The organism is Kitasatospora sp. NPDC101801, from assembly GCF_044766665.1.
Taxonomy (GTDB): domain Bacteria; phylum Actinomycetota; class Actinomycetes; order Streptomycetales; family Streptomycetaceae; genus Kitasatospora.
Map to the genome: position 1 here is coordinate 1 of NZ_JBIWML010000039.1, position 55921 is coordinate 55921.

At 69.8% G+C, this 55921-nt stretch carries 48 protein-coding genes and 1 pseudogene; 28 read left to right on the top strand and 21 right to left on the bottom strand.

What is annotated here, in order from left to right:
• Positions 1 to 141: 141 nt before the first annotated feature.
• Together ACIRPK_RS30110 and ACIRPK_RS30115 are read right to left on the bottom strand one after the other, a co-directional pair.
• Positions 142 to 1956, bottom strand: coding sequence for a UvrD-helicase domain-containing protein (locus tag ACIRPK_RS30110; protein ID WP_403044184.1), 1815 nt, complete (start codon positions 1954 to 1956; stop codon positions 142 to 144).
• Complete coding sequence (locus ACIRPK_RS30115; protein WP_403044185.1) at positions 1953 to 4088, bottom strand: ATP-dependent nuclease; 2136 nt, start codon at positions 4086 to 4088, stop codon at positions 1953 to 1955. The genes ACIRPK_RS30110 and ACIRPK_RS30115 overlap by 4 nt, the downstream gene beginning before the upstream one ends.
• A 470-nt stretch (positions 4089 to 4558) precedes the next feature.
• Between ACIRPK_RS30115 and ACIRPK_RS30120 the strand changes: the two are divergent.
• Both ACIRPK_RS30120 and ACIRPK_RS30125 read left to right on the top strand, forming a co-directional pair.
• Positions 4559 to 6641 (top strand): annotated as a pseudogene (locus ACIRPK_RS30120) (thioredoxin domain-containing protein).
• 27 nt (positions 6642 to 6668) lie between these two features.
• The gene (locus ACIRPK_RS30125; RefSeq protein WP_403044187.1) at positions 6669 to 7508 is read left to right on the top strand and encodes a GNAT family N-acetyltransferase; all 840 of its coding nucleotides are present in this window, start codon (positions 6669 to 6671) and stop codon (positions 7506 to 7508) included.
• 343 nt (positions 7509 to 7851) lie between these two features.
• On the opposite strand, the gene ACIRPK_RS30130 is transcribed toward ACIRPK_RS30125, so the two are convergent.
• A complete protein-coding gene (locus tag ACIRPK_RS30130; protein ID WP_403044189.1) occupies positions 7852 to 8781 on the bottom strand; it encodes a hypothetical protein in 930 nt (309 codons plus the stop codon).
• Positions 8782 to 9031: 250 nt separating this feature from the next.
• On the opposite strand from ACIRPK_RS30130, the gene ACIRPK_RS30135 reads away from it, so the two are divergent.
• From ACIRPK_RS30135 to ACIRPK_RS30145, 3 genes are all read left to right on the top strand, one after another.
• Positions 9032 to 9670 carry a papain-like cysteine protease family protein gene (locus ACIRPK_RS30135; protein ID WP_403044190.1) on the top strand — a complete coding sequence of 213 codons (639 nt, stop codon included), beginning with the start codon at positions 9032 to 9034 and terminating at the stop codon, positions 9668 to 9670.
• A 4-nt stretch (positions 9671 to 9674) separates the two neighbouring features.
• Positions 9675 to 10514, top strand: coding sequence for a hypothetical protein (locus ACIRPK_RS30140; protein ID WP_403044192.1), 840 nt, complete (start codon positions 9675 to 9677; stop codon positions 10512 to 10514).
• A gap of 177 nt (positions 10515 to 10691) precedes the next feature.
• Positions 10692 to 10970, top strand: coding sequence for a hypothetical protein (locus ACIRPK_RS30145; protein ID WP_403044194.1), 279 nt, complete (start codon positions 10692 to 10694; stop codon positions 10968 to 10970).
• On the opposite strand, the gene ACIRPK_RS30150 is transcribed toward ACIRPK_RS30145, so the two are convergent.
• Entirely contained in the window at positions 10941 to 11606 is a 666-nt protein-coding gene (locus tag ACIRPK_RS30150; RefSeq protein WP_403044195.1) for a hemolysin III family protein, read from the bottom strand. The genes ACIRPK_RS30145 and ACIRPK_RS30150 overlap by 30 nt on opposite strands.
• 268 nt (positions 11607 to 11874) lie before the next feature.
• On the opposite strand from ACIRPK_RS30150, the gene ACIRPK_RS30155 reads away from it, so the two are divergent.
• Positions 11875 to 13704, top strand: a complete 1830-nt coding sequence (locus ACIRPK_RS30155; RefSeq protein ID WP_403044196.1) for a phosphoenolpyruvate carboxykinase (GTP) — start codon at positions 11875 to 11877, stop codon at positions 13702 to 13704.
• A 104-nt stretch (positions 13705 to 13808) separates the two neighbouring features.
• Here the strand turns inward: ACIRPK_RS30155 and ACIRPK_RS30160 are convergent, their stop codons facing one another.
• On the bottom strand, positions 13809 to 15023 hold the full coding sequence (locus tag ACIRPK_RS30160) for a pyridoxal phosphate-dependent aminotransferase (protein ID WP_403044198.1): 1215 nt from the start codon (positions 15021 to 15023) through the stop codon (positions 13809 to 13811).
• Between the two features lie 82 nt (positions 15024 to 15105).
• On the opposite strand from ACIRPK_RS30160, the gene ACIRPK_RS30165 reads away from it, so the two are divergent.
• A complete protein-coding gene (locus tag ACIRPK_RS30165) occupies positions 15106 to 15732 on the top strand; it encodes a prepilin peptidase (RefSeq protein ID WP_403044199.1) in 627 nt (208 codons plus the stop codon).
• A 96-nt stretch (positions 15733 to 15828) separates the two neighbouring features.
• Here ACIRPK_RS30165 and ACIRPK_RS30170 read toward each other — a convergent pair whose 3' ends face one another.
• Positions 15829 to 17445: a chitinase gene (locus ACIRPK_RS30170; protein WP_403044200.1), complete on the bottom strand. Its 1617-nt coding sequence runs from the start codon at positions 17443 to 17445 to the stop codon at positions 15829 to 15831.
• A gap of 349 nt (positions 17446 to 17794) precedes the next feature.
• Here ACIRPK_RS30170 and ACIRPK_RS30175 point away from each other — a divergent pair, with 349 nt between their 5' ends.
• From ACIRPK_RS30175 to ACIRPK_RS30190, 4 genes are all read left to right on the top strand, one after another.
• Positions 17795 to 18589, top strand: coding sequence for an isoprenyl transferase (locus ACIRPK_RS30175; RefSeq protein WP_403044202.1), 795 nt, complete (start codon positions 17795 to 17797; stop codon positions 18587 to 18589).
• A 531-nt stretch (positions 18590 to 19120) separates the two neighbouring features.
• Positions 19121 to 20455 carry a PhoH family protein gene (locus tag ACIRPK_RS30180; protein ID WP_403044204.1) on the top strand — a complete coding sequence of 445 codons (1335 nt, stop codon included), beginning with the start codon at positions 19121 to 19123 and terminating at the stop codon, positions 20453 to 20455.
• A gap of 418 nt (positions 20456 to 20873) precedes the next feature.
• Entirely contained in the window at positions 20874 to 21554 is a 681-nt protein-coding gene (locus ACIRPK_RS30185; protein ID WP_403044206.1) for a transglycosylase SLT domain-containing protein, read from the top strand.
• A 361-nt stretch (positions 21555 to 21915) separates the two neighbouring features.
• A complete protein-coding gene (locus tag ACIRPK_RS30190; RefSeq protein ID WP_403044208.1) occupies positions 21916 to 23199 on the top strand; it encodes an AI-2E family transporter in 1284 nt (427 codons plus the stop codon).
• 164 nt (positions 23200 to 23363) lie between these two features.
• Here ACIRPK_RS30190 and ACIRPK_RS30195 read toward each other — a convergent pair whose 3' ends face one another.
• Together ACIRPK_RS30195 and ACIRPK_RS30200 are read right to left on the bottom strand one after the other, a co-directional pair.
• Positions 23364 to 23900, bottom strand: coding sequence for an alkyl hydroperoxide reductase (locus tag ACIRPK_RS30195; protein ID WP_403044210.1), 537 nt, complete (start codon positions 23898 to 23900; stop codon positions 23364 to 23366).
• Positions 23901 to 23903: 3 nt separating this feature from the next.
• Positions 23904 to 24455: a peroxiredoxin gene (locus ACIRPK_RS30200; RefSeq protein ID WP_057227269.1), complete on the bottom strand. Its 552-nt coding sequence runs from the start codon at positions 24453 to 24455 to the stop codon at positions 23904 to 23906.
• A 130-nt stretch (positions 24456 to 24585) separates the two neighbouring features.
• Here ACIRPK_RS30200 and ACIRPK_RS30205 point away from each other — a divergent pair, with 130 nt between their 5' ends.
• From ACIRPK_RS30205 to ACIRPK_RS30215, 3 genes are all read left to right on the top strand, one after another.
• Positions 24586 to 25524 carry a LysR substrate-binding domain-containing protein gene (locus ACIRPK_RS30205; protein ID WP_403044212.1) on the top strand — a complete coding sequence of 313 codons (939 nt, stop codon included), beginning with the start codon at positions 24586 to 24588 and terminating at the stop codon, positions 25522 to 25524.
• 114 nt (positions 25525 to 25638) lie between these two features.
• Positions 25639 to 26730 (top strand): AAA family ATPase, encoded by a 1092-nt coding sequence (locus ACIRPK_RS30210; protein ID WP_403044213.1) that lies wholly within the window; start codon positions 25639 to 25641, stop codon positions 26728 to 26730.
• A complete protein-coding gene (locus ACIRPK_RS30215) occupies positions 26727 to 27440 on the top strand; it encodes an HNH endonuclease (protein WP_403044215.1) in 714 nt (237 codons plus the stop codon). Before ACIRPK_RS30210 ends, ACIRPK_RS30215 begins: the two co-directional genes overlap by 4 nt.
• A gap of 61 nt (positions 27441 to 27501) precedes the next feature.
• On the opposite strand, the gene ACIRPK_RS30220 is transcribed toward ACIRPK_RS30215, so the two are convergent.
• The 3 genes from ACIRPK_RS30220 to ACIRPK_RS30230 form a co-directional block, all read right to left on the bottom strand.
• Complete coding sequence (locus ACIRPK_RS30220) at positions 27502 to 29334, bottom strand: SpoIIE family protein phosphatase (protein WP_403044216.1); 1833 nt, start codon at positions 29332 to 29334, stop codon at positions 27502 to 27504.
• 43 nt (positions 29335 to 29377) lie between these two features.
• Positions 29378 to 30028 (bottom strand): class I SAM-dependent methyltransferase, encoded by a 651-nt coding sequence (locus ACIRPK_RS30225; protein WP_403044313.1) that lies wholly within the window; start codon positions 30026 to 30028, stop codon positions 29378 to 29380.
• Positions 30029 to 30618: 590 nt separating this feature from the next.
• A complete protein-coding gene (locus tag ACIRPK_RS30230) occupies positions 30619 to 33582 on the bottom strand; it encodes a BTAD domain-containing putative transcriptional regulator (RefSeq protein ID WP_403044218.1) in 2964 nt (987 codons plus the stop codon).
• A 182-nt stretch (positions 33583 to 33764) separates the two neighbouring features.
• On the opposite strand from ACIRPK_RS30230, the gene ACIRPK_RS30235 reads away from it, so the two are divergent.
• Positions 33765 to 34001, top strand: a complete 237-nt coding sequence (locus ACIRPK_RS30235; RefSeq protein ID WP_403044220.1) for a hypothetical protein — start codon at positions 33765 to 33767, stop codon at positions 33999 to 34001.
• 59 nt (positions 34002 to 34060) lie between these two features.
• On the opposite strand, the gene ACIRPK_RS30240 is transcribed toward ACIRPK_RS30235, so the two are convergent.
• The gene (locus ACIRPK_RS30240) at positions 34061 to 35728 is read right to left on the bottom strand and encodes a fumarate hydratase (RefSeq protein WP_403044221.1); all 1668 of its coding nucleotides are present in this window, start codon (positions 35726 to 35728) and stop codon (positions 34061 to 34063) included.
• A gap of 212 nt (positions 35729 to 35940) precedes the next feature.
• Here ACIRPK_RS30240 and ACIRPK_RS30245 point away from each other — a divergent pair, with 212 nt between their 5' ends.
• Both ACIRPK_RS30245 and ACIRPK_RS30250 read left to right on the top strand, forming a co-directional pair.
• Entirely contained in the window at positions 35941 to 36621 is a 681-nt protein-coding gene (locus tag ACIRPK_RS30245) for a DUF1707 domain-containing protein (protein ID WP_403044315.1), read from the top strand.
• Positions 36622 to 36876: 255 nt separating this feature from the next.
• Positions 36877 to 37266 carry a WhiB family transcriptional regulator gene (locus ACIRPK_RS30250; RefSeq protein ID WP_403044222.1) on the top strand — a complete coding sequence of 130 codons (390 nt, stop codon included), beginning with the start codon at positions 36877 to 36879 and terminating at the stop codon, positions 37264 to 37266.
• A gap of 186 nt (positions 37267 to 37452) precedes the next feature.
• Here ACIRPK_RS30250 and glpX read toward each other — a convergent pair whose 3' ends face one another.
• Positions 37453 to 38490, bottom strand: coding sequence for a class II fructose-bisphosphatase (gene glpX / locus ACIRPK_RS30255; protein ID WP_403044224.1), 1038 nt, complete (start codon positions 38488 to 38490; stop codon positions 37453 to 37455).
• A 241-nt stretch (positions 38491 to 38731) separates the two neighbouring features.
• Here glpX and ACIRPK_RS30260 point away from each other — a divergent pair, with 241 nt between their 5' ends.
• Positions 38732 to 39235 (top strand): DUF4245 domain-containing protein, encoded by a 504-nt coding sequence (locus ACIRPK_RS30260; RefSeq protein WP_403044226.1) that lies wholly within the window; start codon positions 38732 to 38734, stop codon positions 39233 to 39235.
• Between the two features lie 64 nt (positions 39236 to 39299).
• Here ACIRPK_RS30260 and ACIRPK_RS30265 read toward each other — a convergent pair whose 3' ends face one another.
• Positions 39300 to 39893: a malonic semialdehyde reductase gene (locus ACIRPK_RS30265; RefSeq protein WP_403044227.1), complete on the bottom strand. Its 594-nt coding sequence runs from the start codon at positions 39891 to 39893 to the stop codon at positions 39300 to 39302.
• Between the two features lie 136 nt (positions 39894 to 40029).
• A complete protein-coding gene (locus ACIRPK_RS30270) occupies positions 40030 to 40266 on the bottom strand; it encodes an exodeoxyribonuclease VII small subunit (RefSeq protein ID WP_403044230.1) in 237 nt (78 codons plus the stop codon).
• Positions 40267 to 40337: 71 nt separating this feature from the next.
• Between ACIRPK_RS30270 and ACIRPK_RS30275 the strand changes: the two genes are divergently transcribed.
• Entirely contained in the window at positions 40338 to 40826 is a 489-nt protein-coding gene (locus ACIRPK_RS30275; RefSeq protein WP_403044233.1) for a GNAT family N-acetyltransferase, read from the top strand.
• Here the strand turns inward: ACIRPK_RS30275 and xseA are convergent.
• Positions 40817 to 42028: an exodeoxyribonuclease VII large subunit gene (gene xseA / locus ACIRPK_RS30280; RefSeq protein ID WP_403044236.1), complete on the bottom strand. Its 1212-nt coding sequence runs from the start codon at positions 42026 to 42028 to the stop codon at positions 40817 to 40819. The genes ACIRPK_RS30275 and xseA overlap by 10 nt on opposite strands.
• 109 nt (positions 42029 to 42137) lie before the next feature.
• Between xseA and ACIRPK_RS30285 the strand changes: the two genes are divergently transcribed.
• On the top strand, positions 42138 to 43484 hold the full coding sequence (locus ACIRPK_RS30285; RefSeq protein WP_403044239.1) for a TerD family protein: 1347 nt from the start codon (positions 42138 to 42140) through the stop codon (positions 43482 to 43484).
• 11 nt (positions 43485 to 43495) lie between these two features.
• On the opposite strand, the gene ACIRPK_RS30290 is transcribed toward ACIRPK_RS30285, so the two are convergent.
• The gene (locus ACIRPK_RS30290; protein ID WP_403044241.1) at positions 43496 to 44839 is read right to left on the bottom strand and encodes an APC family permease; all 1344 of its coding nucleotides are present in this window, start codon (positions 44837 to 44839) and stop codon (positions 43496 to 43498) included.
• Positions 44840 to 44924: 85 nt separating this feature from the next.
• Between ACIRPK_RS30290 and ACIRPK_RS30295 the strand changes: the two genes are divergently transcribed.
• On the top strand, positions 44925 to 45899 hold the full coding sequence (locus ACIRPK_RS30295; protein WP_403044244.1) for a 4-hydroxy-3-methylbut-2-enyl diphosphate reductase: 975 nt from the start codon (positions 44925 to 44927) through the stop codon (positions 45897 to 45899).
• Positions 45900 to 45961: 62 nt separating this feature from the next.
• A complete protein-coding gene (ppgK, locus tag ACIRPK_RS30300) occupies positions 45962 to 46705 on the top strand; it encodes a polyphosphate--glucose phosphotransferase (RefSeq protein WP_403044246.1) in 744 nt (247 codons plus the stop codon).
• Between the two features lie 62 nt (positions 46706 to 46767).
• Here ppgK and ACIRPK_RS30305 read toward each other — a convergent pair whose 3' ends face one another.
• Complete coding sequence (locus ACIRPK_RS30305; RefSeq protein WP_403044249.1) at positions 46768 to 47337, bottom strand: DUF6542 domain-containing protein; 570 nt, start codon at positions 47335 to 47337, stop codon at positions 46768 to 46770.
• A 323-nt stretch (positions 47338 to 47660) separates the two neighbouring features.
• Between ACIRPK_RS30305 and ychF the strand changes: the two genes are divergently transcribed.
• The 6 genes from ychF (at position 47661) to ACIRPK_RS30335 (ending at position 52652) form a co-directional block, all read left to right on the top strand.
• Entirely contained in the window at positions 47661 to 48734 is a 1074-nt protein-coding gene (ychF, locus tag ACIRPK_RS30310) for a redox-regulated ATPase YchF (RefSeq protein WP_403044251.1), read from the top strand.
• A 509-nt stretch (positions 48735 to 49243) separates the two neighbouring features.
• On the top strand, positions 49244 to 49765 hold the full coding sequence (locus ACIRPK_RS30315; RefSeq protein ID WP_403044318.1) for a DUF6879 family protein: 522 nt from the start codon (positions 49244 to 49246) through the stop codon (positions 49763 to 49765).
• Entirely contained in the window at positions 49762 to 50592 is an 831-nt protein-coding gene (locus ACIRPK_RS30320; protein WP_403044254.1) for a helix-turn-helix domain-containing protein, read from the top strand. The genes ACIRPK_RS30315 and ACIRPK_RS30320 overlap by 4 nt, the downstream gene beginning before the upstream one ends.
• Positions 50593 to 50657: 65 nt before the next feature.
• Complete coding sequence (locus ACIRPK_RS30325) at positions 50658 to 51077, top strand: hypothetical protein (protein WP_403044256.1); 420 nt, start codon at positions 50658 to 50660, stop codon at positions 51075 to 51077.
• 115 nt (positions 51078 to 51192) lie between these two features.
• Positions 51193 to 51645, top strand: coding sequence for an NUDIX domain-containing protein (locus ACIRPK_RS30330; protein WP_403044259.1), 453 nt, complete (start codon positions 51193 to 51195; stop codon positions 51643 to 51645).
• A complete protein-coding gene (locus ACIRPK_RS30335) occupies positions 51570 to 52652 on the top strand; it encodes a hypothetical protein (RefSeq protein ID WP_403044261.1) in 1083 nt (360 codons plus the stop codon). The genes ACIRPK_RS30330 and ACIRPK_RS30335 overlap by 76 nt, the downstream gene beginning before the upstream one ends.
• Positions 52653 to 54137: 1485 nt before the next feature.
• Here ACIRPK_RS30335 and ACIRPK_RS30340 read toward each other — a convergent pair.
• From ACIRPK_RS30340 to ACIRPK_RS30350, 3 genes are read right to left on the bottom strand one after another with little or no spacing between them, the layout of a single operon-like run.
• The gene (locus tag ACIRPK_RS30340; RefSeq protein WP_403044264.1) at positions 54138 to 55079 is read right to left on the bottom strand and encodes a P22 phage major capsid protein family protein; all 942 of its coding nucleotides are present in this window, start codon (positions 55077 to 55079) and stop codon (positions 54138 to 54140) included.
• A gap of 10 nt (positions 55080 to 55089) precedes the next feature.
• A complete protein-coding gene (locus ACIRPK_RS30345) occupies positions 55090 to 55539 on the bottom strand; it encodes a hypothetical protein (RefSeq protein WP_403044266.1) in 450 nt (149 codons plus the stop codon).
• Positions 55536 to 55871, bottom strand: coding sequence for a helix-turn-helix domain-containing protein (locus ACIRPK_RS30350; protein ID WP_403044269.1), 336 nt, complete (start codon positions 55869 to 55871; stop codon positions 55536 to 55538). The genes ACIRPK_RS30345 and ACIRPK_RS30350 overlap by 4 nt, the downstream gene beginning before the upstream one ends.
• Positions 55872 to 55921: the final 50 nt, after the last annotated feature.

Consider the following 55921-nt stretch of genomic DNA (forward strand, 5'->3'; position numbering starts at 1 on the left):
CACGACGGCGCAGCTCAGGCGGGTAGGAAGAGGGACGTGCCATGACTCGAATCCTTACACGAAATCGAGCCTCTACCGAACCCGGGGCGGTTCACTGCAGCTCCGCCAGTCGGGCTCCTTCCTGCCTCGGGAAGAAGGCCCTCAGCGGGCGGAGCCTGAACCGGCATCGCCCGGACCGTCGATCCGAGGAGTGCCATCAGGGGAGTAGTCGACCGCGATGATGTTGAGTGGACCGACCCATTCCTCCATGGTCTTCAACGCTTCCTCGGGAAGCTCAGTGGTGAAGAGCATCGCAAGGTTCTCCTGAGCGCGCGAGCAAGCGACGTAGAAGAGGTTCCGCGACCGCTCGAACCTCTTTCGATCCTCATCGTTGAGCGAGTGACTGTGAGGGAACCCAGCGAGCATCTTCGGGAAGTTATACCGAGACCAGCCGCCGAATACAGCCAGTACGGATGGGTATTCCTCGCCCTTGACACCGTGCTGGGTGGAGAACGGTGTCTTATCGTCCACGTACTCACGGAGGGCTACAATCTGGCGATACGGGACTTCTCGCAGCTTTCCGTACTCGACGATCTGCCGGGGCTCGGACAAAAACTGTCCGGGCTCCAGGGCGCTCAGTGCGGCTGCCCATTTCCGTTGACGGTCGTGAACGGCCCGTGGAGGGGAGAAATAATTCTGCTTTAGTGCGATCTCCAGGACATCTCCGACCGTACCACTGTCGCGAGCTTCGTCAAATCGACGGAAAAGATCTGCCCAGCCGATTTTGTCGCTGCGATGTTCCATGCGAGGGCGAGAGCGCTTCAGGATATCGAACATTAGGCCGTATCGCTTGTTGCGAAAGTATTCGCACGCTGGCTCCAGGGTCTCCAGTAGAAATGCCACGATCTCGTCCTGCTTGCGGACGTAGTCGTCATTGTATTTAAAGACCTCATTTATTTTGCCGAATCCCAGCTCGCTGGCGATCGACGAATGGGTGAGCATGAGGGTCTTCAGTGGAGCGTCCTGGGGGATCGTATTTCGCAGCCGGGCGTCCTCTGCGACGAGGCGAAGAGTTTCTTTTAGTGTTGGATCAGGGATCTGGCCCTTCTTGGAGCGCGACTCCCTGGGGCCGCTCCAGGAATTCGTATGGTAAACCACGACGGAGCCGGTCTTGCGGCCGGGGACCGGAGCTTGCGGAAGCTCAGGCCGCATGTGGTTGAGAAGACTCACCACGGCTGGACTGGAGCGCCAGTTCGCCCGTTTGTCGATCGGATTAACCGGAAGGTGGTCTATCCTTCCGCAGGTCCGATCGTAGATCTGCTGCCAGTGGTCACCGAAGAACCCGTAAGTCGATCCGGTGGACGGGGTCAAGGTACTGCCGGTCATGGCCTCCGCCAAGCCAGCGGGAGTGTCCTGATATTCGTCGATGAAGATGATGGGAAACCTATCGGCGACAAGAGACCGGAATTTCTTCCGCTCGAAGAGCCTGATGGCTAGTGCCGGAACATCGTCGTGATGGAGCCGGGCGACGCCGTCCCTGATGCGGCGAAATCCCAGATCATAGCTGACCGAACAGTCGTCTACGGGGCCTTCCTCGGCCAACAGTCGATCCCAGCCAGGAAGCGTGCTGATCTCTTGCGTGAGTGTCTTTTGAAAGCCGGAAATAATCTCCCAAAGAAAACCGTGGATCGTTCCGGCGAAGACGTGGGAACTGGCGTCAGTTCGACTTATGATCTCATCGCGGGCGACGTTGGTATAGGTGACGCATGCTACCTGCTGGCCTTCTCGGGGCAAGTATGCCGGGCGGTTGTCCAGGATGTGCCGAAGCGCGTCAATGAGTGAATGGGTCTTGCCCGCACCGGCGCCAGCCTCCAATTTGAAGTTACGCCGACCATCCAGGGATGCAAGGATCTCGAACAGTGCATTCCGACTTTCCTGTTCTGCAGTGGCATCGTCTTGGAAAATAGAGATTGTCATCGTATCGCCACCTGGATTTCCGGCAATTCTTCATCGTATTCCGAATCGGGCTTCGGCATGTTTTCCGTAGTGGGCGTCGGTGTCTGGTGGAGCAACCATTCGAGACCACGTTTGATGTAGCGCGGGGGCTTCCAGCTCTCCTCCACGACAGCGAAACGGACGGCAAAGTTGCTCTTCTTCTGCCCCTTCGCCAGCTCTCTGGCCTGCTGCTCCTGCTCTGCAACACTTGTGGTTGCGAAATCTCTCAGCTCGAAAACTTCGGGGTTAGCCAAAATGAACGCATCCTCGAATGTTCGCCCGCACGCGCCGCCGGGAATTTCCGGCACCTGGTAAGCGAGTCCGCGCTTCTCGATCACGGGAACCTCTTTGTCGGCAAGCTTTTCCAGTTCGGCGAGGGTGATTTCCCCGTTGTTGAACCACTTCTTGATACCCTCGTTTGACGTAGTGGTCCCCTCGGTCACGCAGCAACTTTTGAGCCTCTTGGAGGAATCTGGCTTTACCGCGTCGAGGTCGGTGATGACAAGCGTCGGAAGCCCCAAGAAGTCCAGGAACGGATAGAAGAGATGAGCGTACGCGCCGCCGACCTCCATAACGGTGACGTACTGGCTCGCTAGGCCACCTCTTCCTCCCTCGCCGGCCTGGTCGAGCCTCGCGATCGCGGCGGGGATGAAGAGACGTTCGCTCGTTCCCTCGATCAGGATAGCTTTGTCGGCGAAGAAGAGGTCGGCCCTTGTCAAGGTTAGGTACTTGTGCAGGAAATCCTTGCTTACTCCCGGGGCATCGGCAAGATTCAGGACCTGTGAGCTCATAGCACCATCCGGTTCGCTATGCTCGTCCAGCCGGAAGTATCGAACTGCGGAAAATCCCACCCTGTTGGCGATATGAGCGGAGTGGGTTGTCACGAGGAATTGTGCGTTCCATGAATCCAGCTCGTGATCCGTGGCGGGGAAGTTCTTCTTGAAGATCCTGAGCTGGTGAATGAAGATCTCCTGCATCTGGGGGTGCAGGTGGGCTTCGGGTTCCTCAATGAAGACCAAATGGATGCAGGACTGGTTGCGTTGGGCTGCGTAATCACGATAGTAGCTAAAGAGAGTGAGCAGGATTAGGAGAAGATTCCGGGATCCCAGGCCGCTGTACGACTCAGGAAGTTCGATTCCGGCCGATCCTGGGTACCTGATGCTGGTGAAGTTCGATAGAAGACGTTTCGCATCCAGGGTGGTCCGCGTGGAGAAATTTCGGTTCCCCAAGCCGGGATATCCGAAATCGGAGACTGTAGGTGCCATCTTGTCGTACATGTCCTGGATTTTTCCGTCCAGGCTTGAAAAGATCTCCCCCAAGGCAACTTCCGCATCATCAGCGAAATCCCTGAGGGGAGAATTTTCATCCGCCTTAGACGCGCCGATGAAAAGCGATTCGAAGACCTTGCCGATCGGCTCTTTTGGTCGCTCCGTCTCATCATCGAGGCCTCGTTGCGCTTTGACGAAGTCGACCTTGATCGCCCTGGCAACCTCGCTCATCGAAACGTTTCGGAAGTTGGTCGGATCGGCCGGGTCCACGGCCACGGCGGACCGCTCGAAGAAGTGAGGGATTCGAGGGCCTATCAGGGAGAGGAGAAGTGAATCACCCCATCCCTCCACCAAGTCGTCTGGTCCGTCGCGGAAGAAATCCTTCAATGTACCGGGCTTCAGTGCGTAGCGGACAGTCAAAATCGCCTCGGTGCAGTCCGGGTCGAGGTCAACGATGAGTGGGCCGAGAGAGCCGTACTCTGTGGTCTCCTTGTCGTAGCTGATGAAGACGGTCAGCGAGATTTCGGGGAGCAGCTTGCGAGCCGCTTCCTCGCCTCCAGTGGCGAACGCTTTGTATGCCTGGCTGAACTCCGAGTAGGTCTCTGCGGAGAAGTCCTCTACACGGAGCCTGATGTCGCCGGGGCGGAGGAACCTGCTCAGTACCTCTGCCAGTGACGTCTTGCCGGTGTTGTTGCGGCCTACGCAGACTGTGACGTCCTCGTCGAAGGCGATGCTGACGTCTCGCAGAAGCCGGAAATTCTTGACATCCGTTCTCGTGACCCTGGGTGGGCGCACCGTCTGCGTAGTCTGCGGCTGCTCGGAAAGTTCTGGCTGACTCGCGCTCACTATCGCTCCTGTCAGGACACGCACTTGGGCCAAGACAGTAGCCTCGTACGGGTCCGTCATGTGCTTGTTCGGGGCGATCCCTTGCCCCTCTGCGCAAGCCCGCGGCAGCGCTTGCGCGGCAACTCCCAGGGAGCTGGCCGGCTGCACTCTGGCTCAAACACTGTCGTTGCGGGGGCGGGCGGTACTGGTCATAGCGAAGAGCCTGCAGTGGCATGTCCCTGCCGTGCCAGGTGTCGGTGAGCCCGCAGCTGTGCAACGGGTCGACTTGTACGGACAGGCGTGCTTACCAAGTCCGAGCATCACACTGGGGAGCTGATTCCGCGCCTTGGTGCAGTGTCCCTGCCCTCGCGGCCGCTCGATTGTCAGCTGCGGCTCGGCTGCACTGGTAGCCGATCTGGTGTGCGTTGGCCGTCCCGGCGTGTTGGCCAGATCGTCCCCATCGTGGGCTGGGCAGCTGGGATACTGCACCCATGGTGAATCGACTGGTGCACGCCCAGTCGCCGTATCTCCAGCAGCACGCCACCAATCCTGTGGACTGGTGGGAGTGGGGAGAGGAGGCGATGTCAGAAGCAGCAAGGCGGGACGTACCCATCCTCCTCTCGGTAGGGTACGCATCCTGCCATTGGTTACCGCTTCTGACGACAAATCAACTGGTGTCATGTGATGGCGCACGAGTCCTTCGAGGACGAGGCGATCGCCGCCTACGCCAACGAGCACTTCGTCGCGGTGAAGGTGGACCGCGAGGAGCGGCCCGACGTGGACGCGGTGTACATGGAGGCGGTGCAGGCGGCCACCGGCCAGGGCGGGTGGCCGATGACGGTCTTTCTGACGCCCGAGAAGGACCCGTTCTACTTCGGGACGTACTTCCCGCCCGCGCCCCGGCACGGCATGCCCGGGTTCCGGCAGGTGCTGGAGGGGGTCAGCGCGGCCTGGCGGGACCGCCGGGACGAGGTCGGCGAGGTGGCCGAGCGGATCAGGGCCGACCTGGCCGAGCGGGCCTCGGTGTACGGGGCCGGCAGTGGGGTCCACCGGGTGCCCGGTGCCGAGGAGTTGGCGCAGGCGGCGGCCGAGCTCGGCCGGAGCTACGACGCGAAGCGTGGTGGTTTCGGCGGGGCGCCGAAGTTCCCGCCGTCGATGGCGGTGGAGTTCCTGCTCAGGCACCACGCGAGCACCGGCTCGGCCGAGGCGCTGGAGATGGCCCGGCACACCTGTGAGGCGATGGCCCGGGGCGGGATCTACGACCAACTCGGCGGCGGCTTTGCCCGGTACGCGGTGGACGCCGACTGGGTGGTCCCGCACTTCGAGAAGATGCTCTACGACAACGCCCTGCTGCTCCGGGTCTACCTGCACCTGTGGCGGGCCACCGGCGCCGAGCTGCCGCGCCGGATCGCGCTGGAGACCGCCGACTTCCTGCTCGCCGAACTCCGCACTCCCGAGGGCGGTTTCGCCTCCGCGCTGGACGCGGACAGCCTGGACCCGGCCACCGGTAAGTCGGCCGAGGGCGCGTACTACGCCTGGACCCCCGAGCAGCTGACCGAGGTGCTGGGTGCCGAGGACGGCGCGCTGGCCACCGGGCTGTTCGAGGTGACCGGCACCTTCGAGCACGGCTCCTCGGTGCTCCAGCTGCTCGCCGACCCGGCGGACGACAAGGCGTACGGCCGGATCAGGGAGCGGCTGCTGACGGCCCGTCGGCAGCGGCCCGCCCCGGCCCGGGACGACAAGGTGGTGGCGGCCTGGAACGGGCTGGCGATCGCCGCGCTGGCCGAGACCGGCGCCCTGTTGGAGCGGCCCGACCTGGTGGAGGCCGCCGTCCGGGCCGCCGACCTGCTGCTCGCCGTGCACCTGACCGAGGACGGCCGCCTGCTGCGGACCTCCCGGGACGGCCGGGCCGGTGCCAACGCGGGTGTGCTGGAGGACTACGCCGACACCGCCGAGGGCTTCCTCGCGCTGTACGCGGTGACCGGCGACGCCGAGTGGCTCGGGCTGGCCGGCGGGCTGCTCGACACCGTGCTGAGTCACTTTGTCGACACTGCCTCGGGCGCCCTCTACGACACGGCGGACGACGCCGAGCAGCTGATCCGCCGCCCGCAGGACCCGACCGACAACGCCACTCCCTCGGGGTGGACCGCCGCCGCGCAGGCCCTGCTCAGCTACGCCGCCTACACCGGCTCCGAGCGCCACCGGACCGCCGCCGAGCGGGCGTTGGGCATCGTCGGCGCCCTGGGAAGCCGAGCGCCCCGGTTCATCGGCTGGGGCCTGGCCGCCGCCGAGGCGCTGGCCGACGGGCCGCGCGAGGTCGCCGTGATCGGCCGGCCCGGGGCCGCCGAGACCGCGCTGCTGCACCGGACCGCCCTGCTCGGCACCGCCCCGGGCGCCGTGGTGGCGGTCGGCGAGCCGGGTTCGACGGAGGTCCCGCTGCTGGCCGACCGGCCGCTGCTGGACGGCGAGTCGGCCGCGTACGTCTGCCACCACTTCAGCTGCGACGCCCCGACGGCCGACCCGGTGGAGCTGGCCCGGAAGCTCGGGGTGCGGGTCGGAAACCTCGGTGCGTGAGCCGTCGGTGATCAGCCACAATGCCCCATGACCTGGACCCTCAGCCCCTCCCTGGACGAGTTCCGCGCGCAGGCCGGTGACTTCCTGGCCGCCCATCCGGCCGAGAACACCGTGCTGCTCACCCTGGTGCACAACCTCACCGAGGGCGGGCCGCACGTCTTCGGCCCGGACGATCCGCAGTACGGCTGGTGGCGCCCCGGGTCGGGCGCCCCGGTCGTGGGGGCCTTCGCGCGGACGCCGCCGTACCCGCTCCGGCTCAGTCTGATGCCGGAGCGGGCGGCCACCGAACTGGCGCTCGCGCTGGCCGGTACGGAGCTGTCGGGGCTGGGCGGCGGGGTGGCCCCGGCCCACGCCTTCGCGGCGGCCTGGGCGGCGGAGAGCACCGTCACCGCCAACGAACGGCTGTACAGACTGGGTACTTTGGTCGACCCCTCGCCGCTGCCCGCCGGGACGGTCCGGCCCGCCACGGCGGACGACGTCGAGCTGCTGGTGAGGTGGTTCGGGGAATTCGTCGCCGAGGCGGAGTTGGCCGTCCCCGGCGAGAACCACCGGCCCACGGTCGAACGGCGGACCGCCGGTGGGCACCTGCACATCTGGGAGCACCGGGGCACCCCCGTCTCGTTCGCCGGGGTCAGCCCCGTGATCGCCGGGATGTCGCGGATCGGGCCGGTCTACACACCGCCGGAGCACCGGGGGCGGGGCTACGCGAGCGGGGTCGTGGCGGCGGGGTCGGCCCACGCACTGGCCGGCGGCGCGGCGGAGGTGCTGCTCTACACGGACCTCGGCAACCCGACCAGCAACTCGATCTACCAGAAGCTGGGTTACCGGGCCGTCGAGGACTGCGTCAGCCTGAGCTTCGAGGTCTGACACCGGGTGGGGGCGTGGGGAGGGCACCACCGGGATCCGGAGCCATGACGAGACGTGGCCTGGCGCTGGCCTTCGCGATACCCCTCCCGTGCTGCCGGGTGCCCGCGCGGCGTACGCGGAGGTCTGCACGTCGATGGCCACCGGCACCTACCGGACCGACGGCGAGCCCGACCCCGACCCCGGTCACCCTGGCGGTCGCCCCCGCCGCCCCCGTCGGCCACAGTGGTTCCGGGCTGCCGTGGGCGCTGGGCGCCCTGGTCGCGGTGGCCGGGCTCGGGGCCGGCGGGGTGTGGGTGGTGCGGCGCCGACGCGACGTGGCGGCGGGCGGTGCGCAGGACGGCTTCTAGTCCCAGTCCCAGCGGATGCCCAGCAGACACGGCGTCAGCGCGCTCGCCATCAGGTGCACGCAGTGGTGCCCGTCGAGCGTCAGCTCCTCGGTCTCGTACGGTTCGCCGCCCGGGCTGCGGGAGGTGAAGCGGTGGCAGCGGACCGGGAGGGCGTCGGGGTGGAAGGTGATCTGCAGGACGTACTGGCCGGCGCCCGAGTTGAAGCCCCGGACGTACTCGCAGCTGGGCCCGGGGGCGGGGGCGTCGTCGAAGCCGTAGCCGAGCAGGTGGGTGTCGCCGGTGCGCAGGCGGCGGTCCAGCAGGAGTTCGGCGACCAGGAGTTCGGCTTCGGGATCGCGGCGGATCCGGCCGGGGCGGCAGTTCTCCTCGGCCCGGACGGTGACCCGGCCGATGTCGCAGCCGGGGTCGCCCTGGTAGAGGGCCAGGTAGCGGTCGATGCCGTCCCGGTGGGCCCGGAGGGCGTGCTGGGAGTCGCGGCGGACCATCTGCCGGTCGGCGCCGATCCGGATCCGTTCGATGTGGGTGACGGTGTGCAGGCCGGTGTCCGGCGGGCCGGCGATGGTGGCGAGCAGGCCGTCCACCGCCGCGGCCGGGGCGATCAGGTCGCGGTACGGGCGGGTGGCCGGCGAGGCGGGTCCGGCCGGGGCCTGGCGAGGGCCGAGCAGGCGGGTGAGGGAGTGCTCGGGGAGTTCCAGCACCTCCTCCAGCACCCGGACCGCGCGCAGTGATTCGGCCCGCTCGGGGCGGCGCCGGCCCTGCTGCCAGTAGCTCAGGCTGGTGACGCCGACCTGGACCCCGCGTTGGGCGAGGTGCTGCCGGAGGCGGTTCAGGGCCAGGCCGCGGGCGCTGATGGCCGCGCGCAGGGCGAGGTGGAAGGGGCCGGTACGGAGTACCGCCGCCAGCTCGGGCTGGACGGTCTGCTGCATGGCCGACTCCCGTCTGCCTGGTTGACCGTGAATATTCACACGTGCCAGGCGAGTTGTCATCAGGTGACGCGGATATCCGGCCCCCGAACGGGAGTTCCGTTCACATCGCGGGCGGGTCCGTTCACACCCGGCCGGGGCGGCCGACCAGGTCCGTTGACCGGGACACGGCACGGGCCGATGCTCTGTCCACCGCGTCCGGACGCGGTCCCCCACATCCCCTCTCCTGCGGACTCGCAAGGAGGAGAAGCCCATGCCAACTTCCCGGACACGCCTGCGCCAGGCGGTCGCCGCCCTCGCTCTCGGCATTCTCGCGCCGGCCCTCACGGTGGCCACCGCCGCCCCGGCGCCGGCCGCCGGCATCCCCCACCTCCAGCCGGCCTCGGTGACCCCGGGGGCCGTCTCGGCCCTGGCGGCGCGCAAGCTCAACATCACCATGCAGTCGCAGCAGCAGACCAACTGGTGCTGGGCGGCGAGCGGCAACACGATCGCCACCTACTTCGGCTACACCTACAGCCAGAACCAGTTCTGCAACGTGGCCTTCAACCGGTCCGTGAACGCCAGTTGCCCCAACAACCAGGCGTCGCTGGCCAACGTGCAGACCGCGCTGAACTGGATCGGCATCAACTCCGGTTCGTACGTCACCGGTTACCTGCGCAACAGCACCGTGCAGACCGAGATCAACGCCAACCGGCCGATCGAGACCCGGATCCAGTGGAGCTCCGGCGGCGGCCACATGCACGTGATCTACGGCTACGACACCAGCAACAACTTCGTCTACTGGGGCGACCCGTGGCCGTCGAACAACCGCTACAACTGGGCGGACTACTCGTACTACGTGAGCAACAGCTCGTTCTCCTGGACCCACTCCCTCTACCGGATCGGTGCGTGAGGAGATGACCGAGATGCGTAGGCACACCCGCCGCCTGGCGGCCGTCACCGCGTTGGCCGCCACCCTCGGCCTGGCCCTCGCGCTCCCCGCCCAGGCGGCGGAGGGCGGCGCCCCGGCCCCGTTCGCGGCCGCCGAGCTGTCGGCGGCCCGGGGTGCGGCCGAGTCCCCGGCCGTGCTGGACCAGCTGGGCCGGTTCTTCGCCCGCAAGGGCGCGCCGCCGACCAAGTCGCTCGACCTCAGCCCGGCCGACGAGGCCCGGGCCGCCGCACAGGCCGCACCTCGGCTGAGCGGTGCCACCGTGCCGGTCTACACCCTGGACCCGGCGTTCGTGGCGGGCACGGCCGGCGCGGTCGTGGCCAAGGCCGAGTTCGTGGCCAGCAAGGTGGTCGCGGCCGACGGGCAGACCGCCTCGGTCTGGACCGTCAAGCAGGACGGCGGCTGGCGGGTCGTCAACATCGCCACCGGCGGTGACGAGACCGACTACGCGGCGCAGGCCGCGGGCACCGGCGGCGGCACGGTCTTCCGGGAGCCGCAGCTGAACGCCTGGTACGTGCTGCGCGGCGACCGGGTGCTGCCGCTGGACGAGGACGCGGTCCGGTCGGTCGGCTCGGCCGGGGTCAGCCTGGCCGGGTACCAGCAGCTGGTGCACCAGCGGTACGGCGACAAGCTGCCCGGTTCGGCGTACGACCGGGCGGGCAAGGGCGGTGGTTACGAGGCGGCCGGGCCGGCTGCGGAGCCGGCCGGTCTGCCGTCGCTGACGGCGGGAGTGGCGGGCGCGGCCCTGGCGGCCACCGCTCTCACCGGGATCGGCCTGGCGGTCCGCCGCCACCGGCAGGACGGCTGATCCACCGGACGGGAGGGCGGTACGGGGAAGTCCCCCTACCGCCCTTCGTCGTGTGCCTCCGGTGTGCGCCCACCCGGCGATTTGACGAACCGTTGACCCCTCGTTCGCCTGGCCGCCCGACCGGTATGTCACCGTGTGTGGTGTTGAGTACCCGGCGGGTGGCTGAAGGGGGAGCAGATGGCGGCGCGGGGAGTGCGGGTCGAGGGCGCGCTGGTGGGCGTGGCCGCCGCGCTGGCGGTCGTGCTGGCGTACGTGTTCGGCGGCCCGCAGCTGGTCTGGGTCGTCGCGGCGGCCGAGGTCGCCCTGGTGATGCTGGACGTGGCCCGCCGGTTCCGGGTGCGAGGGCTCGGGCGGCCGGGCCCGGAGGAGCCGGCGGAGGCGCACTGCGAGCGCTGCCGCCGGGCCAGGGAACGGCTGGACGGCCGCTCAGTTGGCGATGTTGTACGCCACCAGTGAGATGCCGACGTACTGGGCGATGAACGCGCCCAGGGTGAAGGCGTGGAAGACCTCGTGGAAGCCGAACCAGCGCGGTGACGGGTTCGGCTTCTTCAGTCCGTAGACCACCCCGCCCAGGCTGTAGAGCACCCCGCCGACGATCAGCAGCGTGACCACCGCCGCGCCGCCGGCCCGCAGGAACTCGGGCAGGAAGAACACCGCGGCCCAGCCGAGCGCCAGGTAGCAGGGCGTGTAGAGCCAGCGCGGCGCCCCGACCCAGAACACCCGGAACGCGATCCCGGCCAGCGCTCCGCCCCAGACTAGCCAGAGCAGCAGCTCCCGCTGGCCGCCCTCCAGCAACAGGATGGTGAACGGGGTGTACGAGCCCGCGATGATCAGGAAGATGTTCGCGTGGTCGAGCCGGCGCAGGATCGCGTCGCCGCGCGGCCCCCAGGTGAAGCGGTGGTACACCGCGCTGACCCCGAACAGCAGCCAGGCGCTGACCGAGTAGATCGCGCAGGCGATCCGCGCCTCGGTGGAATCCGCCAGGCAGATCAACACGATTCCGGCGGCCAGCGCCGCCGGGAACATCCCCGCGTGCAGCCATCCGCGCCAGATGGGCTTGATCTCGACCGATACGTCCGTCATGGCCAACATGCTACCTACGGTTCCGTAGGTTACTGGCACGTAGGTAGTGACGGTCACCACTTTTGGACGTTATGGAGTATTGGATCGAGGTCACCCAAGGGCTCGGGTCGGACTTCTGCGCCTTGTTACCGCCCAGTACTTCGCCAGAACGGCGCAAAACTTCGGTCGAAATTGCCATCTTGCCGTGTTGGGGCCTTGAGGCCGGAGCTACGGTGTAACCACCCTCAAACCCCCGCGACGCCGTCTCCTAGCCGAGATGGCGTGAAACGGAGCGATCGTGTCGTACGAGAACTCTGCTCTCAGCGCATCCGCGCCCACCCGCCACAAGCGTCTGCTGGCCTGGGTGAGCGAGATCGCGGAGCTGACCCAGCCGGACCGCGTCGAGTGGTGTGACGGCTCGGAGGAGGAGTACCAGCGCCTCGCCGATCTGCTGGTCGCCCAGGGCACCTTCAGGAAGCTCAACCCGGAGAAGCGGGTCAACTCCTACCTCGCCACCTCCGACCCGTCCGACGTGGCCCGGGTCGAGGACCGCACCTACATCTGCTCCGAGCAGGAGAAGGACGCCGGTCCGACCAACAACTGGAAGGCCCCCGCCGAGATGCGGGAGATCTTCACCGGCACGGACGGCCTGTTCAAGGGCGCCATGAAGGGCCGCACGATGTACGTCGTGCCGTTCTCGATGGGCCCGGTCGGCTCGCCGCTGGCGGCGTACGGCGTGGAGATCACCGACTCCGCCTACGTCGCGGTCTCGATGCGCGTGATGACCCGGATGGGTCAGGCCGTGCTCGACCAGCTCGGCGAGGACGGCGAGTTCGTCAAGGCCGTGCACACCGTCGGCGCCCCGCTGGCCGAGGGCGAGGCCGACGTGCCGTGGCCCTGCAACACCACCAAGTACATCTCGCACTACCCGGAGACCCGGGAGATCTGGTCCTTCGGCTCGGGCTACGGCGGCAACGCCCTGCTCGGCAAGAAGTGCTACGCGCTCCGGATCGCCTCCACGATGGCCCGGGACGAGGGCTGGCTGGCCGAGCACATGCTCGTGCTCAAGCTCACCCCGCCGAGCGGCGCCGAGCCCAAGTACATCGCCGCCGCCTTCCCGTCCGCCTGCGGCAAGACCAACCTGGCGATGCTCCAGCCGACCATCCCGGGCTGGAAGGTCGAGACCATCGGCGACGACATCGCCTGGATGCGGTTCGGCGCCGACGGGCAGCTCTACGCGATCAACCCGGAGGCCGGCTTCTTCGGCGTCGCCCCCGGCACCGGCGTGGACACCAACGCCAACGCGATCGACACCCTCTGGGGCAACACGGTCTTCACCAACGTCGCGCTGACCGACGACGGCGACGTCTGGTGGGAGGGCCTCACCGAGGAGCCCCCGGCGCACCTGACCGACTGGCGCGGCAACGACTGGACCCCCGAGTCCGGCACCCCCGCCGCCCACCCCAACGCGCGGTTCGCCGTCCCGGCCGCGCAGTGCCCGACCATCGCGCCGGAGTGGGAGGACCAGGCCGGGGTGCCGATCTCGGCCATCCTGTTCGGCGGCCGCCGGGCCACCGCCGTCCCGCTGGTGACCGAGTCCTTCGACTGGCAGCACGGCGTCTTCCTGGGCGCCAACATCGCCTCCGAGAAGACCGCCGCCGCCGAGGGCACCGTGGGCGAGCTGCGCCGCGACCCGTTCGCGATGCTGCCGTTCTGCGGCTACAACATGGGCGACTACTTCGGCCACTGGCTGAAGCTCGGCGCGCAGGCCGACGCGGCCAAGCTGCCGAAGATCTACTACGTCAACTGGTTCCGCAAGAACACGGCCGGCGACTTCGTCTGGCCGGGCTACGGCGAGAACAGCCGGGTGCTGAAGTGGATCGTCGAGCGCCTGGAGGGCGTCGGCGCCGGGGTCGAGACCCCGATCGGCGTGCTGCCGACCGTCGAGGGCTTCGACCTCAAGGGCCTGGACATCCCGCAGCGCGACCTCGACCTGCTGTTCTCGGTGGACGCCGACATCTGGCGGCAGGAGGCCGCCCTGGTGCCGGCCCACCTGGAGCTGTTCGGCGAGCACACCCCCAAGGCCCTCTGGGACGAGTACGAGGCGCTGGTGCAGCGCCTCGGCTGACGCGGCAGAGACGGCTACGGCCGGAGCCTCGGCCGGACGATCCTCCCCCGACCACGAGGGGATCGTCCGGATCGGGACTCCGGCCGTGACCGTCTCCGCGAGCCTCAGGGTTGGGCGTAGCCGGACAGGAAGTCGCCGATCCGGGTGACGGCGTCGGTGATCTCCTCCGCCCGGGGCAGCGTGACCAGCCGGAAGTGGTCCGGCTCGGGCCAGTTGAAGCCGGTGCCCTGGACGATCAGGATCCGCTGGGACCGCAGCAGGTCCAGCACCATCTGGGCGTCGTCCTTGATCTTGTAGACCTGCGGGTCCAGCCTCGGGAAGGCGTACAGCGCGCCCTTCGGCTTCACGCAGCTCACCCCGGGGATCTCGTTCAGCAGCTTGTACGCCGCGTCCCGGGACTCCAGCAGCCGCCCGCCGGGCAGGATCAGCTCCTTGATGGACTGCCGGCCGCCGAGCGCCGCCGCCACCGCGTGCTGGGCGGGCATGTTGGCGCACAGCCGCATGCTGGCCAGCACGGTCAGGCCCTCGATGTAGCTGCGGGCCCTGGTCCGGTCGCCGGAGAGCACCATCCAGCCGGAGCGGAACCCGGCCACCCGGTACGACTTGGACATGCCGTTGAAGGTGACGCAGAACAGGTCGGGCGCCAGGGTGGCGAGCGGGACGTGGACCGCGTCGTCGTAGAGGATCTTGTCGTAGATCTCGTCCGCGTAGATCACCAGCTTGTGGCGGCGGGCGATCTCGACGATGCCCTCCAGGACCTCCAGCGGGTAGACCGCCCCGGTCGGGTTGTTCGGGTTGATCACCACGATCGCCCTGGTCCGGTCGGTGACCTTGGCCTCGATGTCGGCGAGGTCCGGGTACCACTCCGACTGCTCGTCGCAGCGGTAGTGCACCGCGGTACCGCCGGACAGGCTGACCGAGGCCGTCCACAACGGGTAGTCCGGTGCCGGCACGAGCACCTCGTCGCCGTCGTCCAGCAGCGCGGTCATCGCCAGCTGGATCAGTTCGGAGACCCCGTTGCCGAGGAAGACGTCCTCGACCGTGAGGCCGTGCAGGCCACGCTCCTCGTAGTGCATCACCACCGCCCGGCGGGCGGAGAGCAGACCCTTGGAGTCGCCGTAGCCGTGTGCGGAGGAGAGGTTCTTCAGGATGTCCTGAAGGATCTCGGGCGGCGCGTCGAAGCCGAAGACGGCGGGATTGCCGGTGTTCAGTTTGAGGATGCGATGCCCCTGGTCCTCCAGTCGCATCGCCTCATCGAGCACCGGGCCGCGGATGTCGTAACAGACATTGGCAAGCTTGCTGGACTGGATGACCTGCATGGCAGGTAACTTTACGACCGAAGACCCCGGCCGATCGCGTGCTCTTGGACACAACGTCATGTCGTTCTGCCAGGCTGGTCCCGTGTTCGCGATTCTGGGTGGGGTGGCGGTGGGGCTCGCGCTGGCCCCGGGGGTGCGCCGGGTGGTCGGCCGGTACGCGGTCCCCTATGAGGGCGAGCCCGCGGCGCGCCCGCTGTCGCTGCCGACGGCCGCGCTGGTGTCGGCCGGGGCGGGCGCGGCGGTCGGGGCCGGATACGGCGTGGCCGGGTGGCCGGTGCTGGTCTGGACGGCCCTGCTCGGCGTGGTGCTCGCCCTGGTCGACGCCTCGGTACACCGGCTGCCGGACGTGCTGACCGCGACGCTGGCGGCGGGCACCGCGATCCTGCTGCTGGTGACGGAGCGTCAGTCGCTGCTGCGCTGCCTGCTCGCCGCACTGGCCCTGGGCCTGGGCTTCGCGCTGCTGGCGCTGCTCGTCCCGATCGGCCTCGGTGACGCCAAGCTGGCCCCGAGCCTGGGCGCGTTGCTCGCGGTCACCGGCTGGGCCACCGTGCTGGCGGGCCTGGTGTACGCCTTCCTGCTGGCCGGCCTCTGGGCGGTCGCGCTGCTGCTCACCCGCCGGGCCGGGCGGCAGGACGCGCTGGCCTTCGGCCCGTTCCTGCTGCTCGGCACCCTGCTCGCGGTGCTGATGACCGGGCAGCCGACGGTCTGACGCACCGCCAACGGCGAGGCCCGCCGCACCTGGTGGGTACGGCGGGCCTCGGTGGTACGCGGCCCCACCCTCATAGGGCGGCGCACCGGGGAGGTGTTACGGCATGGCGTGGACGAACGGGCCCACGGTGTTGGAGAAGGCGTTGCCGTTGTTGGCGTCCCAGTTGGTCGACCAGGTCATCGCGCCGCGGATGGTCGGCCACTTGGCCGGCGGGACGAAGCTGCCGCAGTTGGTGCCGGTGGCGAGGCAGCTCAGCGCGTTGTTGACCACGCTCGGGGCCACGTAGCCGCCGCCGGCCGCCTTCGCGGAGGCCGGGACGCCGATGCCGACCTGGTCCGGGCGCAGGCCGCCCTGGATCTGGGTGCAGACCTGGGCGGTGATGAAGTCGATGGTGCCCTGGTTGTAGACCTTGCCGTCGCAGCCGTTCATGCCGCCCGAGTTGTAGAACTGGGTGTTCATCACGGTCAGGATGGACTTGGTCTTGAGCGCCAGCTTGAAGTACGCGCCGTCGGTGCTGTAGACGCCGATGGTCTCGGGCGCCATGGTCAGGACGAACTTCGAGCCGATCTTCGCCTGCAGGTTGAGCAGGGCGGTGCCGAGCTGCTCCGGGTTGACGCCGTTCTCCAGGTCGACGTCGATGCCGTCGAAGCCGTAGTCCTTCAGCACCGCGTAGGCGCTGTCGGTGAAGGCGGCCCCGGCGGTCGCGTCGCCGACCGAGATGGCGCCGTTCTGGCCGCCGATGGAGAGCACGACCTTCTTGCCGGCCGCCTGCTTGGCCTTCACGTCCGCCCGGAACTGCGCGTCGATGTAGCCGCCGAGCTTGCTGGACAGGCCCGGGTCGAGCTGGAAGGTGATCGCACCGGTCCTGGTCGGCACGGCGTCCGCGAACGACACCTCGATGATGTCGTACGCGCTCTGCACCTCGCTCAGCTTCTGGACGGTCGCACCGTTGTCGAAGTTGTGCCAGTAGCCGGTGACCACGTGCTTGGGCAGGTCGGTGACCGGGCCGGTGGGCGTGACGGTCGGGCTGGCGCTGGCCGACGGCGAGGCGGACGCGCTCGGGGAGGCGGAGGCGCTCGGGCTGGCGCTGGCCGACGGGGAGGCGGAGGCGCTGGCGGACGCGCTCGGCGAGGCCGAAGCGCTCGGGGAGGCCGAGGCGGACGGGGAGGCGGTGCCGCCCGGGCCGGTCAGCGTGATGTCGTCCGCGTTGTAGGCGCCCTGGCCGTACCAGCCGTGCACGTACACCGTGACGCTGCTGACGCCCGCGCCGGTGGTGAAGGTGGAGGAGAGCTGGTTCCAGCTGGACTGGCTCGACCAGGTGGACGGGTCGGTGCCGCCGGTGCCGCGCACGCCGAGGTAGGTGTACGGGCCCTGCACCCAACCGGCCAGCGCGTAGCTGGTGTTGGGCAGCACGCTGACGGTCTGCCGGCACTCGGCGGTGTCCCCGGCGGTGGGCGCCGCGTTCAGCGCGTACGAGCCGGAGTGGGCCGGGGTGCCGACGACGCTCGCGCCGCCGGTGCAGGTCCAGCCGCTGAGGTTCCCTCCCTCGAAACCGCCGTTGCTCACCAGGTTGCCCACGGCGGCGCTGGCGCCGCCGGCGAACAGCGCGAGGCCAGTGGCGGCCAGGGCGAGCGCGGTGGTCCCGGCCGCGAGGGCGGCGGGGAGGGAGCTGCGCCGGCGCCGGTGGGACGGCTGCTGCAGCGTTCGGGCCATGGAGACGCTCCTGTGGGGAGGGGAGGAGCCGCCGCGGTGGGGGGCGCGGCGGCTCCGTGTGGGGGAGGGGAGGTCCGCAGTGGTGCTTGGCGAGGGCGGCGACCTGTGGGGTGGTTGCTGCCCTCGGTCAAAAGCTGGACTAGACCATTGGCAAGCGTCAAGAACCCGGCGTCGGCTTACGGGACATTTAAGGAACCGGAGACCGTTCCGTGTCCGGCGTCACACGGCCGATTCGGGGCCGTGACACCTTCGGTACCTGCGGCTTTACCGTGCGGACCGGTCCGGGAGTAGGCTGCGCGAGGGTATTTGCCGTACCCGAGGAGGACCGAGCACGGAGGGGCCGAACACCATGGGTCTGCGCGACGTCGTGGAGCGCACGCCGGGTCTCCGAACCCTGCTGGACAACGCCTACCGGCTCTACGGCCGCCGGGTCGAGGTCCACCTCGCGAACACCCCGCACCACATCGGCGTGATCCTGGACGGCAACCGCCGCTGGGCCCGCGCCACCGGCGGCACCACGGCCGACGGGCACCAGCGCGGCGCGGACAAGATCAGCGAGTTCCTCGGCTGGTGCGACGAGACGCACGTCCAGGTGGTCACGCTCTGGATGCTCTCCACCGACAACCTCTCCCGCCCGGCCGACGAGCTGGTGCCGCTGCTCGGGATCATCGAGGACACCGTCCGCCGGCTGGCCGCCGACGGGCGCTGGCGGGTCCACCCGGTCGGCGCGCTCGACCTGCTCCCGTCCCGGACCTCGGACGTGCTCAAGGAGGCCGCCGAGGCCACCGCCCACATCGACGGCATCACCGTCAACGTCGCGGTCGGGTACGGCGGCCGGCACGAGATCGCCGACGCGGTCCGCTCGCTGCTCCAGGAGCACGCGGGCCGGGGCACCTCGATCGAGGAGCTCGCCGAGATCCTCGACGTCGAGCACATCGCCGAACACCTCTACACCAAGGGCCAGCCCGACCCCGACCTGGTGATCCGCACCTCGGGCGAACAGCGGCTCTCCGGCTTCCTGCTCTGGCAGAGCGCGCACAGCGAGTTCTACTTCTGCGAGGCGTACTGGCCGGCCTTCCGCCGGGTGGACTTCCTCCGGGCGCTGCGGGACTACCAGCTGAGGAACCGTCGCCTCGGGCTGTGAGACGGGCGGTGGCGGGGCTGGGGGTGTGGGGGTCGGCCCCCGTGGTGACGCAGCCTGCTTCTGCGAGGCGTACTGGTCGGCCTTCCGCCGGGTGGCCCCGAGGGTGTGGGGCCTGCGGGCGCTGCGGGACTACCAGTTGAGGAACCGTCGCCTCGGGCTGTGAGACGGGCGGTGGCGGGGCTGGGGGTGCGGGGGTCGGCCCCCGTGGTGTCGCAGCCTGCTTCTGCGAGGCGTACTGGTCGGCCTTCCGCCGGGTGGCCCCGAGGGTGTGGGGCCTGCGGGCGCTGCGGGACTACCAGCTGAGGAACCGTCGCCTCGGGCTGTAGGCGGCAGGGCTCCGGTCCCGGTCGGAGCGGGGCGGTGGTCCCGGGTCCGAGCTGACGCACCGAAAGTTAACCAACGATGATCCGTCGTTGGGTTCGCGGTGCGGTTCGCCTGGGAATACCCCTGTCAGACCGGTACTCCGGCCAACCGGGGTCGCGGGGACCGGCATGCCGCGGGTGACGCAGGGTCATCCGCTCTGGAGGCCTAGTGGTCAGTACAAAGAGCCGCCGGACACCAGACCGGCGCACGTACGTTCTCGACACCAGCGTGCTCCTGGCGGACCCACTCGCCATGACCCGTTTCGAGGAGCACGAGGTCGTCCTCCCCGTGGTCGTGGTCACGGAGTTGGAGGCCAAGCGGCACCATCCGGAGCTGGGCTACTTCGCCCGCCAGGCGCTCAGGCTGCTGGACGACTTCCGGGTCCGTTTCGGGCGCCTGGACGAGCCGATCCCGGTCGGCGAGCTGGGCGGAAGCATCCGGGTGGAGCTCAACCACTCCGACACCTCGGTGCTCCCGGCCGGTTACCGGCTCGGCGGCGGCGAGGCGGACACCAGGATCCTCGCCGTCGCGCGCAACCTGCAGGCCGAGGGGTACGACGTCACCGTCGTCTCCAAGGACCTGCCGATGCGGATCAAGGCCAGCGCGGTCGGCCTGCTCGCCGAGGAGTACCGGGCCGAGCTGGCGATCACCTCCGGTTGGACCGGAATGTCCGAACTGCACGTCTCCGGCGATCAGGTGGACGCGCTGTTCGGCGCCGGCCACGACACCGCGGTGGACGTGCAGGGCGCGGCGGAGCTCCCGGTGCACACCGGGCTGGTGCTCACCTCGGAGCGCGGCCGGGCCCTCGGCCGGGTCACCCAGGACGGCCGGGTCCGGCTGGTCCGGGGCGACCGCGAGGTGTTCGGGCTGCGCGGCCGGAGCGCCGAGCAGCGGGTCGCCCTCGACCTGCTGCTCGACCAGGAGGTCGGGATCGTCTCGATGGGCGGCCGGGCGGGTACCGGCAAGTCCGCGTTGGCGCTGTGCGCCGGTCTCGAGGCGGTGCTGGAGCGGCAGCAGCACCGGAAGGTGATGGTCTTCCGGCCGCTCTACGCGGTCGGCGGGCAGGAGTTGGGCTATCTGCCCGGTTCCGAGTCGGAGAAGATGAGCCCCTGGGCCCAGGCGGTCTTCGACACCCTCTCGGCCGTCACCACCCCGGACGTGATCGAGGAGGTGATCTCCCGCGGGATGCTGGAGGTCCTCCCGCTCACCCACATCCGGGGCCGGTCGCTGCACGACGCCTTCGTGATCGTGGACGAGGCGCAGTCGCTGGAGCGGAACGTGCTGCTCACCGTGCTGTCCCGGATCGGCCAGGGGTCGCGGGTGGTGCTCACCCACGACGTCGCCCAGCGCGACAACCTCCGGGTCGGCCGGTACGACGGTGTGGTCGCGGTGGTGGAGAAGCTGAAGGGGCACCCGCTGTTCGCCCACATCACGCTGACCCGCTCGGAGCGGTCGCCGATCGCGGCGCTGGTGACGGAGCTGCTGGAGGACGTGAACCCCTAGGTCGCCCCCGGTCATAACGGGGCAGAGCCGGACAGCGGGACCTGGTACGAAGTATCAGGTCCCGCTGCTGTCACCACATCTGACGATCCTTCGCCGGGCACTCGGGCAAACGTGCTGGTCGCGAAGTCTGTGAGATGCGCCACGCAACCGGGAATTGCGTTGACCCGTCCCCGTGCGGCATGGTGAGGGTTCTGTCAGGCCCCGCGTACGGCACATATCACCCGACAACTCCGGTTGTCGGGTGGAAAACTGAACAACGATGAGCCGTACGCCGCCCGAACGAAACGCCGATCCGGCACCCGCCGGTCCGGTGCCGGGCCCGTGTCTCCCGTGACCAGCACCATCATGGAGACCAGCGACGAGGGGCATGTTGCGCCCCAGCGGTCACGTGCACGGGGCGACGCCGGAAGGAAACCATGTGACTCGGATCTCGGTCCGGGGAGTTGCTGTCGCCTCAGCCACCGCCGTCACCGCTGTCGGTGCCGTCGTGGGTGTGGCCTCTGGCAGCGAGGGCACGCAGACCCAGACGGTCGACGTCGCCGGAGCCACCCTGCTCCAGGACGTCCCGATCGGTGCCCAGGCGCAGGCCGTCAGCGACCACTTCACCGCGCAGGCGAACGCACAGCAGGCGTCCGCCGACGCCGCGGCCAAGAAGGCTGCCGAGGAGGCCGCGCGCCAGAAGGCCGCTGCCGACGCGCAGGCCAAGGCCGACGCCGAGAAGGCCGCCAAGGCCGCCGAGGCGAAGCGCAAGGCCGACGAGGAGGCCGCGAACCGCGCCAAGGCGCGCTCCGCGATGACCCCCGTCAGCCCGGGCTCGGTCCAGGAGATGGCACTCCAGATCGTCGGCGACGCCAACCAGTTCCAGTGCTTCAGTCAGATCGTGAAGCGCGAGAGCGGCTGGGACTACACCGCCAGCAACGCGAGCTCCGGCGCGTACGGCCTGGTCCAGGCGCTGCCCGGCTCCAAGATGGCCTCGGCCGGCGCCGACTGGCGGACCAACCCCGCCACCCAGATCAAGTGGGGCCTGAACTACATGAACAGCCGCTACGGCTCACCCTGTGGCGCGTGGTCCTTCTGGCAGTCGCACCACTGGTACTAGACACACCGTCAGACCACCGAAGGCCCCGATCCCGCTGGGATCGGGGCCTTCGTCGTCGCTCCTGGGGGGCGGGCCGCGCCGCCCGGGCCGGCTGACCAGCGCGCCACGGGCGGTGCGGTCCTGGGTGCGGTACGCGACGCCCGGAGTGGGTCCTGGTTGCTCCGGAACCGCCGGTCCGCGGACAGATGGTTCGTGTATCGGAGCCCTTCCCCAGATTTAGGGGGATCGAAACGTACCGGTCTGTGACGGTTTGTCGGATCGGTACCCTCGAACTCCCGCGTGCCGCACCGCCTCCGCCGGGTACGGTCGTCCCGGACGGTCGTGGCGGAACCCACGGCGCGAACGGGGAACGGTGGTCTAGGTGACGCAGGGCTGGTGGATATCCCGGGCGGCGGTCCGACTGGGCAGCGAGCTGCAGCAGCGTGCCGCCACCGCGGCCGCGCGCAACGAGCAGCAACCGGAGGAGCCGCACCCGGCACCCCGTGAACCCGAACCGGTGGTGGTCGAGATCAAGCCCGAGCCGGTCCGCGAGTACCACGCCCCCCGTCCGGCCACCCCGGCCGAGGCGGTGCCCTGGGGGCTGCGGGTGGCGGCCGAGTCGACCTGGCGGCTGCTGCTGCTGGCCGCCGCGCTCTACCTGCTGTTCGAAGTGGTCGACATGCTCCGGCTGGTCGCCTTCGCGGTGCTGGCCGCCCTGCTGATCTCGGCGCTGCTGGAGCCGACCGTCTCCTGGCTCCGCCGGCACGGCGTACCGCGCTCGCTGGCGGCCGCAGGAACGTTCCTGAGCGGGGTGGCCGGGATCGGACTCGTCGGCTGGTTCGTGGTCTGGCAGGTCACCACCAACCTGCACTCGGTCACCGACCAGGTGCAGGCGGGCGTCGACCAGCTCAGGGACTGGCTGGTCACCGGGCCGCTGCACCTGACGCAGCAACAGATCACCGACTTCGCCAAGCAGATCTCCACCGCGATCGGCACCAACTCCGAGCAGATCACCTCCGCCGGGTTCACCGGTGTGACGATCGCGGTCGAGGTGCTGACCGGCGTGGTGCTGACCGCCTTCACCACGTTCTTCCTGCTCTACGACGGCGCCAGGATCTGGGGCTGGGCCCTCGGCATGCTCCCCCGGCAGTCCCGCTACGCGATGGCCGGGGCCGGGCCGAAGGCCTGGGCCACCCTGACCGCGTACGTGCGCGGCACCGTCTGCGTGGCCTTCATCGACGCGCTCTGCATCGGGATCGGCATCCAGCTGCTCGGTGTCCAGCTGGCGCTGCCGCTGGCTGTGATCGTCTTCCTCGGGGCCTTCGTGCCGCTGGTCGGGGCACTGGTCACCGGGACCATCGCGGTGCTGATCGCGCTGGTGACCCAAGGGCCGTTCACCGCGCTGATGGTGATGGTCGTCCTGGTCGCGGTGCAGCAGATCGAGGGGCACCTGCTCCAGCCGCTGATCCTCGGCCGCGCGGTCCGGGTCCACCCGCTCGCCGTGGTCCTCGGCGTCGCGGCGGGCACCATAGTCGGTGGCATCGGCGGCGCGATCGTCTCCGTCCCCCTGATCGCCGTCACCAACACCGTGGTGGTCCACCTCCGCCGCCGCGCCGCGGCGGGCCAGCAGGTCTTCGAAGCCCTCGAAGCAGCCCGCTCGCAGTAGCCGCTCGGCACGCGGTCAGGCACAACAGGGGCTCGGGGAACTGCGACGCCGACCTCGTGAGAGGTGATCCGTGCGTGGGTGGTCAGGCGATTTCGCCTGTGACCCGAACGCCAGATCTCGTCGCTGTTCCCCGAGCCCCTGGGCCGTAGAACTGATCGTGGTGCCTACAGGCCGGCGAGCACGGCTTCGGAGTCGAGGGTGGCCGCCACGGCCTGCAGCACCGCCGCGATCTTGATCGAAGCCTGGATGACCTCGCGGTCGACGCCCGCCTTGCGGAGCACGCCCTCGTGCGAGTCGAGGCACTGGCCGCAGCCGTTGATCGCGGAGACCGCGAAGCACCACAGCTCGAAGTCGGCCTTCTCCACACCCGGCGTGCCGATGATGTTCATCCGCAGCCCGGCCCGCATCCCGCTGTACTCCTTGTCGGAGAGCAGGTGGGTGGTCCGGTAGTAGACGTTGTTCATCCCCATGACCGCCGCCGCGCCCTTGGCGGCGTTGTACGCCGCCGGGCTCAGCTCGGCCTTGGCGACGGGCTCCAGCTCACGCAGCACCGCCGGCGACCGGGTCGCCATGGCGCAGGAGAGCACGGTGCCCCAGAGCTGCTGGGCCGGCAGCTCCGAGTTGCCTATGACCGCGCTCAGGTTGAGCTTGAGGTCCTTGGCGTAGTCCGGCAGGGCGGCCTTGAGCTCGTCCAGTGCCATGGGTCAGCCCGCCAGCAGGGTCTGCGCGTCGAGGGTGTCCTCGCCCTTGGTCCAGTTGCACGGGCAGAGCTCGTCGGTCTGCAGTGCGTCGAGGACCCGGAGGACCTCCTTGGGGTTACGGCCGACGGAACCGGCGGTCACCATGACGAACTGGATCTCGTTGTTCGGGTCCACGATGAACACCGCGCGCTGGGCGGTGCCGTCCGCGCCCTCGACGCCGCAGGCCCGCATCAGGTCGTGCTTGACGTCGGCGAGCATCGGGAAGGGCAGGTCGCGCAGGTCCTTGTGGTCCTTGCGCCAGGCGTGGTGCACGAACTCGGAGTCGCCGGAGACGCCGAGGATCTGGGCGTCCCGGTCCGCGAACTCCTCGTTCAGCTTGCCGAACGCGGCGATCTCGGTCGGGCAGACGAAGGTGAAGTCCATCGGCCAGAAAAAGACGATCTTCCACTTGCCCTCGTAGGACTTGTGGTTGATCTCGGCGAAGGCGTTCGCGGCATCGAGGTCGACACAGGCGTTGAGTTCGAACTCCGGGAACTTGTCACCGATCGTCAGCACGTTCGCTTCTCCAGGCTTGGAAACAGAGGGAATTTGTCCGGAATGCGGACAACATCAACAGTCGCACACGGCGACTGATAGCGGAAATCGTTAGACTCGTGACAACTGATCGGAGGGAGCTATCAGTACCGTGAGCCCCAAGCCCCGTACCCCCACCCTCGCCCAGCTGCGGGCCTTCCTGGCGGTCGCCGAGCACCGGCACTTCCGCGAGGCCGCCGCGGCGGGCGGCACCAGCCAGCCCGCGCTGTCCGGCGCGGTCGCCGCGCTGGAGGAGACCCTCGGCGCGCAACTGGTCGAGCGTACGACGCGGAGGGTCATCATCACTCCCCTGGGGGAGCGGGTCGCCGATCACGCACGCCGGGTGCTGTCCGCGCTGCACGCCCTCACCGAGGAGGTCGAGGCGGCCCGCCGGCCGTTCACCGGGCCGCTGCACCTCGGCGTGATCCCGACCGTGGCACCGTACCTGCTGCCGACCGTGCTCCGGCTGGTCCGGAGCAGCTATCCCGAGCTCGAACTGCACGTGCACGAGGAGCGCACCCCCGCGCTGCTGGCCGGCCTGGCCGCCGGGCGGCTGGACGTGCTGCTGCTCGCGCTGCCCGCCGGCGGCGCCTCGCCGACCCGGGACATCCCGCTGTTCGACGAGGACTTCGTGCTGGTCACCCCGCCCGAGCACGAACTGGCCGGCCGGGTCGACGTGCCCCGGGACGTGCTGCTCGACCTGGACGTGCTGCTGCTGGAGGAGGGCCACTGCCTGCGCGACCAGGCGCTCGACCTCTGCCGCGAGGTCGGCGCGGACGGTTCCGGCGGGTCGACCCGGGCCGCCGGCCTGTCCACCCTGGTCCAGCTGGTGGCGGGCGGGCTCGGGGTGACCCTGCTGCCGGCCACCGCGCTGGACGTCGAGGCGGGCCGGACCGACCGGCTGGCCGCCGTCCGGTTCGCCGATCCGGCACCCGGCCGCCGGATCGGCCTGGCCACCCGCCCGGGCTCGGCCCGCACCCCGGAGTACGAACGGTTCGCCGCCGCGCTGCGCGAGGTGCTGGTCGAGCTGCCGGTGCGGATCGTCCCGTGATGTACGGTTTGCCGTTCCGCCGCCGGAGGTTCGCCCCGAGTTGCCGGTCAGGACCGTCCCCTGACGGGTAATCACTACCTAGGCTGACCGCAGTGATCGGGGAGGGGTGGGCGGATGTACGTCTCCAGGCTCGAAGTGGAGAACCTGCGCGGCTTCCGGGGTGTCAGGAACGTCGATCTGGACCTGACCCGGCCGGACGGCTCGCACGCCGGCTGGACGGTGCTGGCCGGACCGAACGGCGCCGGCAAGACCACCCTGCTGGCCGCCCTGGCGGCGGCCCTGGGCGAGGACACCGACCCGGTGGGCTGGCTGGCCCCGGGCGAGGACGAGGGCGGCATCCGGCTGGACGGCGCGCACTGGCGGGTCAGCCGGACCGAGGACGGCGTCACCGCCCGGCGCAACGGCGTGCTCGGCTTCTGGGCCGGCTACCCCGCCGGGCGTGAACTCACCGACGGCATCGCCTGGTTGGTCGGACAGCAGCTGCTCGCGCTGGAGCGCCAGCCCGGGGCGGTGGAGCTGGTGGCCGGGGTCCGGGCGCTGCTCGACGACGGGCTGCTGCCCGCCGGGTACCGGATCGGCCGGATCGACAGCGACGGCCTCCAGGTCGACTGCGGCGGTACCGAGTACCCGCTCGGCGGCGGGCTGACGGCGGCCGTCGGCCTGGTGCTCGACCTGCTGTCCCGGGTCCACCAGGCTTACCCGGAGCAGGAGCTGGTGATCGGCGGCACGCCCCCGTGCGTCCCGGTGCCGGGCGTCGTGCTGATCGACGAGGTCGAGGCACACCTCCACCTGGAGTGGCAGCAGCGCCTGGGGGAGTGGCTGGTCGCGCACTTCCCGGCCGTCCAGTTCGTGGTCAGCACCCACAGCCCGTACGTCTGCCAGTCCGCCGACCCGGGCGGGCTGGTCCGACTGCCCGGCCCCGGCGAGGAGTCGGCGCCGTACGTGCTGGACGAGGACCTGCACCAGCGGATCGTCTACGGCAGCGGGGACGACGCCGCGCTGACCGAGCTGTTCGGCCTGCCGAGCGTCTACTCCCCGCAGGCCGAGGCGGAACGGCGGCTGCTGATCGCCCTGGAGCGCAAGCTCTACGCGGGCCACGCCTCCAGCGCCGAGGTGGCCGAGTACCGCGAGCTGGGGGCCCGGCTGAACGCCTCGCTGGCGGCCCGGGTCGACGAGGCCAGGGACAGACTGGGCGGTGCGCGATGATCCCGCTGCAACGGCCGCCGCTGACCGCGCAGTTGGAGGCCGACCTGCTCCGCCGCACCGAGGCGATCCGGAAGGCCGGGCCGACCACGGCGACCGGCCGGGCGGCCTGGCGGACGGCCCGCGACCCCAAGGCCAAGCTGCGCACCCTGCTGCACCGGATGACCCCCGGGCTGCTGCGCTGCATGTACTGCGGAGACAACCTGGGCACCGACATCGACCACTTCGAGCCGATCGCCCGTGCGCCGCTGCGCACCTTCGACTGGCACAACCACCTGCTGGCCTGCGCGTACTGCAACTCCAACCAGAAGCGCGACCGGTTCCCGACCGACCCGGCCAGCGGGGCTCCGCTGCTGATAGACCCGGCCGCCGAGGACCCGGCCGACCACCTGCTGCTCTACCTGGAGTCCGGCGCCTACCAGGGCCTGACCGCCAAGGGGCACGCCACCATCGACGTCTTCGCCCTCAACTCCCGCGCCGAGCTGGTCCGGGGGCGCCGGCTGGCGTTCACCGTGGTCAAGGCCCTGCTCCGGGACTGGCACACCCGCACCGCGCTCGGCGACCACGGCACCGCCGCCGAGATCGCCGACGCCCTCGACCTGCTCTGGCAGGCCGACGTGGTCCGCGCCGTCCATCGCCTGGCCGACAACCGCCCGCTGGCCGAAGTCGTGTTGGGCCCCGAGGCCCTGACTGCCCTGACCGCGCTCGCCTGAGCCGCGCAAGGGGCTCGGGGAGGCGACGCCGTCCTCGGGAGCGTTCGACCGGTGCGCACGGTCAGGCACCCTCGCCTTTCGGCAACCGCTGCTCGAACCACACCACCTTCCCGGCCCCCAACCTGGTCGCGCCCCACCGTTCAGCGCACCGCGCCACTATCTGCAACCCCCGCCCGCGCTCGTCCTCGGGACCCGCCCGCCGGGCCCGGGGCAGCAACGCGCTGTCGTCCCCCACCTCGCAGCGCAGCACCGACGTCCGCACCAGCCGCAGGGTCACCGGCCGGGTGGCGTGCTGGATCGCGTTGGTGACCAGCTCACTGACCATCAGCTCGGTGTTCTCCGCGAGGGTCTCCAGACCCCACCGGCGCAGTGCGTGGCCGACCAACCGCCTGGCCCGGCCCGGGGTTTCGTGCCGGGGCTGGAGGAACCAGTACGCCACGTCCTCGGCCGGGATGCCGTCGAAGGCGGCGGCCAGCAGGGCGACGTCGTCCGCCCGGTCGCCGGGCGGCAGGATCCGCAGCGCCTCCTGGCAGAGGTGCTCGGGGGAGTGCCGGTGCGCGCCGCCGAGCCGGGCCCGGAGCAGCTCCAGGCCGGTGGTCAGCGACCGCCGCCGGGACTCCACCAGGCCGTCGGTGAACAGCACCAGCGCCGAACCGGGCGGTGCGGGCAGTTCGACCGAGGTGAAGTCCACCCCGCCGACCCCGATCGGCGCCCCGGGCGGCAGCTCCAGCAGCTCGGCGCGCCCGTCCGGGCCGACCAGTACCGGTGGCACGTGGCCCGCGTTGGCGAGCACCACCCGGTTCGCGATCGGGTCGTAGACCGCGTACACGCAGGTCGCCAAGTGCTGCTCCCGGCCGAGGCGTTGAGCCTGTTCGTCGAGGTGGTAGAGCACCTCGTGCGGGGGCAGGTCGAGGGCGGCCAGGGTCTGCGCGCTGGTGCGCAGCTGCCCCATGATGGCGGCCGAGGTGAGCGAGTGGCCCATCACGTCGCCGACGATCAGGGCGACCCGGTTGCCCGGCAGCGGAACGGAGTCGTACCAGTCGCCGCCGACCTGGGTGCCGCGCTCGCAGGGCAGGTAGCGGTGCGCCAGCCGGACCCCGTGCCGCTGCGGCAGGTGGGTCGGCAGCATGCTGCGCTGCAGCTCGTCGGCGATCTCCCACTCGCGGGTGTAGCGCAGCGCGGTGTCCACCGCCAGGCCGCCCTGGGTGGCCAGGTGGGCGGCGGTCGCGGTGTCGGTGGCGTCGAAGGCCATCGCGGCGTCGTAGGCGGAGGTCAGCTCGAAGGCGTCCGAGGGCTGCGCCTTGCCGCCGAACGGTGTCGGTCGGGGTGCGGCCGGGCTGGTCTTGCCGGGCCGCCGGATCAGCAGCAGCAGGCCGAGCACCGTCTTGCGGCCGCGCAGCGGCAGCGCCAGCAGTGCCGTCCCGCTGGCCAGCCGGCCCAGCGTGCGGGCGCCGTAGAGCTCCTCCAGCAGCGGCCGGAGCCGGGCGGCCGAGGGGGTGCCGAGCACCACCGGGCCGGTCGGGAACTGCTGGTCGAGCGCGCGGGCGACCGGACCGCCGGGCCGCAGCCGGCGGGTGCCGGCCCGGCGGCCGAGCCGGGTGCCGTGCCGGTGCCTGATGGTCAGCGCGGTCGGGCTGCCGGGGTCGCGCTCCAGGTCGGGCAGGGGCTCGCGCAGGTGCACCACGGCCGCGTCGGCCAGCGCCGGGACCAGCACCTTGCCGAGGTTGCGCAGCGTCGCGGTCAGATCGAGCGAGGTGTTGATCCGCCGGGTCGCGCTGTCCAGGTACGCCAGCCGCTCGGCCGTACGCGGCCGTCCGCCCGGCAGCGCCGGCGGGCGTCGCTGGGGCGGGACGGCGGGAGGCTGCCCGGTCAGGGGCTCGGGGAGGTCGCGCACGGGCTGCCGTTCTGCGAGAGGAGAGCTGGGGACCAACAGTCGATCAGCCGACCCGTCGACAGCGGAGGAACAGTTGCTCCTCCGGCGGCAGGGTGGTGCTGGCGGGGGCGTACGGATGGCCGGAGTGCGCCTCGACCGAGAACCCGGCCCGGTGCAGCGTCTGCTCCAGCTCCTCCCGCAGGTAGCCGCTGATTCTTATCTCGTGGCCGAGGAACGGTAGCGGGGCGTGGTCCAGATCCGCCTCGACCATGCCGAGCGCGAGCAGGCCGTCGGGCCGGAGCAGCGTCCGGATCCGGCCGAGCACCTCGGGGATCTCCCCCTGCGGCAGCAGGATCAGCGAGAAGAACGCGGTGGCCGCGGCGTACCGCCCGGCGGCCTCGGGCCCCAGCCCGGTCGCGCCCCAGGCCCGGGCGGCGCGCTCGGTGGCCAGGTCGTACATGTCGATCCGGTGGTACTCGGCGGCCGGCACGCCCTGCCTGGCCAGCCGCAGCATCCCGTCCGAGAGGTCGATCCCGGTCACCCGCAGGCCGCCGTCGGTCAACTGGCGGACCGTCGGATCGCCCGTGCCGCAGCCGACGTCCAGCACCCGGGCACCGGGCTCCAGCACGTCGAGCAGCCAGGCGCCGCAGGCCAGCTGGCCGGCCTTGTCCGGAAACGCCTCGGCGTAGCGGGCGCCGATGGTGTCGAAGGCCACCGCCTGGAGCGCGCGCTCGGTGCGTCGGCGGCACTGGTGGTCGGCGTGGGAGGGCCCGTGGCCCTGGGCGGGATCGGATATCTGACCGGTCGTCACGATTGAGAGGCACCTTTCCACCCTGGCCGCCACCCGCCGGTGCCCGGGCTGCCTCCTGGCGGCGCCGTCCACCGTGCGTGACGGTCCGTCACGCTCCCGCGTCACTCCGTGCTGCGCCGCCGTCCTGCCTGTCGCTCCGCTCCACTCGCCGGCCCGCCGTCCATACGTCGCTGGCCTCCGAGAATAGGCGCGATCAACCGACCATAGGGTCCTTTTCCGGCCAACTCGTGGCTGTTGGGATGAATATGGCCGGGATGGCCGGAGCGTTCCGGGGCGGCAGGGGGTGGTGTGAAAGCGCGTCCCGCGCCGAGTGGCGCGAGGGGGTGGCGGCCCTCCCGGGCAGCGCCGACGCGGACCGGTCCGGGCGTTTATCGGATGTCAATCGGGAGGTGCCAGAGTATGGATCAGCGCCGGGGAAGCGTCGAGGTGCTCCCGCAGCCGGGGGGCTGCGGGAGCACCGACACCTCAAGGGGGGCCTGTCGGGGGGCAGGTGGTCACGGCGCGGGGGGTACGGCGGGCTCGGTGTGCTGTTGCTGCTCGATGAGGTCCTGTACGGGGAGGACTTCGGGCACACCGAGCCGCGTGAACACGGCGAGCGCCTCCTGGAGGCAGGCCAGTCCACGCGCGGGCTGACCCAGTTTCAGGAGCGCTTCGCCGAGTGCCGCGTTGGCCATGCCCTGGCAGTACGCCGCATCCAGCTCCTGGGCGATGGCGAGCGATTCGTCCGCCGCCTCCGCCGCTTCGGCGTACTGGCGGTCGGCGAGCAGGCAGGCCGCGAGGCGGGCGAGGGAGTAACCCTCCCAGATCCGGCGCTGCTCGGACCGGTAGAGCTTGTGCGCCTCGCGCAGGTGCGGGGCGGCCTCGCCGGGGGAGCCGGTCGAGCGGAGCACCACACCGAGTTGGTAGAGCGTGTCGGCGAGGCAGGGGATGTTCCCCGACGCCCGTGCGGCGGCGACTGCGGCGTGTGCGGACCGGACGGCATCCTCCGACTGGCCGACGGCGAGGTACGCCCGTGCCATGTTGCCGAGCAGGCGGGCCTCGCTGATGGTTGCGCCGAGGCGGCGGCTGATCGCTGACGCCTGCTCGAAGAAGGGCAGGGCCTCCGTCGGCCGATCCGCCAGGCTCAGCACGACCGCAAGCAGGTTGGCGGCGTTGACCCGGAGGTGCGTGTAGTCCTCCGCACCCTGGAGCTCGAGACTCTGCCGGATCGAGACCTCGGCCTCCTGGTAGTCCCCGGCCACGTGCTGCAGATAGCCGAGGCCGAGCCGGACCCTGGCGAGGGTGTCGGCGTCGGCGTGCGGGTGTGCGGCCGCGTGCAGGGCCACCCGGATGCGCTGACCGTGGGTCGGATCCTCGACCAGGCTGTTCAGCACCATGAGCAGGTCGACGGTCGGGCGCAGCAGGGTCAACGGTTCCTGTACGGCGGCCTCGATGACGCTCAGCAGCAGAGCGAGTTCGGAGCGCAGCCAGGCGTGGGCCGCCGAACTGTCCGCCAACCGCAGCCCGGCGGACACCGGCTGGTGCAGCGTCTCGGGCAGCATGTCGTCCGGCTCGATCGCCCGAGCGGCATTCCGCATGGTGGCCAGCAGCTGGTCCAGCAGGCGCAGCACAGCGGCCTGTTGCCCGTCGGTGTCCTTGAGCTTCTCGTTCTGCCGCTGGGCGAACAGTCGCAGCAGGTCGTGGTAGCGATAGCGGCCTGGGGTGAAGCACTCCAGCATGTTGGCCTCGACCAGGGCCTCGGCCAGCGACTCCGCCTCGTCCTGGTCGGTGCCGAGCAGCGCGGCGACCGCCTCCAGCGGAAGGTCGGGGGAGTCCACCAGCGAGAGCAGCCGGAAGGCCCGAGCCTCCGCCGGCTGAAGCTGGCCGTAGCCGAGACCGATGGTGGTTTCCACGGCCAGGTTGCCGAGTTGCAGCTCGTGCAGCCGGCGCCGCTGGTCCGCTAAGCGCCTGGCCAGGTCGGAGACGCTCCAGCGCGGACGGCTGGCCAGCCGGGCAGCCGCGATCCGGACCGCCAGCGGAAGGAATCCGCAGGCCCGGACGACCGCGAGCGCGGCCTCGGGCTCGGCGGCGACCCGCTGTTCTCCGACGATGGCCGAGAACAGAGCCAGCGCCTCTTCGGGCGTCAGCTCCTCCACGTCCACGAGATGGGCGCCGGGCAACTCGGCCAGTCGCGATCGACTGGTCACCAGGACCGCGCTGCCGGAGACACCGGGGATCAGCGGCAGCAACTGCCGGGCGTCCTTGGCGTTGTCGAGCAGGATGAGCATTCGGCGGTCCGCGAGCAACGAGCGGTACAGGGCCGCGCGTTGCTCGAGCGTGTCCGGGGTCTCCGGCGCGCCGAGCGCGTAGAGGAAGTCACCGAGCACCACGGCCGGATCTGCCGGGGACGCGCTCGGCCCGCGGAGGTCCACGTACAGCTGGCCGTCCGGGAACTCCGAGCGGATGCTGTGCGCCAGGTGCACGGCCAGGGTGGTCTTGCCGACGCCCCCGATGCCGGCCAGCGAGGTGACCACCACAGCCTGGCCGGAACCGCTGCGCAGCACGTCGCGAAGTTCCGTCACCAGTTCGGTGCGGCCACTGAAGTCCGATACGTCCGCGGGGAGTTGAGCAGGCGGTACGAAGACTGCGGCCTCGTCCTGTTCGACCGGCCGGCCGACTGCTGCCGGTGCGGGCATCAGGGTCGGGTCCGCCGCCAGGATGCGTGAGTGCATCGAGGCCAGCCCGGCGCCGGGCTCGACGCCCAGCTCCTCGATCAGCAGCTTTCGGGTGTCGGTGTAGACACCGAGTGCCTCGGCCTGTCGCCCGCACCGGTACAGCGCGAGCATCAGCAGCTCCCGCAGCCGCTCCCGCAGCGGGTGTTCGGCGGAGAGCGAGCTGAGCTCGGACACCGTCTCGGCGTGCAGTCCGATCTCCAGCGCGGCCGAGCAGCGCTCCTCGCAGGCCGCGACCTGACGCTCCGCGAGTCTGCCTCGGTGGGCTTCGGCATGGGGGCCGGGAATGCCGGCCAGTGGCCGTCCGCTCCACAGCGAGAGCGCGGAGGCCAGCAGCCGGTGCGCCTCGCGGTAGTCGCCGCCCGCCTTGGCCATCGCGGCGTGGGTGAACTCACGCTCGAAGACCGAGAGGTCGAGGGACTCCGGTGCGATGCGAAGTGCGTAGCCGTCACTCACCGAGACCAGCAGCTCGGCGGGGGCCCGCATCTCACGGTTGGGCTCGATCAGCGCGCGTAGCCGGGAGACATAGGTGCGCAGCGCGGCCACCGCCTGCGGCGGCGGCCGGTCGCCCCACAGGCCGTCCACCAGGTCCTGGGTGGCGACCGGGCGGCCGTGGCTGAGCAGCAACGCGACCAGGACGGCCTGCTGCTGCGGTGAACCGAGTGAGAGGTGCTGTTCCCCGCGCCAGGCCTGCACGGGGCCGAGCACCTGGAAGCGCAGCGCGTGCGGCTGCCCCTGAAGCTCCATGGAGATCCCCCGATGATGGCCAAGGTGAGGCGTCAGCTTATGAGGAGACTGGCAAACGTTGGAGAAGTGGACGAGCCTCGGGATGTTTATAAGACATTTAGCGAGGCCTACGATACTGGGCGCGCGCCCTGACCCGTCCGTCCGGGCTGACACAAAATCTCATTACCCCGAAAGGCGGCGTCATGGCCGACACCGAGACCACCACCGCGACCCCGAACGAGGCCCAGCCGGTGGCCGAGGCCGCACCCGTCGAGCAGACCGTTGCCACCGAGGCGCAGAAGGCCCAACTGCTCGAGGTGATCGAGGAGCTGGCCGCCGTCGAGCCTGCGACCGAGGCCGCCCCGCTCGTTCCCGGCACCGAGGCGCCGAAGAAGGACGGCGGTTACGAGCCGCTCGGAAACGTCGTCAACCTCCCGTAAGCGGCAAATCCAGGTCAAGTGCCCCGCCCCACCGCGCAGGTGGAGCGGGGCACTTGTCGTTATTCCGCCGACCGCACCCGCAGGCTGGTGATCAGCGGCCCCTCGGTGACCTCGGCGAAGAAGTCGTTGCCCTTGTCGTCCACCACGATGAAGGCCGGGAAGTCCTCGACCTCGATCCGCCAGACCGCCTCCATGCCCAGCTCGGCGTACTCCAGCACCTCGACCTTGCGGATGCAGTCCTGCGCCAGCCGCGCCGCCGGGCCGCCGATCGAGCCGAGGTAGAAGCCGCCGTGCTCGGCGCACGCCTTGGTGACCTGCTTGGAGCGGTTGCCCTTGGCGAGCATCACCATCGAGCCGCCCGCGGCCTGGAACTGGTCGACGTAACTGTCCATCCGCCCGGCGGTGGTGGGGCCGAACGAACCCGAGGCGAAGCCCTCCGGGGTCTTGGCCGGGCCGGCGTAGTAGACCGGGTGGTCCTTCAGGTACTGCGGCATGCCCTCGCCCGCGTCCAGCCGCTCCTTGATCTTCGCGTGCGCGATGTCGCGGGCGACCACCAGCGTGCCGGTGAGCGAGAGCCGGGTCTTCACCGGGTACTTGGCCAGCTCGGCGCGGATCTCGGACATCGGCTGGTTCAGGTCGATCCGGACCACGTCGTCGTCGAGCTGCTCGTCCGTGGTGTCCGGCAGGTACTTCGCCGGGTCGGTCTCCAGCTGCTCCAGGAAGATCCCGTCCGCCGTGATCTTGCCCAGCGCCTGGCGGTCGGCCGAGCAGGAGACGGCCATCGCGACCGGCAGCGAGGCGCCGTGCCGGGGCAGCCGGATCACCCGGACGTCGTGGCAGAAGTACTTGCCGCCGAACTGGGCGCCGATGCCGATCTTCTGGGTCAGCTCGGTGACCCTGGCCTCCAGCTCCAGGTCGCGGAAGCCGTGCCCGGTGGCGGCGTCGCCGCTGGTCGGCAGCTCGTCCAGGTAGTGCGCCGAGGCGTACTTGGCGGTCTTCAGCGCGAACTCGGCGCTGGTGCCGCCGACCACGATCGCCAGGTGGTACGGCGGGCAGGCCGCCGTGCCCAGCGAACGGATCTTCTGCTCGAGGAAGTTGAGCATCGAGTCCTCGTTCAGGATGGCCTTGGTCTCCTGGTAGAGGTACGACTTGTTGGCGCTGCCGCCGCCCTTGGCCATGAACAGGAACTTGTACGCGTCGCCGTCCGTCGCGTAGAGCTCGATCTGGGCCGGCAGGTTGTTGCCGGTGTTCTTCTCGTCCCACATGGTGACCGGGGCCATCTGCGAGTAGCGCAGGTTGAGCTTGGTGTACGCGTCGTAGACGCCGCGCGCGATGGCCGCCTCGTCGCGGCCCTCGGTCAGCACGTTCTGGCCGCGCTTGCCCATCACGATCGCGGTGCCGGTGTCCTGGCACATCGGCAGGATGCCGCCGGCCGAGATGTTGACGTTCTTCAGCAGGTCCAGCGCGACGAAGCGGTCGTTCGGGCTGGCCTCCGGGTCGTCCAGGATCCGGCGGAGCTGGGCCAGGTGGGCCGGGCGCAGGTAGTGCGAGATGTCGTGCATCGCCTCGGCGGTGAGCAGCCGCAGGGCCTCGGGCTCCACCTGGAGGAAACGGCGCCCGCCCGCCTCGATGACGCTGACACCCTCGGAGGTCAGCTTGCGGTACGGGGTGGGGTCCGCACCGAGGGGGAGGAGGTCGGAGTAGGCGAACTCTGGCGTGGGAGCCATGGGTGGAGGTCCTTAACTGATCCGGCTGCGTCGACGAAGCACCTTCAAGACTAGGTCCCGGCCGGGCGGCCGGTGCGCGCAGGTGAACCTGCGTGACCGGGGTCACGTCGAGTGCCGCCGAACTCTCGTTCGGAAGGGGCTCCGGTGGCTAGGCTGGCCCCGTGGACAACTCGCCGTCGATGGACGAAAAGCCGGGCCAGTCGCCCGTACCGATGACCAAGTCCGAGGCCAAGCCGGACCTGACCAAGCAGCCGTTCGACGTGACCCCGGTGGCGGAGGCCGAGCTGCGCGCCTCGGACGCCGACCGGGAGCGGATCGCCGAGCTGCTCCGGGACGCGTACGCCGAGGGCCGGCTCACCGTCGAGGAGCACTCCGAGCGGATCGAGGCGGCCTACAACGCCCGCACCCTGGGTGAGTTGGCGCCGCTGACCAGGGACCTGCCCGCGCACCGTCCGGTGTCCACCGAGAAGCCGCAGGGCGTGGCCCACCGTGCGCCGCAGCTGCCGGCCCGGAGCGAGTCGCCGACCATGATGGCGGTCTTCGGCGGCACCAGCCGCAAGGGCCGCTGGCGGGTGGGCTCGCACCTGCGCGCGGTGGCGGTGTTCGGCGGGGTGGAGATCGACCTCAGCGACGCCGTCTTCGAGTCGCCCGAGGTGGAGATCGAGGTCTGGGCGGTCTTCGGCGGCGTCGACATCAAGGTGCCGGAGAACGTCTCGCTGCACGGCAGCGGGATCGGCGTCTTCGGTGGCTTCGACGTCCGGGAGCAGACCGCGGCCGACCCGTACGCGCCGGTGGTCCGGGTGAAGGGCGCGGCGATCTTCGGCGGCTGCGAGGCCAGGCCCCGCCGGGGCAAGAAGCTCAGGGAATGGGTGCGCAAGCAGCTCGACGGCTGACCTGCCGAAATCTCGCGGGGCGTCAACTTCCGGGCAGGCACTCGATCCTGGGTCGAGTGCAGCCCGTAGTCGAACGCATGCGGTGTGCATGAATCCGGCGGCGGTGGGGTAGTTCCTGACGCATATCGTTTCTTGTACGGCTGTGACCCCGGGGGCGGCTGAGACCCACGGATGGCGTGAGTGGGGTCGGTAACGGGGCAGCCGGGCAGGGAGCCCTTCCCCCCGAGTTCTCTTGAGCCCGTCAGGAGTAAAGCCGTGCTGCATCCCATCGAGTCCAGCGTCCGTGCCGCCGCCCAACCGGCGGCCCGCAGTACCACCGCACCGGCGGTGGCGGCGCAGCGGCTCGAGCACCAGGAGGACAGTCCCTGGCACACCGGGGCGGCCTGCCGACGGGACGAGGCCGGGCTGTTCTTCGCCCCGTCCAAGGAGCCCACGGCGGCCCGGCTGTCCCGGGAGGAGCACGCCAAACAGGTCTGCGCCCGCTGCCCGGTCCTGCTGGAGTGCCGGGAGCACGCCCTCGCCCAGCCCGAGCCCTACGGCGTCTGGGGCGGCCTCACGGCGGCCGAGCGCCGGGTGGTGCTCGCCCGCCGCCGGCGCCGGGAGGCCGAGCTCCGGATCCCGACCGCCCGCCGGATAGCCGGCTGAGCTCTCGGCAGGTGCTCCGGGTCTACGGTCCAGGGGCCCGGGGAACTGCGAGGAGGTCTGGCGTGCGGGTCGCGGCGAAAGTGCCTGACCGCCTACCCGACGATCACCTTGCACCAGGCCGGCGTCGCAGTTCCCCGAGCCCCTGACTCCGGAGCGGGCTGAGCACCTGCCCCCGGAGCCGGAGGCTCAGTTGGCGCGGTCGAAGTCGATCGCGCTGTAGGCCCGCAGCTTGGAGAGCTTGTGGGTGGAGTCGATCTGACGGATCGTCCCGCTCTTCGAGCGCATCACCAGCGAGCTGGTGGTGGCGGTGGCCTGGCGGTAGTGCACGCCGCGGAGCAGCTCGCCGTCGGTGATGCCGGTGGCGACGAAGAACACGTTCTCGCCGCTGACCAGGTCGTCGGTGGTGAGCACCCGGTCCAGGTCGTGGCCCGCGTCCAGGGCCTTCTGCCGCTCGGCGTCGTCCTTGGGCCACAGCCGGCCCTGGATCACGCCGCCCATGCACTTCATGGCGCAGGCCGCGATGATCCCCTCGGGGGTGCCGCCGATGCCCATCAGCAGGTCGACGCCGGTGCCCGCGCGGGCGGTCATGATGGCGCCGGCCACGTCGCCGTCCGAGATGAACTTGATCCGGGCGCCGGCCTCGCGGATCTCCTTGACCAGGCCGTCGTGGCGCGGCCGGTCCAGCACCATCACGGTGACGTCCTCGACCGAGCTGCCCTTGGCCTTGGCGACCCGGCGGATGTTCACGGCGGCGGGGGCGGTGATGTCGACGTAGTCGGCGGCCTCGGGGCCGCAGACCAGCTTGTCCATGTAGAAGACCGCGCTCGGGTCGAACATGGTGCCGCGGTCCGCGACGGCCAGCACGGCGACGGCGTTGGCCATGCCCTTGGCGGTCAGCGTGGTGCCGTCCACCGGGTCGACCGCGACGTCGCACTCGGCGCCGGTGCCGTCGCCGACCCGCTCGCCGTTGTAGAGCATCGGGGCTTCGTCCTTCTCGCCCTCACCGATGACGACCACGCCGTTCATCGACACGGTGGAGACGAGGGTGCGCATGGCCTTCACGGCCGCGCCGTCGGCGCCGTTCTTGTCGCCCCGGCCGACCCACCGGCCGGCCGCCATGGCGGCGGCCTCGGTGACCCGGACGAGTTCGAGGGCGAGGTTCCGATCAGGGGCCTCCGGGGCCACGATCAGGGAGCTGGGGAAGTTGCTGTGCTGGGCGGTCATCGTCGATACCTCTCTGTACGCGACGGCCAGAGCGCCCGACAAGTGCCAGGTCGAACGCCGTGATGAGGGTCCTGCGATCGTATCTGTCCACCCGATGACTGTCTGTGGCGCACCCCCGGCTGGCCTCGCACTGCGTTCCCTGCCGGGGCTCCGGCGGCCGGTTCACCCGTCCGTGAGGACCCCGGTGGTAGGGCCGGGGGAGGGGATGGTTCACGATGAGGGGGTGGCAGGGAAAAGCAGCATGAGAGGCCGGCAGACGGTACGGGACATGGTCCTGTCGATGCTGGCGATCGGTGGCGTGGTCTTCGTCGGGTACCTCTTCATCCCGCACTCCGAGGGTTCGGGGTTGAAGGCGGTCGACTACCGCTCCTCGGCGGCCTCGGCCAAGCGCGCCGCGCCGTACCCGGTGCTGGCCCCGGAGGGCCTGTCCGAGCGGTGGAAGGCCACCTCGGTCGAGTACAACCAGGACAAGAAGCGCCCGAAGGCGTGGCACCTGGGCTTCCTCACCCCCGGCGGTCAGTACGCGGCGGTGGAGCAGAGCGTGGAGCCGCGCGAGCAGGCGGTCAACACCGCGGTGGAGGGCGCGAAGCCCGACGGCACCGCGACGATCGGCGGCCAGGAGTGGCAGCGCTACCAGGGCAAGTCGTACCGGGCCCTGGTGGTCCAGAGCGGCAGCGCCACCACGGTGGTCACCGGCAGTGCCGGCTGGGAGGAGCTCACCGAGTTCGCCCGGTCGCTCCGCTAGCCCCGGAACCGAACGAAGCCCCCGGCCGTGGCCGGGGGCTTCGTCGTACCTGCGGGGGTCACCGTCAGACGGTGGTGACGACCTCGTCGTAGGCCAGGCGCGGGGAGCGCGGGTACCAGGCGTTCTCGCCCGGCTTGCCGATGTTCACCACGGCCAGCACCGAGTGGTCGCCCTCGGGGAAGAACTCCTTGTTGATGCCCTCGGCGTTGTAGCCGGTCATCGGGCCCGCGGCCAGGCCGGCGGCGCGGATGCCGACGATGAAGTACGCGGCCTGCAGGGCGCCGTTGAAGTGGGCGGACGCCTCGCGCACCGGGCGCTCGGTGAAGAACAGCTCGGCGGCCTGCGGGAAGGACGGGAGCTGGGCCGGGAGCTCCTCGTGGAACTCGTTGTCGGCGGCCAGGATGGCGACCAGCGGGGCGGCGGCGGTCTTGGCCTTGTTGCCGTCGGCCAGGTGCTGGACCAGGCGCTCGCGGCCCTCGGTGGAGCGGACCAGGACGACGCGCAGCGGCTGCTGGTTGAACGCGGTCGGGGCGTACTTGACCAGGTCGTAGACGGCCTGGATCTGCTCGTCGCTGACCGGCTCGTCGGTGAAGGTGTTGGCGGTGCGGGCCTCACGGAAGAGCAGGTCCTGGGCGGCGGCGTCGAGAGCCAGGGTCATTACGGGTCCACCTCTACGGGATAAACGTCTTCGTCACGGAGCAGCGGTTTGCGCGCCGTTCGGTACGGTCCAACGTTAGGTGAAACTTAAACCATTCCGCAACTGCCCTGTGAACCACATCACATGAAGAGGGCGGCTATTCGCCGGCGGTCTCCCCGCCCTCGGCGGCCAGCGCCGCGTCGAGCTGGGCCCGGGCGCCGTCCAGCCAGCGCTGGCAGACCTTGGCCAGCTGCTCGCCGCGCTCCCAGAGGGCCAGCGACTCCTCCAGCGGAACGCCGCCCGCCTCCAGCTGCCGGACCACGTCGAGCAGCGCGTCCCGCGCCTGCTCGTAACCGAGGCCGTCGTCCGCGTTATTCCCCTGCTGCTCCGTCATTCCGTCAGGGTAGGCGCTGCGACGGACAATTCGGGTGTGTCCCGCCGTCGCGGCTGGCTACCCTCGGCGCCATGACGCCCCAGGTGAGACCCGCCACCCCCGAGGACGCCGCCGAGCTGGTCCGGCTGCGCGGCCTGATGTTCGAGGCGATGTCGGGGCGGCCCGACCCGGGCGGCTGGCAGCCGGCCGCCGAGCGGGTGCTGCGCGAGCGGCTGGCCGGGCCGGACGAGCTGCGCACCATGCCCGCCTTCGTGCTGGACGACCCGGACCGCCCCGGGCGGCTGGCCGCCTGCGCGGTCGGCACCCTGGAGCACCGGCTGCCCGCACCGGGGCACCCCGACGGGCTGTTCGGCTTCGTCTTCAACATCTGCACCGACCCCGGCCACCGCCGCAAGGGCCACGCCCGGGCCTGCACCGAGGCCCTGCTGGCCTGGTTCGACGCCCGTCGGGTCACCAGGATCGACCTGCACGCCACCGAGGGCGGCGAGGCGCTGTACCGCAGCCTCGGCTTCCACGAGCACTCCGTCCCGCTCTCCCGGCAGCGGCTGCTTCAGTCCTGACGGGCGGTCACCTCGAAGGCGCCCTCGGCGACCCGGGCGTGCAGCAGTTCACCGGGCGTCAGGTCGGCCGGGTCGCCGACCACCCGGCCGTCGGCGTGCTGGAGCACCGCGTAGCCGCGCTGCAGGGTGGCCAGCGGGGAGAGCGCGACCACCCGGGCCAGGGTGTGGCCGAGGTCGGACTCGGCGGCGTCCAGCCGGTGGCCGAGCACCCGGCGGGAGCGCTCCAGCAGGGCCGCGACCTGCTCGGCCGGGCCGTCCACCAGCCGGTGCGGGGCGGCCAGCGCCGGACGGCTGCGCAGCCCGGCCAGGCCCGCCTGCTCGCGCTCCACCCGGTGGGTGATGTGCCGCCTGGCCCGGTCCCGGAGCTGGTGCACCCGGGTCAGCTCCTCGTTCACGTCCGGCACCACGCGCTTGGCGGCGTCGGTCGGGGTGGAGGCCCGCAGGTCGGCGACGAAGTCCAGCAGCGGCTGGTCCGGCTCGTGCCCGATCGCGCTGACCACCGGGGTGCGGGCGGCGGCCACCGCCCGGACCAGGCCCTCGTCCGAGAACGGCAGCAGGTCCTCGACGCTGCCGCCGCCCCGGGCCACGATGATCACGTCCACCTCGGGGTGCTCGTCCAACTCCCGTACGGCGGCGGTCACCTGGGCCACCGCGGCGCCGCCCTGCACCGGGACGTTCCGGACCTCGAAGCGGACCGCGGGCCAGCGGCGCCTGGCGTTCTCCAGCACGTCCCGCTCGGCGGCCGAGCCCCGGCCGGTGACCAGGCCGATGCAGTGCGGCAGGAACGGCAGCCGCTGCTTGCGCTCGGTGGCGAACAGGCCCTCGCCGGCCAGCTTCCGCTTCAGGTGCTCCAGCCGGGCGAGCAGCTCGCCGAGGCCGACCAGGCGGATCTCGGTGGCCCGCAGCGAGAGGGTGCCCCGGGCCACGTACCACTCGGGCTTGGCGTGGACCAGCACCCGGGAGCCCTCCTGGACGTCCTCGGCGACCTGCTCGAAGACCTGCCGGAAGCAGGTGACGGTCAGTGAGACGTCCCGGTCCGGGTCACGCAGCGTCAGGAACACCACGCCCGCCCCCGGCCGTCGGCTGAGCTGGGTGATCTGACCCTCCACCCAGACCGCCCCGAGCCGGTCCACCCACCCGCCGATGAGTGCGGAAACCTTGCCGACCGGGATCGGCGCCTCGGGTGAGCTGGTGTTGGCCATACCGACGAGGCTAACCGGGCCCACCGACGCCGCGCCCGCTTCGGCTCCGGGGTTTCGGCCCTAGGGTGGGACCGGCGAGCAGAGGTCAACTTCGGGGAGCGGCGGGCTGATGGTGATTTCCAAAGGTGCGAACGTGCCGGTGGCGGTGGCCGAGGTACTGGTCGAGCTGGGCTGGTCGACCGGTCCCGGCGTGCCGGACGCCGACGCGTCCGCGCTGCTGCTGGCGGGTGGCCGGGTCAGGTCCGACGCGGACTTCGTCTTCTACAACCAGCCGCAGGACGTCTCCGGCGCGGTCCGGCACTCCGGGAAGCGGTCCGTGCCCGGTGGGGTGGTGGACGCGCTGACCGTCCGGCTGTCCGGGCTCGACCCGGCGGTGGGGACGGTCGTGCTGGCGGCCTCCAGCGACGGTGGCCGGTTCGGCGCGCTGCCCGGGCTGTACCTGCGGGTGCTGGACGCGGCCTCCGGGGCGGAGCTGGTCCGGTTCGAGGACCACGGGGCGACCACCGAGACGGCCTTCGTGCTCGGCGAGCTGTACCGGCGGGGCGAGGGCTGGAAGTTCCGCGCGGTGGGCCAGGGGTACGACTCCGGGCTGGCCGGGCTGGCCACCGACTACGGCATCCAGGTCGACTCGGAGCCCGACCGGGCGCCGGTCACCACCCCGGCCGCCGCACCCGCTCCGCCCGTCGCCCCGCCCGCACCCCCTGCTGCCCCGCCCGCGCCGCCTGCCGCGCCGCCCTTCGCCGCACCGACGGCGGCGCCCCCGATGGCCCCGCCCGCCGCCGCGCCACTCAACTTCAGCAAGATCACGCTGACCAAGGAGGCCCCGCGCCTCTCGCTGCGCAAGCACGGTGCGGTCGGCGGTCTGCTCCGGGTCAACCTCAACTGGGCGCCCGCCGCCGGCGCCGTGCCGCAGCGGCAGCAGTCGGGTGCCACCGGCTGGCTGGCGAAGCGGATGCGGGGCGTCGGCCAGTCCCCGATGGCGGGCCGGGACCTCGACCTGGCCTGTCTCTGGCAGCTCCGGGACGGCAGCTCCGGCATCGTGCAGGCGATCGGCCAGCGGTTCGGCGCGTTGCACCAGCCGCCGTTCATCCAGCTGGCCAACGACGACCGGACCGGCGCGGTGACCACCGGCGAGGACCTCTGGATCAACCTGGACCACGCGGACCTGATCCAGCGTCTGGTGGTCTTCGCGTTCGCCTTCGACAACCAGCCGCTGACCGGCCTGAACGGCCTGGCCACCCTCTACCCGGCCACCGGCGCGCCGGTCGAACTGCCGCTGGACGGCTGCGACTTCCCGGCCACCAGCTGCGTGGTCGCGCTGCTGGAGAACGACGGCGGCGGGCTGGTGGTGAACCGCGAGGGCCGGTACTTCCAAGCGGTCGACGGCCACTCGAACCACCAGCAGATCGACGAGGCGTACGGCTGGGGCCTGAACTGGAGTGCGGGCCGGAAGTGACCCGGCGGAGGTCAGCGCCCGCGCCGGACGGCCGGGCTCTGCACCACCAGCACCAGCAGCCCGACGGCCAGCCAGCTCGCGCCCACCCACTGCGCGGTGCTGGACGCCTCGACCAGTACCCAGGCGATCACCGCCATGCCCAGCAGCGGGATCAGCAGGTGCCGGAACCAGTCCCGGGAGTCGCCCCGGACGGTGTACCAGCCGATCACCGAGGCGTGCAGCAGCCCGAACGCGGACAGCGCGCCGACGTTCACCACCGAGGTCAGCTGGTCGAGCCCGTCGTCCCGGCCGGCCGCCCAGGCCGCCGCCACCAGCGTCACGGTGGCGGCGGTCAGCAGCGCCCGCCTGGGCACCGCCGTCCGGGCGTCCACCGCGGCCAGCGCCCGGGGCAGCCGCCCCTCCCGGGCCATCGCGAACAGCAGCCGGCCGGCCGCCGCCTGTCCGGCCAGCGCGGCGAAGGCGGCGCCGATCGCCTTGCTGACCGCCACCAGGGTCTGCAACCAGTGCCCGATCGAGGCGTCCACGGTGTCGTAGAAGGCCGACCCCTGCGCGGCCGGGTCGGCCGCCAGCTGCTGCGGCGTCACCGGGGTGAGCAGCGCGGCCAGGTAGGTCTGGGTCACGAACAGCACCCCGGCCAGCGCCAGGCACCAGAGCACCGCCCTGGCCACCGCCGCCGAGGCGCCGACCGCCTCCTCGACGAAGGAGGCGATCGCGTCGAAGCCGAGGTAGGAGAGCACGGCCACCGAGACCGCCGAGACCACGGCGGTCAGCGAGAAGCCGCCGACCCCGGTCAGCGGTGAGAGCCAGTCCCGTTCGGCGCCGTCCCTGGCCAGCACCACCACGGCCGAGACCACGAAGACCGTCAGCACCACGATCTCCAGGGCCAGCACCGCCAGGCCGACCGCCGCCGCCGTCCGGACCCCGGTCAGGTTGAGCGCGGTGGTCACCAGCACGGCCAGCACCGTCCAGACCCAGCGGGAGACGTCCGGTACCAGCGAGTGGAGCGCGATCCCGGAGAACAGGTACGCCACCGCCGGGATCAGCAGGTAGTCGAGCATCGCCATCCAGCCGGCCACGAACCCCCAGTTCTCGCCCAGCCCGGCCCGGGCGTACGCGAAGACCGACCCGGCCCGTGGCACCGCCCGGACCATCTGGGCGTAGCTGTAGGCGGTGAACCCCATCGCGACGGTGGCGGCCAGGTACACAGCGGCGACCGCGCCGTGGCTCTTGGCGTCCAGCACGCCGAACACGCCGACGGGTGCCATCGGGGCGATGAACAGCAGCCCGTAGACCATCAGATCGCGTACGCCCAGGCTCCGGCGCAGGGCGCCCGGGGCTCCACTCTGCTCAGCCATGCTCAAATTTGAGCACTTTTGTCCTCTTGTATCCGGTAGCCGGTACCCGTCGGCGCGGCCCGGGGCCGCCCGTACCATGGGAGCCATGTCCAACTCTGCGCAGCGCCGTGTCCTGCTCGCCGCCCCCCGGGGCTACTGCGCGGGCGTCGACCGCGCCGTCATCGCCGTGGAGAAGGCCCTCGAGCAGTACGGGGACCCGATCTACGTCCGCAAGGAGATCGTCCACAACAAGTTCGTGGTGCAGACCCTGGAGAAGCAGGGCGCGATCTTCGTCGACGAGACGGAGGAGGTGCCGGAGGGCTCGATCGTGGTCTTCTCCGCGCACGGTGTCGCCCCGTCCGTGCACGACGAGGCCAAGATCGGCAAGCTCGCCACCATCGACGCCACCTGCCCCCTGGTCACCAAGGTGCACAAGGAGGCCGTCCGGTTCGCCGACGAGGACTACGACATCCTGCTGGTCGGCCACGAGGGCCACGAGGAGGTCGTCGGCACGATGGGCGAGGCGCCCGACCGGATCCACCTGGTGGACGGTGCCGAGGACGTCGCCAACGTGCAGGTCAGGGACGAGTCCAAGGTGGTCTGGCTGTCCCAGACCACGCTCTCGGTGGACGAGACGATGGCCACCGTCGGCGAGCTGAAGAAGCGCTTCCCGCTGCTGGTCAGCCCGCCCAGCGACGACATCTGCTACGCCACCCAGAACCGCCAGGTGGTGGTCAAGCAGATCGCCCCCGAGACCGACCTGCTGATCGTGGTCGGCTCCAAGAACTCCTCCAACTCGGTCCGCCTGGTCGAGGTCGGCCTGGAGTACGGCGCCAAGGCCGCCCACCTGGTGGACTTCGCCGACGAGATCGACGAGAGCTGGCTGGACGGCGTCACCACGGTCGGCCTGACCAGCGGCGCCTCCGTCCCGGAGATCCTGGTCGAGGGCGTGCTCGCCTACCTGGCCGAGCGCGGCTACGGCGACGTGCAGACGGTCAAGACCGCCGAGGAGCACCTGATCTTCTCGCTGCCCAAGGAGCTCCGCCGCGACCTGCGGGCCGAGGCGGCCGGAAAGCTGTAGCGCGGTTCGAGCCGTCGGCCCGTACGTTTGTCCACAGGTCTGTGGATGGATGGAGGTTCGCGGTGACGGCTGTGTTCGGTGTGGACATCGGTGGGTCGGGCATCAAGGGTGCCCCGGTCGATCTCGGACGGGGCGCCCTGGCGGAGGAGCGGCACAAGGTGCTGACGCCCCGTCCGGCCTCGCCCTCGGCGGTGGTCGAGGCGGTCCGCGAGGTGGTCGAGCACTTCGGCCACCAGGGGCCGGTCGGCCTGACCTTCCCCGGGGTGGTGGTCGGCGGGCGCATCCACACCGCCGCGAACGTGGCCAAGGACTGGATCGGTCTGGACGCCGCCGGACTGTTCCGGGAGACCCTGGACCTGCCCGCCACGGTGCTGAACGACGCCGACGCGGCCGGCCTGGCCGAGGTCAGGCACGGCGCGGGCAAGGGCCGGGACGGCGTGGTGCTGCTGCTCACCTTCGGCACCGGTATCGGCAGCGCCCTGTTCACCGACGGCGCGCTGGTGCCCAACACCGAGCTGGGCCACCTCGAACTCCGTGGCAAGGACGCCGAACGCCGGGCCTCCTCGGCCGCCCGCGAGCGGCACGAGCTGAGCTGGGCCGAGTGGGCGGAGCGGGTCGACGAGTACCTGGACCTGGTGGAGATGCTGTTCTCGCCGCAGCTGATCATCGTCGGCGGTGGAGTGAGCCGGAAGCACGACAAGTTCCTGCCGCTGCTGAAGGAGCGCCCGGCGGAGGTGGTCCCGGCGCTGCTGCGCAACGACGCGGGCATCGTCGGTGCCGCGATGGCCGCCGACGCGAGCGGCTGACGCCGTCCCGCCCGTCCTGAGCCACCGTCAACCAGGCGTCCGGGCCGCCGGTTGACCGGTGGTCAGGAGGTGCGGCTGCGCCGGATCCGGCGCTGGGCCAGGAAGCGGGCGGCCACGATCACCAGGGCCAGCCCGGTACCGGTGAACAGCCAGCCCGCCCGCAGTGCGAGACCGCTGGCCAGCGCCACCACCTGACCCGTCACCCCCGACGCCGAGCCCGGCGCGAAGCAGACCAGCGCCAGCGCGAACGCGATCGGCCCGCTGATCGGCGCGGCCGGCAGGTCCGCCAGCCGTACCCGGACGGCCAGTTGGAAGCAGACCAGCAGGTAACCGAGGCCGAACAGCACCCCGAGGTCGTCGAACAGCAGCCGGTCCAGCCCCGCCGCCGCCACTGTCGCGACCAGCGCCAGCACGCCGGTGCCGACCGCCGTCAGCCGGGCCGGCGGCCCGCTCCGGGCCTTCGGCCGGCCGCGCAGCGGGAGCGGTACCGGCAGGGTGAGCCGCAGCTTCGGCTTCGGGACGGCCGCCCGGGCGTCGGGGGGCGTGGCAGGCCCCGGTACGGCGGCCTCGCCGGCGCCGGTCGGCGGTCGGCGTCTGGGCCCTGGCGGCTGGGTACGGATGCTCTGCTCCACCCGTCCAACGTACGGTCCGATCATCGCCACACTGTGTAATGGCGCGTTCGCCTCATTCCGTGTCCCCGGCCGGCGTAACGTCCGGGAACGAACCACCGATCGGCGGGCGCCCGGTCGGGGCCCGGCCTCGCCCGCCCGCACCGTCGCCGCCCGCACCGCCGCCGCCCGGCCCGCCCGGGTGCTGGCGCCCGAGGTGTACGGCAGCGGCGGGCGGCTTCGTCCCGGTGGCCCGGCGGCGCGGTGTGACCGGGGCCGTAGACTTGGCGATCGGCTCGGGGCACCCGCGCCGCTCCACGCCCTCCGAGCCCACGGGACTTCGCTACATGTCGCTCACGATCGGAATCGTCGGCCTGCCGAACGTCGGCAAGTCGACCCTGTTCAACGCCCTGACCAAGAACGACGTGCTGGCGGCCAACTACCCGTTCGCCACCATCGAGCCCAACGTGGGCGTCGTCGGCGTGCCGGACGCCCGGCTGGCCGTGCTGGCCGAGATCTTCGGCTCCCAGCGGATCCTCCCGGCGACGGTCGACTTCGTCGACATCGCGGGCATCGTCCGCGGCGCCTCGGTCGGCGAGGGCCTGGGCAACAAGTTCCTGGCGAACATCCGCGAGTCGGACGCGATCTGCCAGGTCATCCGCGCCTTCGTCGACCCCGATGTGGTGCACGTGGACGGCAAGGTCTCGCCGAAGGACGACATCGAGACCATCAACACCGAGCTGATCCTCGCCGACCTCCAGTCGATCGAGAAGGTCCTGCCGCGGCTCCAGAAGGAGTCCCGGCTGAAGAAGGAGAGCGCGGCCACCCTGGCCGCCGCCGAGGCCGCCCAGAAGGTCCTGGAGTCCGGCAAGACCCTGTTCGAGGTCGGCTTCGACGCCTCCTCGGTCCGGGAGCTGCACCTGCTCACCACCAAGCCCTTCCTCTACGTCTTCAACGTGGACGAGGAGGAGCTCACCAACGAGGAGTTCAAGACCGAGCAGCGGGCGCTGGTCGCCCCCGCCGAGGCGATCTTCCTCAACGCCAAGATCGAGTCCGAGCTGATCGGCATGGACGACGACGAGGCCCTCGAACTCCTCCAGTCCATGGGCCAGGAGGAGACCGGCATGTCCACCCTCGGCCGGGTCGGTTTCGAGACCCTCGGCCTGCAGACCTACCTGACGGCCGGTCCGAAGGAGGTCCGCGCCTGGACCATCAAGAAGGGCGCGACCGCCCCCGAGGCGGCCGGTGTGATCCACACCGACTTCCAGAAGGGCTTCATCAAGGCCGAGATCGTCTCCTTCGACGACCTGGTCGAGTGCGGCTCCATCCCCGAGGCCCGGTCCAAGGGCAAGGCCCGGATCGAGGGCAAGGAGTACGTCATGCAGGACGGCGACGTGGTGGAGTTCCGCTTCAACGTGTAGCGCATAACGGCGGGGCCTTTATCACCCCAGATCCGTAGCTGCAAACAAGCAGGTCAGAGCCCATGCGGCCCGGATGCTCTTCGGAGTAATCCGGGCCGTTTCTGTGTGTTCCTCGGCATGGTGGTGACTTGGGGGTGACCTATCTGACGTGGAATCAGCGATCGGGTGGGCACCAGCGACGACCCCGTCCAGGTGAGCCGTGGGCGGTTTCCTGTTCTCTCAACTGCCACTCCTTGACCGCGCCGTCTCAGCCCCGGGAGCATCGAACGCGACACCAGCCACCAGGGAGGGGAACGACCGTGAAGCTGACGCGTCTGGTCGGAGAGTGTGAGCGGGGAACCTGCCCGACGATCTATGCGGTGGAGGGCTCGGACGATGTGGTCGTCCAGGGCTACGACGTGGAGGAGGCCGAAGCGCTGGCGACGATCCAGCTCCCGAACGGGGAGAGTGCCGTTCGCATCCCGGCTTCGTTGATCAGGCGGTACGCCAGTCAGTACGGAGGAACGTCAGTGTCCATCTCGGGCGACGAGTTCGACAACCTGTTCTCCACGTTCCAGCGCGAGGCATTCCGACTGGAGACGTTGGACGACTACACCGGTTCCTCGAACCCGGAGAGTGTCCGAGCGTTTCTCGCTGGCGAATCCCAGCCTGCCGACTACAACCAGGATTGGGTTGACGAGGTCCGGGGGAACGTCGAGTCCGGTAAGCGCATGTACCGAGTCCACATTGTCTCGCGCCCCCTGACGCCGTATCTCCGCTTCGAACTCGGGTGGGGGTACGCCAAGAATGCGACGGCCGGGGAGGAGTTCTTCATCCTCGACACCACCGACCAGCCGAACCCCCTCGAAGGAATTCCTGACTTCTGGGCCTTCGACGAGACGTCGGTCGTCACGATGAAGTATGGCGACGGCGGAGTGTTCAACGGGGCGGATTTGGAGCCCGCTGCCACAGAATGGCTGCGCCACCGGGACACGGCTCTTCGGTACGCAGTCCCGTTCGCCGAGTGGTGGGAGCGGTACGGCACCGAGTGAAAAGCACAGACCTCGGTAAAGCGCTGCGGGAACTGCGACTGGCCAGCGGTAAGGAGGCCAAGGCGGTTGCCCGCAGCGCTGCCATGTCTCCAAGCAAGCTCAGCAAGATTGAGAACGGCCATCTCGCGCCCAGCGTGATCGACGTGGAGCGCATCCTCACTGCCCTTGAAGTGCCTGATGAGGTCAAGGCCCAGCTGATCGAGACAGCCCGTGTCGTGGCTACGGAGGCCACTGCCTGGAGCATCCACCGCCGGGCCGGCCTGCACAAGCATCAAGATGAGATCCGAGCCATTGAGGCGACGACAGGTCTGCTGCGGATCTTTCAGGCGTCGTGCATCCCGGGTCTTCTCCAGACACCGGAGTATGTGCGTGCTGTTCAGCAGAAATCCGAGCTTTCAGATGATGCCTTGGAGAAAATGATCGGCGCCCGTATGCGCCGACAAGAGGTTCTGTACGACAGCTCTCGCAGGTTTCACTTCATCATCACCGAATCCGTTCTCCGGTGGCGACTTGTGCGGCCACCCATGATGGCGGCTCAGCTGGATAGACTTGCCGCCATGTCTCGCATGTTGAACATATCGCTCGGAATTGTCCCGCTGTCGGCTCCAATGCCGGAGCTTCCAACTTGCTCCTTTGTTCTCTTTGATACGCGCCTTGTGATTGTTGAGATCCCTCACGCCGAGATCACCACGCGCGAGCCGAAGGATGTGGAACAGTACGTCCGCAAGTTCGACTCCTTCGATCGGGTGGCCCTGGCCGGATCCGAGGGGCGAGCCCTGATCGAGGGAATCCGGGACGAGTTTTTGAGAGAACAGGAAATCGGCTAGTCCGGCGAGTTCGGCACCCCTAGCATGGTCGCTCACCCATAAAGCCGAGCGAAGGGGAGTCAGGCATGTCCGTAGCGATGGAAAGCCAACCCGGTCAGGCTGAACCGCTCGCCGTGATGCGCTACGAGGTGTTGAAGGCAGCCGGGTCACACGTCCTACGGGATGTGGTCCTCGGCGAGTTCTGCACCCTGCCGGACGACTCCGGCCGACCGGTGCTGCTGGCGTTCCCGGACGCCTACCACGCGCGTCTGTGGCTGATGGTGGCGGACACCCGCAAGCGGTACGCGGCGAACGCCACGAGGGTCCGGGCGGAGCAGGGGCAGAAGCCGTTGCAGGAGCACGCCGAGTGGCTGCGGTTCGACCTCTACGCTCCCGCGCTGGCCGACCCGTCCACCGAGTCCGAGAGGCCCGATCCGGTGGCCGCTGAGATGGCCTGGCAGGCGGCGCTGAACACGGAGCGCGGGCGGCATCGCCACCAGCACTGACTACCCCAATTGGTCTGATGATCACGGGATTTGGTGTCCTGGGGGTGGGGTGCGGGATCGTGGGCTGACCGCGCGAGCGGCGCGCGGGAGTGGCCACCAATGAAGGGGCGAACCCATGAAGAAGATCGCTGCGAAGCTCTGGCGGATCATCCGGGGTCCGATGCAGTGGCGCGTCCTGTGGCTGTGGCACTCGAAGTTCATGGTCGGGGTCACGGGCATCGTCCGCGACGACGAAGGGCGGGTGTTGCTGCTCAAGCACCGGATGTGGCCGGAGGGTCGGCAGTGGGGCCTGCCGACCGGCTACGCGAACAAGGGCGAAAGCTTCGAAGAGACGATCATCCGTGAGGTCAAGGAGGAGACCGGACTCACGGTGAAGGTGTGCGAGCTGGCGCACCTGAAGAGCGGATACAAGCTGCGCGTGGAAGTTGCCTTCGAGGCGCTGTACGTCAGTGGACGGATCAAGGTCGCTTCGTTTGAGATCTTGGAGGCCCGATGGTTCTCACCGGACAATCTCCCCGAGGGAGTGCAGGACTCGCACCGACAGCTGATCAGTCGTCAGCGGTTCTGACCCTCGGCCGCTCGCTCACGCCCTCGTGTCTGGGGCCGAACGAGCATCTGGCCGGAGATCTGGCCGAGCGTGCCGAGCTGGCGCATCTGCTGGCCGCGCGGCGGGCGACCGCCGCTCTGGATCAGGCGCACCCGCACATCACGTTCAGCCTGCTGCACTGGGTGCTGGACACCTGGGCGGACGAGTCGGCGAGGGAGGTGTTCCGGCAGGGGGCGGCTCTACTGGCCGATCGTTACCGGGAGTTGGGGTTACACCAGCTGTTGCCGATTGATCGGGTGTGGGTCGGGGTGCGCTCGACCCAGCCGGACGCATTCGGCGGCTTCCACCACCCGAACCAGGGTTACCGGCATGTGCAGTTGGCATCCGTGATCACTCGGTACGGGCGGCTGAGTGATCCCTGTTTGGCGTCACCGGAGTTGGTGGCGCTCGACCTCCTCCGAAGCTACGCGCATGACTGCATCCACTTCGGATCTTTCCGGGAATACCGGCTCCACGGTGGACAGGTGGTTCGGAGCCGGTACGGGATCAACTGGCGTGACTCGCACGGGCGTACGTACTCGACGCCCGATGCGGACGACGCTGTTTCGACCCGGAACATCGGGATCGTCATGGAGGGGGCCACCGACCGAGAGGCCCGGACGATCGCCGCCACGGTGGCCGATCGCCTCGGCCTGGCCGACCGGATCGCTCCGCCCGATCGACTGGCGTTCCGCGACACCACGGGGCGGCTGGAGCCGCCCGACTTCGACCACGCCGAACCCGGGATCGCCACCCGCTTCCACCTGGCGATGGCCGGATACGAACACGCTGTCGGGGCGCGGTATCAGCGCTTCCTCACCGAGATGGGCGGGGCCGACGCCGAGACGCTGCACGGGCCCATAGTCGCCGCCATGATCAGCGGAGACCTGTCCGGCCTGACCGGCTGGCTCGACCACCACCACGGGCGCGGCGCGTTCCGCCGCATCTTCCGTTCACCGGCCTACACCGGTCCCGACCCGGGCGAGTAGGCCGCCCTCGACCGCCCCGGCTGTCCGTCGTTCCCCCGTGACGGATGGCCGGGGCACCAGCATGCCCAGACGGGCCTACAGGGCGCCTGGATGGCGCTCCGGGGGTCGGAGCCTGCCGCGCCTGCTGCGGGCGACGCTGGCCGCCGTTCCGCCCTCGCTGCCGGTCTTGCTCGCGTGGTGGTACTGACAGAGCGCTTGCAGGTTCGCGTACCCGTGGTGATCGCCCCGGCGGATGTGGTCCACCTGGTTTGCCGCTGCTCCGCACGATTCCCCTGTATCGGCCCGGATGGCTTGGCACCGGTAAGCGTCTCGGGCGAGGACGATAAGGCGCCGTTGCGGCCAATCGGCGGGAAGCCGCGCCCGACGCTTTCCATCGTCGAATCCGTTTCTGATCATTTCCAGTGCTTTCGGGGAATCTGGCGGGTGGGATCGGAGATTCGTCGCCAACGATGCCCGGAGCCGATCGGAAATGATGCGACCACCGGAGCACACGATTCGCACGGTGGATGTATCCGGCCGAATCCAAGTTGATGCCCGTAGGCGGCCTGGCCGGCGCATCCATTGCAGAGGCCGAAAGTGGTATACCTGCGCCTAATGAGGTTCCATATTCGGGCCTGTTCGACGGTTTCCTGAAGGTCGGCCGCAGGGGCGTTCATAAAGCCTTTCGAAGGTCAGATCTGAAGGGGACGGGAGAAGTCGCCAGGGTAATTCGGCGTGGGGTTCTCGACCGTCACGACTTAACCGGCCCTGTGGGGCCTTCCTCGGGGCATTCTGCGGAACGGCGCTCTCGCGTGCGTACGCCCGCCCGTTCACGCGGGCCTGCGCGTAGGCCCGGAAACAGGCAGGCCAGCGGCCTGGCCGGCCGAAATCTGGGAACCCGTACAGCGGCTCTTTCGCTAGACCGTAGCCGTCCCCGAGAAGGGCGAGAGGGGGTGTCCCCCAGGGCCTGGAGCCATCCGCGACGCGGACCGGGCTTCGTTCGGCCGGACAGAGCAACACGGATGACGAGTCGAACGGACTCGGAAGGAACGAACGATCAACAACGAATCGAACCGATGATGAGCGAGCCAATGCGGTCTGATGTATTGGATTGGATTCGAAGTCGAGAAGCGGCGACTCATTCTGTCGATTGAGTCGAAGTACGAAGCGCACGACTGTTCTCATTGAGAAACCGGTACGAGTTGCGCGGAAGCGCATCATCCGGATGAGTGCGGATATCGAGTAGAACGCCGATCACTCGAAGTCTCGACTCAGCTTCCCGCCGCTCCCTGGGGTCGGCATAGGCCCCGGAAGCCACCCCCCTCCGGATCACCCCCCACTGACGACACCCCCACGAGCAATAGGGCTTCCTTCCTCGCCCCCGCCCGTCCCGCTTGCCCTCGAACCGGCATCCCGACCGCCTGCATTCCCCTGCCATTGAGGAACCTCCCTACCAATAAGAAAGGGCCGGTCCCCGGAAGTGGGGACCGGCCGTGGAGACCTGCATCAGACAGACTTGGCGCGGATACCGATCGCCCGCCGGGCGTCGAAGATGGTCGCGCCACTGAATGCATCAACAACCGATCGCTCGGACAGGGTGTTCATGTCGGTACCCTTCGTGTGGCGGAGACCATATCCATTCTTCGAGAGGCTGCCGGAGTACCCGGCCGAAGACAGAGCCTCCGGCGCACCGATGGCGAGGCAGAATGCTTCCTTGACGAAGGCGACAGCGCCCGTGACGAAATTGGAGAGGTACACGGAGAAACCGAGGATCGTACCCATGTACTGCCGGTCCTTCTCGGCAGCTCCCTGCTGAATCAGAGTGGAGCTGCCGAAGTCGGCAGCCTTGATGTACGCCGGATCATTCATGATGACCTCGCGGAAGGCAGGGTTGATCACCAGCACCCGGCCGGAGAGTGGCACGTTATTCTCATTTAGCGCTCGGTCAGCCTTCACCAGCGCCGAATGGAAGCTGGTCATAGTGCACTCGATGGCGGCGGGGATGAGCTGACCCTGACCATCTCGGTCAGTCTTGCCATCCGAAGCCACGAACCGGTTCAGCTCAGCAGCGATACGAGTCTCGATATCCTCGGCGACGGCATCAACCTGGGGAGCGACTACCTGCTGAGCGTAGGACTCAAGATTTACGGTGAGATCCCAGCTGTCCGCCTTGACCGAGCTGTAAGAGTGGGTATCGAGAGTCACCGGGATCTCAGTCTCGACCAACGGTGAATCCTCGACCGTGCCACCCTGTGGCAGTCGCTTGGCCTTGAGCGCGGTCGGGACTCGGACCAGTACGGACTTACCCCGGGCCGGCTGGAACTCGGCGACACCCTGTCGAGTCACGAGATTGGGGAGTACGAGACGCTTGGTCAGTGCTTCGAGACCGCCAATCAGAACGGCAGTCGAGATCGCAGAGCGGTTTGCGTTGCCAGTGGAAATGGGCATTCAGAGTCCTTTACTTGGAATGGTAGTAGGAACTGTTCCGGCCATTGCTGATGACCGGATTGGCGTAGCGATCCCGGGCGCCGTACATCAGCGCACCGAGGTTTCTCGGTAGGCCGTGATCGTCCGGGGCCTGACCGGCGGAGCGCAGGGCTTCGACCGGCTGGGCCTGGAGCGGCACAGGCTTCACGGCCTGTGCCAGTGCGGCGGCCTGGGCCTGCATCGTGGCTTCGTCTCCGGTCAGGAAGGAGGCCAGGCCGGCTGGTAGGCCGTGCTCGGTGAGAAGGGCGTTCACGGCCTTCTCGCGGGCGGAATCCTCGGTCTGCTGGCGGAGCTGGTCACGCTCGGCTGTCACGGCATCGAGCTGAGACCGCAAATCACCCTGTGCGGCCGTTTCCGTCGCCGGGTGGGTAACGCCCTCGGGGATCGCCTCGGAAGGCGTCGGAACGGCGCTCCCGCTCAACGGAGACTCCCGTAGAACTGATCCACGAAGAGCCGAGTATCGGCATCGTCGGAATCCCGGATCGTTGGCTCGGCGCCGACAGTGGCGCTGCGGAACAGCTCAGATGCGAAAAGCTCAGACTCCAATACTGTTCCCTCGGCCTGTCGCATCAGGCCGTCGAACGGAATCCGGAGGACATGAGCCAGCTCCACGAAGTGATCCAAGGTCGGCGTGCGGTCTCCCGCTTCCCAGGCGTATACGGCATTCTCGGATACGCCGACTCGATCGGCCACCTGTCGAACGCTTAGGCTGATCTCGATTCGTCGCGCCTTAGCGCGCGTCGGATCGTACATCTCCGCTCCTCCTTCTGGTTGAGATAGATGGAATGAAAAAGCCCCGCCGG

Excerpts from the sequence above, each read along its gene's own strand:
- ACIRPK_RS30340 (WP_403044264.1), bottom strand. The coding sequence starts at position 55,079 with ATGCCCATTTCCACTGGCAACGCAAACCGCTCTGCGATCTCGACTGCC.
- ACIRPK_RS30150 (WP_403044195.1), bottom strand. The coding sequence starts at position 11,606 with ATGTTGGCCATGACGGACGTATCGGTCGAGATCAAGCCCATCTGGCGC.
- ACIRPK_RS30210 (WP_403044213.1), top strand. The coding sequence starts at position 25,639 with ATGTACGTCTCCAGGCTCGAAGTGGAGAACCTGCGCGGCTTCCGGGGT.
- ACIRPK_RS30140 (WP_403044192.1), top strand. The coding sequence starts at position 9,675 with ATGACCGAGATGCGTAGGCACACCCGCCGCCTGGCGGCCGTCACCGCG.
- ACIRPK_RS30275 (WP_403044233.1), top strand. The coding sequence starts at position 40,338 with ATGACGCCCCAGGTGAGACCCGCCACCCCCGAGGACGCCGCCGAGCTG.
- xseA (WP_403044236.1), bottom strand. The coding sequence starts at position 42,028 with ATGGCCAACACCAGCTCACCCGAGGCGCCGATCCCGGTCGGCAAGGTT.
- ACIRPK_RS30235 (WP_403044220.1), top strand. The coding sequence starts at position 33,765 with ATGGCCGACACCGAGACCACCACCGCGACCCCGAACGAGGCCCAGCCG.
- ACIRPK_RS30230 (WP_403044218.1), bottom strand. The coding sequence starts at position 33,582 with ATGGAGCTTCAGGGGCAGCCGCACGCGCTGCGCTTCCAGGTGCTCGGC.
- ACIRPK_RS30290 (WP_403044241.1), bottom strand. The coding sequence starts at position 44,839 with ATGGCTGAGCAGAGTGGAGCCCCGGGCGCCCTGCGCCGGAGCCTGGGC.
- ACIRPK_RS30145 (WP_403044194.1), top strand. The coding sequence starts at position 10,692 with ATGGCGGCGCGGGGAGTGCGGGTCGAGGGCGCGCTGGTGGGCGTGGCC.
- ACIRPK_RS30135 (WP_403044190.1), top strand. The coding sequence starts at position 9,032 with ATGCCAACTTCCCGGACACGCCTGCGCCAGGCGGTCGCCGCCCTCGCT.
- ACIRPK_RS30110 (WP_403044184.1), bottom strand. The coding sequence starts at position 1,956 with ATGACAATCTCTATTTTCCAAGACGATGCCACTGCAGAACAGGAAAGT.
- ACIRPK_RS30270 (WP_403044230.1), bottom strand. The coding sequence starts at position 40,266 with ATGACGGAGCAGCAGGGGAATAACGCGGACGACGGCCTCGGTTACGAG.
- ACIRPK_RS30195 (WP_403044210.1), bottom strand. The coding sequence starts at position 23,900 with ATGGCACTGGACGAGCTCAAGGCCGCCCTGCCGGACTACGCCAAGGAC.
- ACIRPK_RS30335 (WP_403044261.1), top strand. The coding sequence starts at position 51,570 with ATGGTTCTCACCGGACAATCTCCCCGAGGGAGTGCAGGACTCGCACCG.
- ACIRPK_RS30330 (WP_403044259.1), top strand. The coding sequence starts at position 51,193 with ATGAAGAAGATCGCTGCGAAGCTCTGGCGGATCATCCGGGGTCCGATG.
- ACIRPK_RS30125 (WP_403044187.1), top strand. The coding sequence starts at position 6,669 with ATGACCTGGACCCTCAGCCCCTCCCTGGACGAGTTCCGCGCGCAGGCC.
- ACIRPK_RS30240 (WP_403044221.1), bottom strand. The coding sequence starts at position 35,728 with ATGGCTCCCACGCCAGAGTTCGCCTACTCCGACCTCCTCCCCCTCGGT.
- ACIRPK_RS30265 (WP_403044227.1), bottom strand. The coding sequence starts at position 39,893 with ATGACCCTGGCTCTCGACGCCGCCGCCCAGGACCTGCTCTTCCGTGAG.
- ACIRPK_RS30325 (WP_403044256.1), top strand. The coding sequence starts at position 50,658 with ATGTCCGTAGCGATGGAAAGCCAACCCGGTCAGGCTGAACCGCTCGCC.
- glpX (WP_403044224.1), bottom strand. The coding sequence starts at position 38,490 with ATGACCGCCCAGCACAGCAACTTCCCCAGCTCCCTGATCGTGGCCCCG.
- ACIRPK_RS30350 (WP_403044269.1), bottom strand. The coding sequence starts at position 55,871 with ATGTACGATCCGACGCGCGCTAAGGCGCGACGAATCGAGATCAGCCTA.
- ACIRPK_RS30295 (WP_403044244.1), top strand. The coding sequence starts at position 44,925 with ATGTCCAACTCTGCGCAGCGCCGTGTCCTGCTCGCCGCCCCCCGGGGC.
- ACIRPK_RS30175 (WP_403044202.1), top strand. The coding sequence starts at position 17,795 with ATGGGTCTGCGCGACGTCGTGGAGCGCACGCCGGGTCTCCGAACCCTG.
- ACIRPK_RS30160 (WP_403044198.1), bottom strand. The coding sequence starts at position 15,023 with ATGCAGGTCATCCAGTCCAGCAAGCTTGCCAATGTCTGTTACGACATC.
- ACIRPK_RS30260 (WP_403044226.1), top strand. The coding sequence starts at position 38,732 with ATGAGAGGCCGGCAGACGGTACGGGACATGGTCCTGTCGATGCTGGCG.
- ACIRPK_RS30285 (WP_403044239.1), top strand. The coding sequence starts at position 42,138 with ATGGTGATTTCCAAAGGTGCGAACGTGCCGGTGGCGGTGGCCGAGGTA.
- ychF (WP_403044251.1), top strand. The coding sequence starts at position 47,661 with ATGTCGCTCACGATCGGAATCGTCGGCCTGCCGAACGTCGGCAAGTCG.
- ACIRPK_RS30245 (WP_403044315.1), top strand. The coding sequence starts at position 35,941 with ATGACCAAGTCCGAGGCCAAGCCGGACCTGACCAAGCAGCCGTTCGAC.
- ACIRPK_RS30170 (WP_403044200.1), bottom strand. The coding sequence starts at position 17,445 with ATGGCCCGAACGCTGCAGCAGCCGTCCCACCGGCGCCGGCGCAGCTCC.
- ACIRPK_RS30215 (WP_403044215.1), top strand. The coding sequence starts at position 26,727 with ATGATCCCGCTGCAACGGCCGCCGCTGACCGCGCAGTTGGAGGCCGAC.
- ACIRPK_RS30130 (WP_403044189.1), bottom strand. The coding sequence starts at position 8,781 with ATGCAGCAGACCGTCCAGCCCGAGCTGGCGGCGGTACTCCGTACCGGC.